Source organism: Pokkaliibacter plantistimulans (assembly GCF_003194385.1).
GTDB classification, from domain to species: Bacteria; Pseudomonadota; Gammaproteobacteria; order Pseudomonadales; family Balneatricaceae; genus Pokkaliibacter; species Pokkaliibacter plantistimulans.
On sequence record NZ_LAPT01000027.1, the window covers coordinates 1 to 56,904 of the forward strand.

General features: G+C 55.0%; 55 protein-coding genes (1 of these 55 only partly in view). 38 read left to right on the forward strand and 17 right to left on the reverse strand.

The window, feature by feature from the left end; translation table 11 throughout:
- Positions 1-304: 304 nt before the first annotated feature.
- Positions 305-1,972 (reverse strand): hypothetical protein, encoded by a 1,668-nt coding sequence (locus WH50_RS06585; RefSeq protein WP_110186620.1) that lies wholly within the window; start codon positions 1,970-1,972, stop codon positions 305-307.
- Positions 1,973-2,237: 265 nt separating this feature from the next.
- Here WH50_RS06585 and serB point away from each other — a divergent pair, with 265 nt between their 5' ends.
- Positions 2,238-3,164 (forward strand): phosphoserine phosphatase SerB, encoded by a 927-nt coding sequence (serB, locus tag WH50_RS06590; protein WP_110186621.1) that lies wholly within the window; start codon positions 2,238-2,240, stop codon positions 3,162-3,164.
- Between the two features lie 114 nt (positions 3,165-3,278).
- On the opposite strand, the gene WH50_RS06595 is transcribed toward serB, so the two are convergent.
- From WH50_RS06595 to rsgA, 5 genes are all read right to left on the reverse strand, one after another.
- On the reverse strand, positions 3,279-5,297 hold the full coding sequence (locus tag WH50_RS06595) for an EAL domain-containing protein (protein WP_110186622.1): 2,019 nt from the start codon (positions 5,295-5,297) through the stop codon (positions 3,279-3,281).
- A gap of 227 nt (positions 5,298-5,524) precedes the next feature.
- Positions 5,525-6,397 (reverse strand): archaetidylserine decarboxylase, encoded by an 873-nt coding sequence (asd, locus tag WH50_RS06600; RefSeq protein ID WP_110186623.1) that lies wholly within the window; start codon positions 6,395-6,397, stop codon positions 5,525-5,527.
- Position 6,398: 1 nt separating this feature from the next.
- Positions 6,399-7,223 carry a sulfurtransferase gene (locus WH50_RS06605; protein ID WP_110186624.1) on the reverse strand — a complete coding sequence of 275 codons (825 nt, stop codon included), beginning with the start codon at positions 7,221-7,223 and terminating at the stop codon, positions 6,399-6,401.
- Positions 7,224-7,225: 2 nt separating this feature from the next.
- Positions 7,226-8,806: an HDOD domain-containing protein gene (locus WH50_RS06610; RefSeq protein WP_110186625.1), complete on the reverse strand. Its 1,581-nt coding sequence runs from the start codon at positions 8,804-8,806 to the stop codon at positions 7,226-7,228.
- Entirely contained in the window at positions 8,806-9,852 is a 1,047-nt protein-coding gene (gene rsgA, locus WH50_RS06615; RefSeq protein ID WP_110186626.1) for a small ribosomal subunit biogenesis GTPase RsgA, read from the reverse strand. Before rsgA ends, WH50_RS06610 begins: the two co-directional genes overlap by 1 nt.
- A 208-nt stretch (positions 9,853-10,060) precedes the next feature.
- Between rsgA and orn the strand changes: the two genes are divergently transcribed.
- From orn to WH50_RS06705, 18 genes are all read left to right on the forward strand, one after another.
- Positions 10,061-10,633, forward strand: coding sequence for an oligoribonuclease (orn, locus tag WH50_RS06620; RefSeq protein ID WP_104156856.1), 573 nt, complete (start codon positions 10,061-10,063; stop codon positions 10,631-10,633).
- Between the two features lie 5 nt (positions 10,634-10,638).
- Positions 10,639-12,189, forward strand: coding sequence for an NAD(P)H-hydrate dehydratase (locus tag WH50_RS06625; protein ID WP_110186627.1), 1,551 nt, complete (start codon positions 10,639-10,641; stop codon positions 12,187-12,189).
- 181 nt (positions 12,190-12,370) lie between these two features.
- Positions 12,371-12,868 (forward strand): tRNA (adenosine(37)-N6)-threonylcarbamoyltransferase complex ATPase subunit type 1 TsaE, encoded by a 498-nt coding sequence (tsaE, locus tag WH50_RS06630; protein WP_110186664.1) that lies wholly within the window; start codon positions 12,371-12,373, stop codon positions 12,866-12,868.
- Between the two features lie 15 nt (positions 12,869-12,883).
- The gene (locus WH50_RS06635) at positions 12,884-14,551 is read left to right on the forward strand and encodes an N-acetylmuramoyl-L-alanine amidase (RefSeq protein ID WP_110186628.1); all 1,668 of its coding nucleotides are present in this window, start codon (positions 12,884-12,886) and stop codon (positions 14,549-14,551) included.
- Positions 14,552-14,615: 64 nt separating this feature from the next.
- Positions 14,616-16,541: a DNA mismatch repair endonuclease MutL gene (gene mutL / locus WH50_RS06640; RefSeq protein ID WP_110186629.1), complete on the forward strand. Its 1,926-nt coding sequence runs from the start codon at positions 14,616-14,618 to the stop codon at positions 16,539-16,541.
- 131 nt (positions 16,542-16,672) lie between these two features.
- The gene (gene miaA, locus WH50_RS06645) at positions 16,673-17,578 is read left to right on the forward strand and encodes a tRNA (adenosine(37)-N6)-dimethylallyltransferase MiaA (RefSeq protein WP_243410019.1); all 906 of its coding nucleotides are present in this window, start codon (positions 16,673-16,675) and stop codon (positions 17,576-17,578) included.
- Between the two features lie 102 nt (positions 17,579-17,680).
- A complete protein-coding gene (gene hfq / locus WH50_RS06650; protein ID WP_104156851.1) occupies positions 17,681-17,920 on the forward strand; it encodes an RNA chaperone Hfq in 240 nt (79 codons plus the stop codon).
- Between the two features lie 13 nt (positions 17,921-17,933).
- Positions 17,934-19,280, forward strand: a complete 1,347-nt coding sequence (gene hflX, locus WH50_RS06655; RefSeq protein ID WP_110186631.1) for a ribosome rescue GTPase HflX — start codon at positions 17,934-17,936, stop codon at positions 19,278-19,280.
- A 99-nt stretch (positions 19,281-19,379) separates the two neighbouring features.
- Positions 19,380-20,582: an FtsH protease activity modulator HflK gene (gene hflK, locus WH50_RS06660; RefSeq protein WP_110186632.1), complete on the forward strand. Its 1,203-nt coding sequence runs from the start codon at positions 19,380-19,382 to the stop codon at positions 20,580-20,582.
- Positions 20,582-21,475: a protease modulator HflC gene (gene hflC / locus WH50_RS06665; protein WP_110186633.1), complete on the forward strand. Its 894-nt coding sequence runs from the start codon at positions 20,582-20,584 to the stop codon at positions 21,473-21,475. The genes hflK and hflC overlap by 1 nt, the downstream gene beginning before the upstream one ends.
- A 187-nt stretch (positions 21,476-21,662) precedes the next feature.
- Positions 21,663-21,860 carry a DUF2065 domain-containing protein gene (locus WH50_RS06670; protein ID WP_110186634.1) on the forward strand — a complete coding sequence of 66 codons (198 nt, stop codon included), beginning with the start codon at positions 21,663-21,665 and terminating at the stop codon, positions 21,858-21,860.
- Between the two features lie 24 nt (positions 21,861-21,884).
- Positions 21,885-23,078, forward strand: coding sequence for an ATP phosphoribosyltransferase regulatory subunit (locus WH50_RS06675; RefSeq protein WP_110186635.1), 1,194 nt, complete (start codon positions 21,885-21,887; stop codon positions 23,076-23,078).
- 33 nt (positions 23,079-23,111) lie between these two features.
- On the forward strand, positions 23,112-24,407 hold the full coding sequence (locus WH50_RS06680; RefSeq protein ID WP_110186636.1) for an adenylosuccinate synthase: 1,296 nt from the start codon (positions 23,112-23,114) through the stop codon (positions 24,405-24,407).
- 222 nt (positions 24,408-24,629) lie between these two features.
- Positions 24,630-27,110, forward strand: a complete 2,481-nt coding sequence (rnr, locus tag WH50_RS06685) for a ribonuclease R (protein ID WP_110186637.1) — start codon at positions 24,630-24,632, stop codon at positions 27,108-27,110.
- 52 nt (positions 27,111-27,162) lie between these two features.
- On the forward strand, positions 27,163-27,906 hold the full coding sequence (gene rlmB / locus WH50_RS06690) for a 23S rRNA (guanosine(2251)-2'-O)-methyltransferase RlmB (RefSeq protein WP_104156843.1): 744 nt from the start codon (positions 27,163-27,165) through the stop codon (positions 27,904-27,906).
- A 272-nt stretch (positions 27,907-28,178) separates the two neighbouring features.
- A complete protein-coding gene (locus WH50_RS06695; protein WP_110186638.1) occupies positions 28,179-29,534 on the forward strand; it encodes a sodium-dependent transporter in 1,356 nt (451 codons plus the stop codon).
- A 63-nt stretch (positions 29,535-29,597) separates the two neighbouring features.
- The gene (locus tag WH50_RS06700; protein ID WP_110186639.1) at positions 29,598-30,035 is read left to right on the forward strand and encodes a type II toxin-antitoxin system RatA family toxin; all 438 of its coding nucleotides are present in this window, start codon (positions 29,598-29,600) and stop codon (positions 30,033-30,035) included.
- Positions 30,022-30,339, forward strand: a complete 318-nt coding sequence (locus WH50_RS06705) for an RnfH family protein (protein ID WP_243410020.1) — start codon at positions 30,022-30,024, stop codon at positions 30,337-30,339. Before WH50_RS06700 ends, WH50_RS06705 begins: the two co-directional genes overlap by 14 nt.
- Positions 30,340-30,451: 112 nt before the next feature.
- Here the strand turns inward: WH50_RS06705 and WH50_RS06710 are convergent, their stop codons facing one another.
- Positions 30,452-30,811: an outer membrane protein assembly factor BamE gene (locus tag WH50_RS06710; protein ID WP_110186640.1), complete on the reverse strand. Its 360-nt coding sequence runs from the start codon at positions 30,809-30,811 to the stop codon at positions 30,452-30,454.
- Positions 30,812-30,895: 84 nt separating this feature from the next.
- Between WH50_RS06710 and fur the strand changes: the two genes are divergently transcribed.
- Entirely contained in the window at positions 30,896-31,327 is a 432-nt protein-coding gene (gene fur / locus WH50_RS06715; protein WP_104156839.1) for a ferric iron uptake transcriptional regulator, read from the forward strand.
- A gap of 113 nt (positions 31,328-31,440) precedes the next feature.
- On the opposite strand, the gene recN is transcribed toward fur, so the two are convergent.
- The gene (gene recN / locus WH50_RS06720) at positions 31,441-33,111 is read right to left on the reverse strand and encodes a DNA repair protein RecN (protein WP_110186641.1); all 1,671 of its coding nucleotides are present in this window, start codon (positions 33,109-33,111) and stop codon (positions 31,441-31,443) included.
- Positions 33,112-33,352: 241 nt separating this feature from the next.
- On the opposite strand from recN, the gene grpE reads away from it, so the two are divergent.
- The 9 genes from grpE to dnaB all read left to right on the forward strand — a co-directional run bounded on the left by grpE (position 33,353) and on the right by dnaB (position 41,928).
- On the forward strand, positions 33,353-33,928 hold the full coding sequence (gene grpE / locus WH50_RS06725; RefSeq protein WP_110186642.1) for a nucleotide exchange factor GrpE: 576 nt from the start codon (positions 33,353-33,355) through the stop codon (positions 33,926-33,928).
- Between the two features lie 119 nt (positions 33,929-34,047).
- Positions 34,048-35,967 carry a molecular chaperone DnaK gene (dnaK, locus tag WH50_RS06730; RefSeq protein ID WP_110186643.1) on the forward strand — a complete coding sequence of 640 codons (1,920 nt, stop codon included), beginning with the start codon at positions 34,048-34,050 and terminating at the stop codon, positions 35,965-35,967.
- A gap of 135 nt (positions 35,968-36,102) precedes the next feature.
- The gene (gene dnaJ / locus WH50_RS06735) at positions 36,103-37,248 is read left to right on the forward strand and encodes a molecular chaperone DnaJ (RefSeq protein WP_104156835.1); all 1,146 of its coding nucleotides are present in this window, start codon (positions 36,103-36,105) and stop codon (positions 37,246-37,248) included.
- Between the two features lie 102 nt (positions 37,249-37,350).
- A complete protein-coding gene (gene dapB, locus WH50_RS06740; protein WP_110186644.1) occupies positions 37,351-38,160 on the forward strand; it encodes a 4-hydroxy-tetrahydrodipicolinate reductase in 810 nt (269 codons plus the stop codon).
- A 205-nt stretch (positions 38,161-38,365) separates the two neighbouring features.
- Entirely contained in the window at positions 38,366-38,779 is a 414-nt protein-coding gene (gene rpsF, locus WH50_RS06745; protein WP_104156833.1) for a 30S ribosomal protein S6, read from the forward strand.
- A 41-nt stretch (positions 38,780-38,820) separates the two neighbouring features.
- Positions 38,821-39,048 carry a 30S ribosomal protein S18 gene (gene rpsR / locus WH50_RS06750; protein WP_104156832.1) on the forward strand — a complete coding sequence of 76 codons (228 nt, stop codon included), beginning with the start codon at positions 38,821-38,823 and terminating at the stop codon, positions 39,046-39,048.
- 14 nt (positions 39,049-39,062) lie between these two features.
- Positions 39,063-39,908 carry a YybS family protein gene (locus WH50_RS06755; RefSeq protein ID WP_110186645.1) on the forward strand — a complete coding sequence of 282 codons (846 nt, stop codon included), beginning with the start codon at positions 39,063-39,065 and terminating at the stop codon, positions 39,906-39,908.
- A gap of 29 nt (positions 39,909-39,937) precedes the next feature.
- Positions 39,938-40,384, forward strand: coding sequence for a 50S ribosomal protein L9 (gene rplI, locus WH50_RS06760; RefSeq protein ID WP_104156830.1), 447 nt, complete (start codon positions 39,938-39,940; stop codon positions 40,382-40,384).
- Between the two features lie 155 nt (positions 40,385-40,539).
- A complete protein-coding gene (gene dnaB / locus WH50_RS06765; protein ID WP_110186646.1) occupies positions 40,540-41,928 on the forward strand; it encodes a replicative DNA helicase in 1,389 nt (462 codons plus the stop codon).
- 36 nt (positions 41,929-41,964) lie between these two features.
- Here the strand turns inward: dnaB and WH50_RS06770 are convergent, their stop codons facing one another.
- On the reverse strand, positions 41,965-42,390 hold the full coding sequence (locus WH50_RS06770; protein ID WP_110186647.1) for a thioesterase family protein: 426 nt from the start codon (positions 42,388-42,390) through the stop codon (positions 41,965-41,967).
- 186 nt (positions 42,391-42,576) lie between these two features.
- Here WH50_RS06770 and WH50_RS06775 point away from each other — a divergent pair, with 186 nt between their 5' ends.
- Positions 42,577-43,173: a 2OG-Fe(II) oxygenase gene (locus WH50_RS06775; RefSeq protein ID WP_110186648.1), complete on the forward strand. Its 597-nt coding sequence runs from the start codon at positions 42,577-42,579 to the stop codon at positions 43,171-43,173.
- Here WH50_RS06775 and WH50_RS06780 read toward each other — a convergent pair.
- The 3 genes from WH50_RS06780 to bioA form a co-directional block, all read right to left on the reverse strand.
- Positions 43,133-44,164, reverse strand: a complete 1,032-nt coding sequence (locus WH50_RS06780) for a glycosyltransferase family 4 protein (protein ID WP_207780212.1) — start codon at positions 44,162-44,164, stop codon at positions 43,133-43,135. The genes WH50_RS06775 and WH50_RS06780 overlap by 41 nt on opposite strands.
- Entirely contained in the window at positions 44,161-44,964 is an 804-nt protein-coding gene (locus WH50_RS06785) for a UDP-2,3-diacylglucosamine diphosphatase (protein WP_110186649.1), read from the reverse strand. Before WH50_RS06785 ends, WH50_RS06780 begins: the two co-directional genes overlap by 4 nt.
- A gap of 294 nt (positions 44,965-45,258) precedes the next feature.
- Positions 45,259-46,548, reverse strand: a complete 1,290-nt coding sequence (gene bioA, locus WH50_RS06790) for an adenosylmethionine--8-amino-7-oxononanoate transaminase (RefSeq protein ID WP_207780213.1) — start codon at positions 46,546-46,548, stop codon at positions 45,259-45,261.
- Positions 46,549-46,683: 135 nt separating this feature from the next.
- Between bioA and WH50_RS06795 the strand changes: the two genes are divergently transcribed.
- Positions 46,684-46,932 carry a BufA1 family periplasmic bufferin-type metallophore gene (locus WH50_RS06795; protein WP_110186650.1) on the forward strand — a complete coding sequence of 83 codons (249 nt, stop codon included), beginning with the start codon at positions 46,684-46,686 and terminating at the stop codon, positions 46,930-46,932.
- 185 nt (positions 46,933-47,117) lie between these two features.
- Here WH50_RS06795 and tsaA read toward each other — a convergent pair whose 3' ends face one another.
- The 4 genes from tsaA to WH50_RS06815 form a co-directional block, all read right to left on the reverse strand.
- Positions 47,118-47,822: a tRNA (N6-threonylcarbamoyladenosine(37)-N6)-methyltransferase TrmO gene (gene tsaA / locus WH50_RS06800; protein ID WP_110186651.1), complete on the reverse strand. Its 705-nt coding sequence runs from the start codon at positions 47,820-47,822 to the stop codon at positions 47,118-47,120.
- 133 nt (positions 47,823-47,955) lie between these two features.
- On the reverse strand, positions 47,956-48,594 hold the full coding sequence (locus WH50_RS06805) for a LysM peptidoglycan-binding domain-containing M23 family metallopeptidase (protein WP_110186652.1): 639 nt from the start codon (positions 48,592-48,594) through the stop codon (positions 47,956-47,958).
- Between the two features lie 113 nt (positions 48,595-48,707).
- The gene (locus tag WH50_RS06810; protein ID WP_110186653.1) at positions 48,708-49,610 is read right to left on the reverse strand and encodes a TraB/GumN family protein; all 903 of its coding nucleotides are present in this window, start codon (positions 49,608-49,610) and stop codon (positions 48,708-48,710) included.
- A 71-nt stretch (positions 49,611-49,681) separates the two neighbouring features.
- Positions 49,682-50,410, reverse strand: coding sequence for a ComF family protein (locus WH50_RS06815; protein WP_341476824.1), 729 nt, complete (start codon positions 50,408-50,410; stop codon positions 49,682-49,684).
- Positions 50,411-50,523: 113 nt separating this feature from the next.
- Between WH50_RS06815 and bioB the strand changes: the two genes are divergently transcribed.
- The 7 genes from bioB to WH50_RS06850 are packed head-to-tail and all read left to right on the forward strand — an operon-like array spanning position 50,524 to position 56,268.
- A complete protein-coding gene (gene bioB, locus WH50_RS06820; protein ID WP_110186668.1) occupies positions 50,524-51,600 on the forward strand; it encodes a biotin synthase BioB in 1,077 nt (358 codons plus the stop codon).
- Positions 51,601-51,602: 2 nt separating this feature from the next.
- Positions 51,603-52,781, forward strand: a complete 1,179-nt coding sequence (bioF, locus tag WH50_RS06825; protein WP_412053288.1) for an 8-amino-7-oxononanoate synthase — start codon at positions 51,603-51,605, stop codon at positions 52,779-52,781.
- Positions 52,774-53,472 (forward strand): alpha/beta hydrolase family protein, encoded by a 699-nt coding sequence (locus tag WH50_RS06830; RefSeq protein ID WP_110186655.1) that lies wholly within the window; start codon positions 52,774-52,776, stop codon positions 53,470-53,472. Before bioF ends, WH50_RS06830 begins: the two co-directional genes overlap by 8 nt.
- Positions 53,465-54,238: a malonyl-ACP O-methyltransferase BioC gene (gene bioC, locus WH50_RS06835; protein WP_165838337.1), complete on the forward strand. Its 774-nt coding sequence runs from the start codon at positions 53,465-53,467 to the stop codon at positions 54,236-54,238. Before WH50_RS06830 ends, bioC begins: the two co-directional genes overlap by 8 nt.
- 42 nt (positions 54,239-54,280) lie before the next feature.
- Entirely contained in the window at positions 54,281-54,976 is a 696-nt protein-coding gene (gene bioD, locus WH50_RS06840; RefSeq protein WP_110186657.1) for a dethiobiotin synthase, read from the forward strand.
- Between the two features lie 29 nt (positions 54,977-55,005).
- A complete protein-coding gene (locus tag WH50_RS06845) occupies positions 55,006-55,278 on the forward strand; it encodes a hypothetical protein (RefSeq protein ID WP_104156817.1) in 273 nt (90 codons plus the stop codon).
- An 18-nt stretch (positions 55,279-55,296) separates the two neighbouring features.
- On the forward strand, positions 55,297-56,268 hold the full coding sequence (locus WH50_RS06850; protein WP_110186658.1) for a putative metalloprotease CJM1_0395 family protein: 972 nt from the start codon (positions 55,297-55,299) through the stop codon (positions 56,266-56,268).
- A gap of 28 nt (positions 56,269-56,296) precedes the next feature.
- On the opposite strand, the gene WH50_RS06855 is transcribed toward WH50_RS06850, so the two are convergent.
- Positions 56,297-56,904, reverse strand: partial view of an alpha/beta fold hydrolase gene (locus WH50_RS06855; protein WP_341476825.1) — the 3' portion only. It continues 163 nt past the right edge of the window; only the last 608 of its 771 coding nucleotides appear in the window; its start codon lies off the right edge, out of view — the gene reads right to left on this strand; the stop codon is at positions 56,297-56,299.

A 56,904-nucleotide genomic window follows, 5' to 3' on the forward strand; every position in this document is an offset into this window, starting at 1 on the left:
AACTACGTTGCCGAATACCGCCGCCAAAACAGGCTCCCAGCCGACGGCTCAACGTGCTTTAGGCCCGCCCCGAAGGGGCGATCAACGCGAGTCAAATGCTCATTTAGTCCACTAAACTCCGCTTTTTCGCCTGTTTCTTGTGCCCTCGGGGTATTTTCTTGTCTCGGCTGCCTCGATAACGTTTTTCAACAGCCTGTTAGGCCTTTGGCACCGTGGCTTTAATGATGAGCGTGAACGTACAAGTCTGAAACAACAACAGCGGCCTTGGCCGCTGTTGTTGTTTCAGGCGTTCACTCTCCTGCCATCAGGCCAGGCTTTTCTGTGAGAAGTGAACGACCTGGCGTTCCAGCAGGCGCTGTGGTTTTTCCTGCAGGCGTTCAACCAGATAGCAGTCACCATTGGTCGGGCGAATGTAGCGGTCATCCAGCAGTTTGTCGCGAATGGCTCCGCAGTCATAAACCTCTCGGGATATTACCAGCTGATTGCTGTTGGTCTGGCCAATTAACTGACCTACCTGATGACACAGCTGTGGCAGTTGACTATAGGCGCCGGTATGCAGTGCCAGCTGCAGATTGATAATGGGCTTCAGTGCCTTGATCCGGCGCTGGTTGTAGCTCTTGTACAAGCCATTGAACATCAGCGCAGCGCAGAGCGCGTTAATGCCGTGGGCGTCATCCTTCTGCGGCTGATCGAAAACGACAATGATGTGGTCATCTTCCATCGCTTCGACCGCGCCACTGTAGAGATTGCAGGCCTGATTGATGAAGTCATGGTAGGTTGCCAGTACTTCTTCACGCTCCGGAGACGAAGCGTAACCTGCGCTCTGGCGCTGGCTCAGAAGCAACACGAACACCGTCTCATCAATCTGACTGGCCAGTGACTGGGCAATTTCCGTGGGTAAGCCGCGGTGTTCGGCCAGTGGTTCAAACGGAGGTGGTGCAGATGCTGGGGTGGCAGTGAGTGCAGATGTCACCTGAGAGGGCGTACGCGCAGCGCTTACAGCCTGGTTTAACGGCTCAAATACATCGCTCGCGCGCTGTGCTGAGGGATTCTGAGTAGTCGCCGCAGTGGCAGGAAACAGGGGTTCGGCAAACAGTGGCTCGCCAAAGCTTGCCTGCTGCAGCGGTGGCGGAGTACTGCGCACACTGGGATTGCTGGCCAGTGTCTGGGCCATGATGCTGTCAAAACTGTCTGCTGTACTGCGCTCAGAGGCGTGCTCGTTGCCTGAAGTCGCCGTCAGTGGAGCGAAGGGCGGCTCTTCAGCGGGCTCTGACGCGTCCATATCCAGGGTGAAGTCTGCCAGAGCATCACGATTGTCATGACGGAACTCGCCGGGCTGCAGATCCAGTTCGTGCTGGGGAATATCCCGCTCTTCTTCCTGTTCACCATAGTCCGGCACTTCATTGAGGTACTCGGCATGAAGACGGTTAAAGCTGTAATTGACATAGCCCCATTCATCCTGCCGGCGCTCATCCAGCGGATCGAACGTTTCGCGCATCTGTACTGCCAGGCACGCCTTGCGTAAGGCGCGTAACGGACTTTGCAGATTGAAGGCCAGAATGAGCATGGGGAGCAGCAGCACTGCCAGAATTAGCGCGTACTCATAACCATAGTGATTGATCAGGTTGGTCAGGCTCAGTGGCCAGTCAGGTGCTTTCCAGCGTATGCGCAGAATACCGACTTCCTGTTGATTGACCTGAATATGCTGCGTCTGGTCGAAGCCCTGGCTGAGGCTGCCAGCACGGGCAACCAGCTCGTCTCCGCGGTAGAGCGCAGCGGCATCAACCAGCGGATGCTGCTGCATGTCACTCACCAGAACACTAAGGCCAATGCGGTCATCGGCAATCAGCAGAGGAACGGCGGACAGCTGCGTTTGTTGCAGCAGTACATTGCGCAGGGTCTGATTCTGTTGGTCAGCAATGGCATCAAGTTGGCGGGATAGCAACAGAGCGGTCAGGACAAGGCCAGCCACTAACGTCAAAACCCATACCCAAACCAACTTAATATGCAAACCCAAGGGGGTACGTGACCGGGGTGGCGTTCTTTCCAGCATAGCGATGCGTGCCCAAGCTCCAAAATGACACAAGACGCTGATTATAGCGGGCCATCATCGGAATGCAGCTGCTTTATACAGGTTCCGCCAGGATTGTCATGAGTATGCAAGGCTACGGGCTGAGAAATGCACCCGATCGGGGTATGATGACCGCCTTTTCTATCCAACCTGTGGCTTACATCCTATGCAACCCAATCAAGCTCATTCGTCTGACAATCCTGTGCTGGCATCTGACTGCTGGATGTTGACGCTGATGGCGCCTTCTCTTGGTGCTGCGGCCATCGAAGATGCAGTCGAGCTGGCCAAGCGTTTTGGTCTGTCATTGCAAAGCAGCGTATCACCTGACAGTGAGCAGCATGCCGTGCTGTCCTTGCAGGGGCAGCTGGCTGACCGTGAGGGCTTCAAGTCCGCCTGTCTTACATTGAGTGATGCCCTGCGCGTCGACATCGTGTTGCAGGATGCCGATACCTTCAATGAGGAGTATGGCCTGGCGTGCTTCGACATGGATTCTACGCTGATCAAGGCGGAAGTGATTGATGAGCTAGCCAAGGAGGCGGGGATCGGTGATCAGGTCGCCGCCATTACCGAAGAGGCCATGCAGGGCCTGATTGATTTTCGTGAGAGTTTTACCCGTCGCATGGCGTTGCTGAATGGCCTCGACGAGTCAGTGCTGGAGATCATCGCTGCCCGGTTGCAGCTGATGGATGGTGCCGAGTTGTTGTTTGCCGGCCTTCAGCAGCGAGGGATCAAGACGGCCATCCTTTCCGGTGGTTTTACCTACTTTGCCCGTATGTTACAGCGGCGCTTAGGTATTGATCATATCTGTGCCAATGAGCTGAATGTGCTGGACGGCAAGGTGACCGGCAAGGTCCTTGAGCCTATCGTGGATGCTCAGGTCAAGGCGGACACGCTGGAGCAACTGGCTGCAGAGCTGCAGTTACCTTTACGTCGGGTTATTGCGGTAGGTGATGGTGCCAATGATCTGAAAATGTTGGCCAAGGCAGGTTTGGGTGTGGCATTCCGTGCCAAGCCACTGGTCCGCAGTAGTGCAAACTATGCCGTCAGCGTTTGCGGGTTGGATGCCATTCTGCAGATGATCGGTCCGCGCTGAGTAAGGTCGCTGAAGCGACCGACAAGGTGTTGCAGTTGCTGTTTCAGAGCGTCTGTAGAACAAGAAAAGGGCATGCCACAGGTATGCCCTTTTGCTTTCGGTGCTGACTGCCAGTCAGTCGTCGGAGGTAAAGACGTAGTCCATATGTTGATGGGGGGGTTGCAGATAATGTCCCTGAATGTATTTGATACCTGCCTGCCATAGCAAGCTCAGGCAGGACGCATTTTCCACCATCGGACCGATGATAGTTTTGCCTTTTGGGACCAGCGGAGCAATCAGGCGGGCAATTCTGGCCTGAGTGTCGGGTTGATTGACCGTGCGGATCAACGGACCGTGCAGTTTGTAGTAGTCGCAGTCAAATTGCTCCGACAGCTGTTCTGCATGGGTGGTCATACCCAGATGTTTCAGACAGAGCTTCAGGCCAAGCTGATGCAGTTGTTCACAGAACAGGGCGGCCTGACGGCCAGCGGCCCATACATCCACTTCGCTGATTTGCATCACCAGCTCGTGCTGTGGAGGGACTTCTTTCATGGTGGCTTCGAGCCAGACGAAGAAGGCAGGGTCATGAATGGCCTGAGCACTGATATTGATAAATACCCGGAGCGGCAGTTGCTGCTTCTTCAGTTGCAGACATAGACGTTCAGTGACCCACTGGTCGATCAGCAGTGCCTGCCCGGTCTGCTCCGCCTGACTCAACAGATCGACAGGGGTGATCCACTGGCCCTGATCGTCGCTCATACGCAGCAAGACTTCATAACTGGCATCGCCCGGGCTGAACAGGTTGAGGATCGGCTGATAGAACAGAGTGAAGTGATTGTGATCCATTGCTTTACGCAGCTGCTGGCGCACCTGACTGGCCGCTCGCTGACCGCCAGGAGCACTGCGCTGGGAGGTATAAACGAACAAGGACTGCCCTTGGCGCTGAGCCTGGGCGCAAGCATGGATGGCCTGATGCAGCAGTGTCTCGGCATCTGGCAGGGTGCCATGAATCTGTACCAGGCCAGCGCAGAAGCTATTGCTCATGGAGGCGCCGGTGAGGGGCAACAGACTGCCGATCTGCTCCAGTAATAGCTGGCCGCTGCCGAGTAACGCGGATTGCTTGTCAAATGGGGCCAGGACACAAAGGTGATGCTGGTCCATACAGCCAAAGTGCAGGGTGCTGGCCTCAGGAATTTCCCGCTCCAGCAGGTGTATCTGCTCTTCTGTTTCGGCGGTAGGCTCTCCCAACTCATCCAGCAGTAACCAGTTTTCCAGACGGATGGCCATTAAAGCCCATTGCACATCATTGCCCTGATGTTCACCGCGATACTGAATGTAATGGATCTGGTCCAGCAGGGAGCGGCGATCATAGGAGGCGCGATTGAGAATATCGTCGGCCTGCTCATCCAGATTGTTTTGATGGACGTCGCTGATCATGCGCACCAGAAAGACGTTTTCTGGTGAGGGAGCGAGGCATTGCAGCTGAAACTGCAGATTACCCAGCTGCTGTTCTTCGCTCAACTGCAGGTTTAACGTCTCGCCGGGACGCCAGGTAGGTAACCGTTGGTGCAGTGCAGTCAGAGCGATGGGTGAGAACACCTCAGCCATGTCCATATCTTCCAGATGCAGTTCGTCCTGAATCTGCCACAGGCGGCGATAGGCCAAATTGGCATAGGTGTGGTGCGGATAGCGCACCAGCGCGACCGGGTCAGTCTGGATATCCAGCAGGGAATGCAGTTGGGATACTTCGCTGTTGAGGTGGCGACGCAGGCGCATCTGTTGTCGCCAGCTGTGCAACAGGTCGTCCAGCAGGGCCAGACAGAATTCATCCCGCGGTGGCAGGCAGTCTTCCAGACGCAGGCAACAATCGGCCAGTACGTCAGGCGCGCGACCGGTGCTGAGCACGACCAGGGGCTGGTCCTGCAGGTGGCGGCGCTGATGGCGCAACCAGTCTGAAGCCTCTTCATCAATATGTTCACTGACCAGCAGGACGATGTCGAACTCGCCGCAGGCGGGTTCCAGCACAAAGCCTTCTTCCCTGATGAACAGTCCCATGTGCTCTGCCCGCTGACGAATATTAGCCAACACGGTCATGAAAGCATCATCCAGCGGACGCCGGATCACGATGTGTAAACAGTCACGATGAAGACTCATGGACGTCCTGCTTGTCTGAACAGTTTATTCGTTGGGGAATACTAGCACGGTTAACGCGTTGTAACAGCGTGGTTGCAGTATGAAATGCCTTCAGCTCATTGTGGCTGAGTCAGGTCGGGAGCGTGCTGTTTTATTGGCACTGTTTTGGCTGTAAAGGCAGTCGATGAGGGGAGAAGGGGCTACCAGCACAGCCTGTTACCAGGCTGTGCTGTATCGAGTACGGTGGCTCAGTCTGCAGACTGAACAGTATGCAGCTGGCCCATGGCTTCGCCCATCCTTGTGGCGCGTCCAGCCTGCCATCCCTGCAGCCAGTCAACTTTGTCTGCACCGAACAGCACGATGGCGGTAGAGCCCAGCCAGAAACGGCCCAATTCCTCACCGCGCTTTAATACGACGGGCTCAGGTAGGCTCTGGTAGCGGGTCAGTTGCGGTTTCTTTGGCTGCGGTGTCACTTGCCCTGACCACACCGTTTCTATCCCGGCGACGATCATGGCGCCGACCAGAACCACCGCCATGGGTCCAACGTCGGTATCAAAAATGCAAACCAGACGCTCGTTGCGGGCGAACAGGTTGTCGACGTTCTCGGCGGTAGTTTGATTAACGGAGAAAAGGTCGCCGGGAACATAGATCATTTCCCGCAGCGTCCCGCCGTAGGGCATGTGTACCCGGTGATAATCACGAGGCGAGAGGTAGACTGTAGCGAAATGGCCATTGTCGAATGCTGCCGCACGCTGTGTATCGCCACCCAGCAGAGCTGTGACGCTGTAAGAACGGCCTTTGGCCTGCAGAATGCGTCCCTGCTCAAGTTTGCCTATCTCGCTGATATTGCCGTCGGCGGGACAGACCACCAGATCCTGCTGTTCCGGCAACGGGCGAGCGTTGTCGAGTAGCGCTCGGGTGAAGAAGGCGTTGAAGTGTGGGTAGTTGTTGAGCACCGGATCGGCCGCTTCGCTCATATCCACCTGGTAGTGCTGAGCAAAACGGCGGATCAGGGCATTTTTCAGCCAGACGGTACGGTTGCTGGCCAGCCAGCCAACGAGGCGGCTCAGTGCGTGCTGGGGAATCAGATGTTGAAAGTAGATAAACAAAGCAGACTTCACACTATTCTCCGTTGCTGGATAGATCGTTGGTCACCGGGGTGTCCGGATGGTTGCCCCACTCGAACCAGGAGCCGTCATAGCAGTGCACGTGGGGGTAGCCCAGTGCCTTGGCGGCCAGATAGGTGAGGCCGGAACGGCGGTGGGTTTGGCAATGGGTAACAATGGTCTTGTCTGGCGTCAGTCCGCGATCGGCTAACAGACTGTGCAGTTCTTCTGCGGGCTTCAGTCGTGGCAGTTGCTGATCCTGCAGCAGATCGGTCCATTCCAGCCAGATGGCGCCGGGGATATGCCCGCCCTTGCTGGCGTTGATGACTTTCTCACCGGTGAATTCTTCGCGGGTGCGGGCATCCCAGACCGTCAGGTGCTGGTGATTCAGCAGGTCTTGCAATGTCGTTCGCACCGGCTCCAGATAGGTGGCGGTGTAAAGCGTTGCTTCGCGGTGATGGCTGTCCTGCTCCAGATCAAAACCTGCGGCCACCCAGGCCGGTAGCTGACCGTTGAGAACGGACACCTGCCGATGACCGAGCAGATGCAGGGTCCACAGCAGGCGACCGGCCCAAGGCCCCATTTGATCGTCATAGGCTACCACCCAGGTATCGGGAGTCATGCCTACTGCAGAAAGCCGCTCGCTGAGCTGAGCCTCACTGGCGACGTAGTTCGGTACAGGGCCTTCTCCACGTAGCAGTAAGGAAGCAGGGAAGTGAATCGCTCCAGGAATGTGGCCGCGCTGGTAATTTTCGGCACTGGAAAGATCAAGGATCAGTAATTGCGGGGCGTGCAACTGACGATGCAGCGCATCCGCCTCAATCAGGACAGGACAGGACATGATCAGGATCTCATCTGTTGGCGGGCGCGATAATAGAGGGTCACCCCTCGATTGGCAGCCTGCACCAGTTGACGAAAGGCGTTGTAATGCATGGGTCTGACATCACCGCGCAGACCTGCATCGGCATAGACAACAGCAATGGGGCGTTTGCCCAGAAAAATCGACATCATAAAGAATTCTTGGGGATGACATAGCGACTGAAAAGCCTCAGGAAGCAGGCTCTGTACTTTGTCGCGATTTTTGTCATTGACCCACAGACTGCCCGGCTGGCTGCACAGACGCTGGAAAATGCTGGCGGTGTGCAGTGGCTGGCGAAAATGCTTGAAGGCTTCAACGCCGCTATCGCCAGCTGCAAGACGACCTGCAATCTCCTTGCTGTCCTGACTGGTCATCAGGATGGCGCAACGCTGCAAACCGATACCATCATGCATGCCTTCGAGCAGGCTCTGCATGATGGCCCCCAAAGAGCTGAGCTGCTTGTCGGCATTGTTGAGCTGGAACAGCCTGTCCTGATAGTGGCGCTCATCAAACAGTTTGCCCGGTAGTATGCGCTGCTGGGCCTGAGGGCGTGCCGTCACTGTTCTGCTGCCCTGCTGGTGGGGCATGCGGTAGGCAATAGGCTGGTCATCCGGCGCCATGATCAGACGGCTGGCGGGCGCAATGATGCCCGGCGTGGCGTAGGCTGCTGCTGCGATCACGGCTGTACGATGGCAGCGGGCGCTGGCTTCCTCTCTGGTCAGACGTAACACATCACCGATGATCGGCATCAAACGGTCCATACCCTGACCGTACCAGCCAAAATGGGCGGTATGGGCAACCCAGTTGGCCATCTTGGCCAGCATCCACGGGGCGTGCACCAGATGGTTGAGCATACGCTCCTGATCGGGATTCAGCTCATCGCCTCTTGCGCGGCGCTGCAGGCTGCTGAGCAGGCGCTTGTCTGCTGCGTTTTCCATATCGAGGGCATTGACCAGTACTTCCGGTAACTGCCAGCGCAATGCCAGCCCGTGGGCGATTGCCTGCGCCGGGCAACCCAGTACATTGCTCTCTGCCAAAATGGGGTCCAGTTGCTGTTCATGAATCAGGCCGTAGACCTGGCTGATGGCATCAGGTGCGAAGCGCCACAGGCTCCAGTAAATAAAGCCGTATAACATGCCTGCCGCGTAGAGCTGGGCAATCTGTGTCGGGCGCAGTTGCTTGGCCCAGTCGCGGGCCTGAAAGGCAGCATGCAGTGAGTTGGCAACGGCATACAGATACTGGCGGTGGGCCACGCTCTGGTTGTTCATCTGCAGTACCGGGGCATTGTCCAGCACTTCACGGATACGCTGCAGGCCAAGGCTGCTGAGTGCGTGGTCCAGAGTGCGGATGTCCGTTTCCTGATTGTTGTTGAGCTGGTTGGCGTGTCGCAGCAAATGCAGGCTTAACACAGGGTCTGCCTGCAGGGCGGGCGCCAGTTCCATCAGTGCCACGTCAGGGCGGCGCAACTGATGTAACAGAAACTGTCGGCTATGGGCCATGATGGGGAGTGGCTTGTCGGCCAGAAATTCTACCCATTGCTCTGCACCATAGGGAGAGTCGCTCATTACTCGGTCTCCAGACGCAGTTGCGCCTCTTCATCCAGTGAATTGAGAATCTGTTGATAGCTCAGCATCCGCGGCTGGCTGATCGCCCCTTCTTCCAGTGCTTTACGCAAAGCACAGCCTGGCTCGCGATCATGACGGCAGTCGCGGAAGCGGCAATGGCCGAGGAAGGGGCGAAACTCGGCAAAGCCTTCCAGCAGCTCGTCAGGGCTAAGATGCCAGAGAGCGAATTCGCGAATTCCCGGAGAGTCGATCAGGTCGCCACCACTGGGGAAGTGGAACAGGCGGGCTGTGGTGGTAGTGTGAGTGCCTTTGCGGGTGCCCTCGGAAAGGGCGCCGACGCGCAGATCAACCCCTGGCAGCAGCTTGTTGATCAGGGATGACTTACCGACGCCTGACTGGCCAACAAAGACGCTGATATGACCTTTGAGGCTGTCAATCAGCAAGTCCAGACCATGGTCCGCTTTGGTGCTGGCACGCATGACCTGATAGCCGATTTGCTCATAGCGCTGCAACAGGGATTCCAGTGCGCTGCGGTTACTATCGCTGATCAGGTCGGTCTTGTTCAGTAGCAGGATGGGGCGAATGTCACTGAGTTCGGCTGCCACCAGGTAACGGTCGATCAGGTTGGCGTAGGGCGTGGGCTCAGGGGCAATGGTAATGATGATCAGATCGATATTGGCCGCCACCGCCTTCAGTTCACCATGTGGGGTAGGGCGTTTGAGCACACTGCTGCGTGGCATATTGGCCACCACCACGCCCTCATCAGGGCCAGGCCGCCAGATGACATCGTCACCAGTCACCAGCGGCTCAAGGTTGGCGCGTAGATAGCAGCGCATCTGTTGCCCCTGCATTTCCCCATCGACCGCCTCCACGTCCACTTGGCGACCATAATGAGCAATCACCCGACCGCGGATTTCCGGGCCTAGTTCTCCGGCATTGAGCTGGGCGCTGAAACGCTCCTCATGCTGATGAGCGCGCTGTACCCGCTCATCCTGGATTTTCTTGATGCGCCAAGACTGGCGTCTGGTTAGGTTCCGTTTGCTCATCTGATCCTGAGGTGACAAAGCTGCTCGCGAGGGAGGATGCCGCTGCCGCGTGTTGAGAAGTAACCCAGCATTTTGCCTGACATCCCGACAAGGTGCCACGTTTGCCGCTGCGGGGAGGGGCTCCTATGTGTTACCACAGGTGCCTCATGCGCTCAGGCTGGTTAGAATAGGGCGCAATTGTGAGTATGTTTAGAGGTGGGAGAGCAGTATGGCGGCGGATAATCGTTGGGTATGGATGGATCTGGAAATGACCGGTCTGAACCCTGAACAGGACCGTATTCTGGAGTTGGCAGTACTGATCACCGATTATGACCTCAACGTTGTTGCTGAAGGCCCGGTGTGGGTCGTGCATCAGAGCGATGACGTGCTCAATGGGATGGATGAGTGGTGTACCCGCACCCATGGCGAGTCAGGTCTGACCGAGCGGGTGCGCAACAGTACGCTGGATGAGGCTGGCCTGCAGGCTGCTCTGCTTGAGTTTTTGCAGTCCCATGTGGCGGCAGGAAGCTCTCCTCTGTGTGGCAACTCCATCTGGCAGGATCGCCGCTTTATTGCCCGCTATCTGCCCGAGGTGGATCAGTATCTGCATTACCGCATGATTGATGTCAGCACGCTGAAAGAGCTGGCTAAGCGCTGGCAGCCCGAGATGCTCAAAGGATTCCGCAAACTGGGTTCGCACCAGGCGCTGACCGATATCCAGGAGTCCATCGCTGAATTACGCTTTTATCGCGAGCATTTTCTGATTCCTGCTGCAGAGCAGGCATCCGGCGATCAGAACTAAGGGCCATGACGATCAGTACCACAACCAGTGAAAGCATTGCCGTGATGGAGCGGTTGCCGGAAGCCATCTACGCTGCGAAAACCCTTCGCCAGCTTGATAAAGAAGCTGCCCTGGCTCTGGGCATTACCGGATTCGAGCTGATGTGCCGCGCTGCCGAGGCGGCTTTTGTGCAGTTGCGCAGCGAGTGGCCGGATGTGCGCAGGCTGACGGTTGTTGCTGGCAAGGGGAATAACGGTGGTGATGGGCTAGTGCTGGCTGGTCTGGCGCTAAAACTGCACTGGCAGGTGCAGCTGCTGCTTCCTCTGGCGCCGACGCAATACCTTGAAACATTACAGGGCGAGGCCGCAGAGGCCTGGCAATGGCTGCAGCAACAGCAGCTGTCCGGGTTGTTGATGATTCACGACGGGGACGAATTGCCAGATTGTCATGGTGAGCTGGTCGTTGATGCCTTGCTGGGGACCGGACTTGCGGGAGAGGTGCAGGGGCGATATGCGGCACTGATCGACTGGATTAATGCCACAGGCAGGCCTGTTCTGGCGCTGGATATTCCCTCAGGGCTGGAGTGTGACAGTGGCAACGTGCTCGGGCGTGCTGTGCGTGCCAGCCACACCGTTACCTTTATCGGTATGAAAGCAGGCCTTCTGACCGGACAGGGCGCGGCCTATGCAGGGCAGGTGCATTGTCATGGTCTGGGGACGCCGGAGCACGTATATGCCCACCACGTACCGCTGTTGCAACGTGTAACACCGTCGCAGTGCAAGCAAGTATTGCCACCCCGACCTCGTGATGGTCACAAGGGCATGCACGGTCATGTGCTGATTGTTGGCGGGAATCTGGGTATGGCCGGGGCCGCGCTGCTGGCCGGTCGCAGCGCCTTGCGCAGTGGCGCAGGTCTGGTGAGTGTTGTTACCCGCCATGAGCATGTGCCTGCTTTTATTGCTTCCCAGCCGGAATTGATGGTGCAGGGCGTGCGCAATGGTTTGGAAGCTCAGGCCTGGATAGCTCGCGCAGATGTGCTGGTAATCGGTCCGGGGCTGGGTCGTGATGCCTGGGCCGAGCAGTTGTTGCAGCAGGCTTTGGCGTCGGCCAAACCGCTGGTCATTGATGCTGATGCTTTGCACCTGCTCAAGCATAAGCACTGGCGCCCCTCTGGCCTCTGGGTGATGACTCCCCATCCCGGTGAGGCGGCTATGCTTCTGGACCGTAACACGGCGGTGATACAACGTGAGCGCTTGCAGGCTTTGGCAGACTTGCAGCAAACCTACGGTGCGACAGTCGTGCTCAAGGGGAAAGGCACCCTGATTGCTTCCCCGGGTGCGATAAGCCAGCTGGTCAGCGAAGGTAATCCGGGCATGAGTGTGGCCGGTATGGGTGACATTCTGGCTGGAGTGATTGGCAGTCTGCTGGCACAGGGGCTGACGCCATCTGCGGCTGCCGCGGTTGGAGCGAGTATTCATGGGCGAGCTGGTGATCTGGCGGCTCTGGAGCGTGGAGAGCGTGGCTTGCTGGCAACTGATCTGCTTCCCTATATCCAGCAGCTGGTCAATCCACTCTGAGAATGTGCTCGTTATCTGTCTGGTATTGGTCGCTCGGTGTCGAAAAGTCCTTCGGAATGCTCGTTTAGGGTTGCTAAACTTCGCTTCTTCAGTGCTTTTCGCTTTGAGCGACCGGCCAGCGGCTGAGGTCGTGAACATGTTCTCGGGCTGAGTCTGTTTTTCTGAAATGTTGGAAGATGTTATGAGTTCAGTGTCTTTTCCTCCTCAGGTACAACCCCTTATTGTGCGGGTTGCTGATGAGGCGGCCATGTTGATGTGGGCCGCGCAGCTGGCTGCGGTGCTTAAACAGGGCGCTGTGGTTTATCTGCACGGTAATCTCGGCATGGGCAAGACCACCCTGAGCCGCGGCGTGTTGCATGCCCTTGGACATCAGGGTGCCGTGAAGAGCCCTACCTACACGCTGGTAGAGCCTTATGAGCTTGCAGAGGTGCAGGCCTATCACTTTGACCTTTACCGTCTGGCTGATCCGGAAGAGCTGGAGTTCATGGGGATAAGGGATTATTTCGACGCTCAGTCGCTGTGCCTGGTGGAGTGGCCGGAGAAAGGCGCGGGTATTCTGCCCCGTCCTGATCTGGAAATCTGCCTGAGCCGATGGCAGGATGGTCGGGAACTGGAAGTATCCGCCACCTCTGAACGGGGTGTGCAGATGTTGAATGCGTTGAGTGCGCTACATCCCTAGAGTGACAACCCTGAGATGAAAAAACCTTGGCTGCATGGGTGGCTTCTGGGACTGTTTGGCTGGCTGCTGATTGGCAGTGCCTGTGCCCAGACCGCGGATATCCTTAATGTGCGTATCTGGCAGGCGCCCGATAATACACGTCTGGTATTCGATCTCAGTGCTCCTGTTCAGTACAAGGCGTTTCAGGTGGAGAATCCCAATCGACTGGTGCTGGATATCAGTAACAGCGTTATTCATGCCGATCTTGCTGCACTGGATATCAAGGGTTCGCTGATCGAAGGACTACGTTCAGGGATTCAGGATGGCACTACTACCCGCATTGTGATCGACCTCAAGCAGAAATTACCGTTCAGGGACTTCAGTCTGGCACCCAATAAGCAGTACGGTAATCGCCTGGTGGTTGACCTGCTGACCCCCGATTCCGCTGCTCCCGTTATTGCTCCTGCCGTTGTAAGCGCTCCTGCCGTTGTCAGTGCTCCTTCGGTACCGGCCGCTGTTCAGACAACGTCAGTGAGTACGAATCCGTCCTCACCTAACAGTGCTGTTCCGGTAGTAAGTGCAACGCCTGTGGTCGGACCATCCAGCGTAAACAGTCAGCCAAAACCCGTGGCGCCTGTGAGTTCGCCTTCCCTAAGCACTAATGGCGGTGCAGTTCCGGTGGTAAGCACTGCCCCGGTGCAGGTCATCAGCACCGGTGTTGTATCGCCCAGTGCACCCGCTGCCCCTGTCATACAGGCGCAGCCGCTGAAGTCTGAGAACTATCGTGACATCATCATCGCAGTCGATGCAGGGCACGGCGGCGAAGATCCGGGAGCTATCGGTGCCGGAGGGTTAAGAGAGAAAGATGTGGTGCTGTCGATTGCACGCCAGCTCGCACAGATGCTCGACAAGGAGCCGGGCTTCAAGGCTTATCTGACTCGCCGTGGTGACTACTATGTGGATTTGCGTAAACGTACTCGCTTGGCACGCGAAGCCAATGCGGACATGTTTGTGTCCATTCATGCGGATGCCTTCAAGAATGACAGTGCACGTGGCGCATCAGTGTGGACGCTGTCTGAGCGGGGGGCGACCAGTGAAATGGGGCGCTGGCTGGCGCAGACGGAGAATAATGCTGACCTGATTGGTGGCGTCGGTGGTGTCAGTCTGGATGATAAGGACGAAGTGCTGGCGGGTGTGCTGCTGGATTTGTCTATGACAGGTACGCTCAAACTGAGTGATCAGGTGGGTAAGGATGTGCTGGGGCAGGTTGGGCGTATTGCCCGGTTGCACAAGAATCATGTCGAGCGGGCAGGCTTTGTGGTGCTGAAATCACCCGATATCCCTTCCATTCTGGTTGAAACGGGCTTTATCTCCAACTCTCATGAGGCGTCGCAACTGCGCACCAAGAGCTATCAGCAGCAGCTGGCGACCTCTATTTTTAACGGTATCAAACATCACTTCTACAGCCAGCCGCAACCTAATACCTGGATAGCGGCCAAAGTGCGCCAGCCTGACCTGCCTGTGATCTCGGCAACGGCACTGAAGCCCGCTGACCGGGTGCTCTATAAGGTGGGTCCTGGCGATACCCTGTCAGCCATCGCCGCCCGCAATAAGGTCAGTCTGTCACGTCTGTTGCGGGAAAATGATCTGGATCATCAGACGGTGATCAAGGTGGGTCAGGTGCTGGTCATTCCTTCTTCCTGATAAAGAGCTGTCTCACCGCTCTTTCCTGCACGATGTCATCCATCCCAGTCCGGTTATCACGTTTATGAGTACAGTCACTACCAGCAAACGCATCCACAGTCTGAGCCCGCGACTGGCTAACCAGATCGCAGCGGGTGAGGTGGTTGAGCGCCCGGCATCTGTCATCAAAGAACTGCTGGAAAATAGCCTGGATGCAGGGGCGTCGCGTATTGATATCGATGTGGAGCAGGGCGGTATCAAGCGGCTGCAAGTACGTGACAATGGTAGCGGCATTCATGCGGATGATCTGCCTCTGGCGCTCAGTCGTCACGCTACCAGTAAGATTCTTACTCTGGAGGACCTGGAGGCTGTCGCCAGTCTGGGTTTTCGTGGTGAAGCGCTGGCCAGTGTCAGTTCTGTGTCGCGGCTGGTGCTGACATCCCGTGCCGAAGGAGCAGAGCATGCATTTCGTGTAATCGCGGAGGGGCGAGACATGGCCACAGAAGTCAGCCCTGCTGCTCATCCTCAGGGGACTACAGTTGAAGTGCGTGATCTGTTCTTCAATACCCCGGCACGACGTAAGTTCCTGCGAACTGACAAAACAGAATATGGCCATCTGGAAGAGGTGGTGCGGCGTCTGGCCCTGAGTCGTTTCGACGTTGGCTTTACCTTGCGTCACAACCAGAAGGTCAGTCTGAGTCTCAGTCCTGCGCGTACCGAGCTTGAGCGAGAGAAACGTATTGGTCAGCTGTGTGGCAGTGCTTTTTTGCAGCAGTCCGTTGTGGTGGATATCAATAACGGCCCTCTGCGTCTGCATGGCTGGGTTGGCTTGCCTACCTTTTCCCGTAGCCAGCAGGATCAGCAGTATTTCTTCGTCAATGGCCGGGTGATTCGTGATCGTCTTGTTGCTCATGCCATTCGTCAGGCTTATCAGGATGTGCTCTACAACGGCCGTCATCCGGTGTTTGTGTTGTATCTCTATGTGGATCCGGCAGTTGTTGATGTGAACGTGCATCCGACCAAGCATGAAGTGCGCTTTCGAGATGGCCGGTTAGTGCATGACTTTATTTTCAGCAGCTTGCATCGGGCGCTGGCTGAGGTGCGTCCACAAACGGCGCAAGATGCGACCGAACCCCTGTCTGTGGCGTCTGTCACGATGGTGCAGGGCAAAGAAGCGGGAGAGTTTCAGGGACAGGGGTGGATGAATCTGCCTCCGGCTGGCAGCACGCCCGGAGTGGGTCAGATCCGGGAGCAGATGGCAGGATATGCGCGGTTGCATCCAGCGCAGGATGCACAGTCGACAGCTTATGGGCAGACGACAACCGTAGCTGAGTCAGGGCTCGGGGCGACATATGCTTCAGGGGCAAAGCAAGTCTTTCCTCAAGAAAGCATGGCAATGCAGGGTTTGCCTGCTGCGAGTGCTGATGTCCCTCCACTGGGCTTTGCTGTAGCCCAGTTGCATGGCATCTATATTCTGGCGCAGAACCAACAGGGCTTGGTGGTGGTGGATATGCATGCGGCTCATGAGCGGATCGTTTATGAACGGATGAAGTCAGCCTGGAGTGGCGAGGGTATCAAGTCTCAGCCATTGCTGGTACCGGTTTCCATGGCCGTCAGCGAGCGCGAGGCAAGTGTTGCAGAAGAGCATGAAGAGTCTTTTCAGCGTCTGGGCTTTCGTGTGCAGCGTATGGGGGCTGAAAACCTGGTTATTCGTGAAGTGCCAGCTCTGTTGCGTCAGGCTGAGGTACCGCAGCTGGTGCGTGATGTGCTTGCAGACCTGCAGGAGTTTGGTCAGAGCTCCAGAGTGGGAGAGCAAATCAACGAGTTGTTGGGCACTATGGCATGCCACGGCGCGGTTCGTGCGAATCGTCAGCTGACGCTGGAGGAAATGAACGGTTTGCTGCGTGATATGGAGCGTACTGAGCGCAGTGGACAGTGCAATCACGGTCGTCCTACATGGTCACAACTGACCCTGAAGGATCTTGATCGTTTATTTATGCGCGGCCAGTAAAAGAGTGATCGTGTGCTCTGAATTTTGAATTGATGAGGGGGATTGCAGTACCATTCTCCACCTTTCGCGTTAACTGATCTCAGGTGTGCATGACCTCCTTGTCTTCTGTTCTTCCGCCAGCCATTTTACTAATGGGGCCAACTGCTGCAGGCAAAACGGCCCTGGCTTTTGAGCTGGCTGAGCGCTTTCCTTGCGACATTATTAGTGTCGATTCGGCACTGATCTATCGTGGTATGGATATTGGTACCGCCAAGCCAAGTGCAGCTGAACTGGCCCGTTACCCCCATCAGCTTATCGATATTCGTGATCCCAGTGAGGCGTATTCAGCCGCCGACTTCCGTCAAGATGCACTGGAGCTAATGGCTGCCAGTACGGCCAGAGGGCGTATTCCTCTGCTAGTAGGCGGCACGATGATGTACTACAACATCCTGCTTCAGGGCATGGCCAGTCTGCCTTCCGCAGATCCGGCTTTTCGGCAGCAAATGGAAAGTGAAGCCCTGGAACACGGGTGGGTGAAGTTACATCAGCGATTGCAAGAGGTTGATCCTGAGTCGGCAGCACGCATACGCCCCAGTGATCCTCAACGTCTGCAACGTGCCTTAGAAGTATACTTTTTGACTGGCAAATCGCTAAGTCAGCATTGGCAGGAGCAAGAGCAGCAGGTTCTACCGTACCGTACGATTGAAATAGCCTGGAGTCCTGCTGATCGTAGTGTGTTGCATCAGCGAATTGCGTTACGTTTTGAGCAGATGCTGAGCGCAGGTTTTCTCTCTGAGGTGGAGTCCTTGAAGCAGCGTTCTGACCTGCACGCAGCGCTGCCATCCATACGTTGTGTGGGCTATCGGCAAGCGTGGTGCTACCTCGATGGCGAGGACGACTATTCAACCTTTGTACAAAAAGGAATTGCTGCAACGCGACAATTGGCAAAGCGTCAGCTAACATGGTTGCGAGGGTTCGAACATGTGCACTGGATTGATTCCACCTCCTCGCAGGCACTGGATAGTGCCTTGAAATTGCTGGAGTCTGGCCTCAGTTAAGTGTATAAGTAGGCAATCCAGCTTCAGGCGCGCAGGAAATCGCGTCTATTTTTTATCATGGTCGGCGTCTCGGCCAACCTCCAATTGCTAAGGAGCATCAGAATGTCAAAAGGGCAATCTTTACAAGACCCTTTCCTCAATGTACTGCGCAAAGAGCGCGTACCTGTGTCTATTTTCTTGGTTAATGGCATCAAACTGCAGGGGCAGATCGAGTCTTTCGATCAGTTCGTTATCCTGCTGAAAAATACTGTCAGTCAGATGGTATATAAGCATGCTATTTCCACTGTTGTGCCGGCCCGCCCGGTGAAACTGCCGGGGGTGGATGAAGTCCCAGCCGGTTGATGTGAGGTGATGATTGTTCTTTGAACGTCCTGATACAGGTGAACGTGCCGTTCTCGTTCACCTGGATATGTATGATGATGCAGAACGGGAAGATCCTGCCGAATTTCAAGAGCTTGTTGTCTCTGCTGGTGCCGTTCCCGTGGCACTGGTGACAGGTTCGAGAAGCACTCCCAATCCCAAATTTTATGCTGGCTCAGGCAAAGTCGACGAGATTCGCGACACGGTTCGTGATCTTGAGGCTGAAGTTGTGCTGTTCAATCATGCGCTTAGCCCGGCTCAGGAGCGCAACCTTGAGCACGCGTTACAGTGTCGTGTACTGGATCGCACGGGGTTGATACTTGATATTTTTGCTCAGCGTGCACGTACTCACGAAGGTAAGCTTCAAGTAGAGTTGGCTCAGCTTGAACATATGTCTACTCGCCTGGTGCGCGGGTGGACTCACTTGGAACGTCAGAAGGGCGGTATAGGTTTGCGAGGTCCTGGGGAAACTCAGTTGGAAACAGACCGACGCCTTTTGCGTGAGCGAATCAAATATATACATAAGCGCTTGGATAAGGTTCGCAAGCAGCGTGATCAGGGGCGACGTGCGCGTTTGCGTGCCGAAATACCTACAGTTTCATTGGTGGGATATACCAACGCTGGCAAGTCTACGCTGTTTAACAGCCTGTCGTTGGCTGGCGTGTATGCTGCCAATCAGTTGTTTGCCACATTGGATCCGACGTTACGGCGTCTGCAGATGCCTGATATTGGTCCCATCATTCTGGCCGATACCGTTGGCTTTATACGTCACTTGCCGCATAAGTTGGTGGATGCCTTCCAGGCTACCTTGCAAGAAACTTCTGAGGCCAGCTTGCTCTTGCATGTGGTTGACGCGGCCAGTGCGGAACGCGACCGTAATCTTGAGGCAGTCAATCTGGTGTTACAGGAAATTGACGCTGCCGATATTCCTGCACTAATGGTCTTTAATAAGATTGATCTGATGGAGCGGGTAGAGCCTCATATAGATCGAAATAGTAAAGGTCGGCCCATCGCTGTCTGGCTGTCAGCACAACGCGGTGAAGGTTTAGAGTTGCTGCAGCAGGCAATTGCTGAATGTCTTGGCGATGACTTGTTTGCGGAGACTTTGACGCTGAAACCAGCTGAAGGTGCCATGCGTGCTGCGCTGTATGCTCAGGGGTGCGTGCTTGAAGAGTCCTGGGATGAGAGCGGGAACAACCTTTTGCAAGTGCGCTTACCCTTAAGCGACTTTCTGCAGATGCTCAGGCGGTGTGATATCGAGCCGGAGCGCTTTGGTTTGCGGAAGCAACACAAGGAAACTTGCGAGGACTTCGAGGCCTCCTTAGACTTCGTTGTTCCTTAGTTCTTGCAAAATTGTCACTTTGATTAGCGATGACTAGAGTGATGATTTAACGCATGGATAGATTTTCGAACAAATCAAAAAGGTAATACGGAGAACCCTATGGCTTGGAACGAGCCCGGAGGTAACGGCAACAACCCCCAGGATCCCTGGGGCTCCGGTAATCGCGGCGGTGGTAACAAAGGAGATCAGGGTCCACCTGATCTCGACGAAGTGCTGCGTAAAGTTCAGGATCAACTGAATCGCATCTTTGGTGGCAAGTCTTCTGGCGGAGGTCAAGGGGGGCGTGCCTCCGGTGGTTTCAATAGCGTCTTGCTGTTGGTGTTGATCATAGTGGTTGCGATTGCCTGGGCTGCCATGGGGTTCTATACCATTGATCAGCAGGAGCGTGGTGTGGTACTGCGCTTTGGTAAGTACAGTGAGACAGTCACTCCTGGTTTGCACTGGAATCCTCCGCTGATTGACGATGTGCGCAAGGTTAATGTAACGCGTGTGCGTTCACTTGATCATGGTGCGCAAATGCTGACCGAAGACGAGAATATCGTTGAGGTGAACATGTCTGTGCAGTATGTGGTCGCTGATCCCAAGGCCTTCGTGCTGAATGTGCGAGATCCGGAAGCCAGCTTGTCGCAGGCAACGGAGAGTGCTTTGCGTCACGTGGTTGGTAGCTCAGAAATGCATTCTATTTTGACCGAGGGGCGTGAAACCCTGGCAGCGTCTGTGCAGGAGCGTTTGCAGGAATACGTCAATCGCTATGGTACAGGCCTGCAGGTAAGTCGGATCAACATTGAAAACGCGATGGCTCCCAAACAGGTTCAGTCCGCCTTTGATGATGTTATCAAGGCGCGAGAAGATGAGCAGCGAGTCAAGAATGAGGCGGAAACCTATGCTAATGGTGTTGTGCCAGAAGCGCGTGGTGCTGCTCAGCGTGTGCTGGAAGAGGCCAATGCCTATCGTGATGAAGTGGTGGCTCGGGCGCAAGGGGATGCAGAGCGCTTCCTGAAGCTGATGAATGAATATCATAAAGCTCCAGAGGTCACTCGTGAGCGTTTGTACCTGGATACGGTCGAAAATGTCTATGCCAACAGTGCAAAGGTGATTGTTGACGGCAAAGGCTCCAACAACATGATGTATTTGCCTCTGGATAAGCTGGCCGAAGCTAGTCAGGACGCCAAGGCTGCCCGTAAGATGGCCGCGCAGTCTTCTTCCTTGAGCAATGGCGACATCCAGCAACTGACTGATGAAGTGCTGAATGAGCTGCGTAAGCGTCAAGCTGTCTCTACCACTACACGGGAGGGGCGCTAATGTCTAACAAGTCTTTTACAACCATCATTTTGCTGTTGGCTGTTGTTATCGCAGCGATGAAGTCGCTCTACGTCATCAATGAAACTGAGCGTGCTGTAGTGCTGCGTTTTGGTGAAGTTGTCAACGCTGACGTGAAGCCTGGTCTGCATGCCAAGATTCCGTTTATCGACAATGTTCGTGTCTTTGACAGCCGTGTGCTTACTATGGATTCGACTCCGCAACGCTATCTGACTCTGGAAAAGAAAGCGCTGATTGTTGACTCTTTTGTGAAGTGGAATATTCAGGACGTTGAGAAGTACTACACTGCTACCTCAGGTGATGAGTTTCAGGCAGCCAAGATACTTGCTGCACGGGTAGATACTGGACTGCGCAACCAGTTTGGCTCCAGAACCCTCAATCAGGTGGTTTCAGGTAAGCGAGATGAGGTGATGAGTGAGCTGACTGAAAAGCTTACCCAGGCGACCGAAGCTGAGCTTGGCATCCGGGTTCGTGATATTCGTATCAAAAAAATCGACCTGCCACCTGAAGTTAGTCAGTCCGTTTATGAACGTATGCGCACAGAGCGCGAGCGTGAAGCACGTGAGTTGCGCTCACGTGGTAAAGAATTGGCTGAGGGTATCAAGGCTGATGCTGATCGTCAGCGCACGATAATTAAGGCAAACGCTTATCGTGACTCTGAGCGTATTCGAGGTGAGGGAGACGCGCAGGCAGCTTCTATTTACTCAAGAGCGTATCAGCAGGATCCACAGTTCTATTCTTTCTACCGCAGCCTGAGTGCGTACAAGAACTCATTGGGTAAAGAGGGTGATCTGATGGTTATTCAACCTGACAGTGATTTCTTCCGCTTCCTCAATGATCCTAGCGGTGCGAAGTCATCTTCAGGTGAAAAATAGAGCAATTAGCAGTTGGAGTTATTCCCGCTGATCTAATTCGTGATAGTATTGGTCACCGGGCTTTTTTAAGCCCGGTTTTTTTTGCGTGCGCGTTATGGAATGGCTCAGAGCTCTTCCTCAACGCCTGCAGGCTCAGTAATACGCTGAGCCCGTATCTCGAACACCACCGAGCACTGCCAGAAAAGCCATGAACAGCGACTTTTGGCAGACACTGGCCTTGGCCTTCTGTCTGTTGTTGGTATTGGAAGGCATTCTTCCGTTTCTTAACCCGCGAGGCTGGAAGCAGATGATGACTCAGTTAACTGACATGAGTGATCTTTCGCTGCGCCTGTGGGGGCTGGGAAGTATGCTGGCAGGTGTATGCCTGCTTTACTTGATTCATTAGAGCCCAAGGCTTGCGGAGACCGTGATGACACTTGCCGATCGTTGGCTGTTGCCAGATGGCGTGAAAGAAGTGCTGCCGCCCGAGGCTGAACGCATTGAAAGTGTTCGCCGTCAATTGCTAGACCTGTATCGTGGCTGGGGCTATGACTTGGTCATGACTCCTCTGATCGAATACCTTGAGTCGCTGCTGACCGGTACAGGGCATGATCTGGAGTTGTTGACCTTCAAGGTGACGGATCAGCTGACTGGTCGCATGATGGGGGTGCGGGCAGATATTACCCCTCAGGTGGCGCGTATTGATGCCCACTGTCTGCACAACACTGGTGTCGTGCGTTTATGTTATGCCAGCCCTGTTCTGCACACCCGTCCGGCGTATCTGCAAGCTTCCCGTAATCCTCTTCAACTAGGGGCGGAGCTTTATGGTCACGATGGCGCTGCTTCGGACGTTGAGGTTATTCAGCTGATGCTGGAAACCTTGCGGACTACCGGTGTACGTCAGGCGGTGACACTGGATTTGAATCAGGTGGATATCTACCGCCAACTGGCTCGCCATGCTGGTCTGGATGCACAGCAGGCCGAGGTCCTGACCGAAATTCTGCAACGTAAATCTTTGACCGAATTGCGTAGCTATGTAGCTGCTCAGGTTGCTGACAAGCAGGCCGCAGAGTGGTTGCTGGCTTTGGCCAGTCTCAATGGAGACGTCACGGTGTTGCAGCAGGCTGAGGCACTATTTGCAGAAGCGCCTGCAGGAGTGCGTACGGCACTGGCAAACCTGCGTGATATCGTTGAGGCCGTTCAGCAGTATTCCGCAGAGGTGGATATCTATATCGATCTCAGCGAGCTTCGTGGATATAACTACCATACAGGGATAATTTTTACCGCCTATGTTCCCGGTTACGGCCAGCCCGTGGCAAAGGGAGGGCGTTATGATGATATCGGCCGCGTTTTTGGCCGAGCCAGACCTGCTACTGGATTTAGTGCTGACCTGATGGTTTTGGTGGCACTCTCTGACCAGGTGGAAGTCGAGTTACCCAAGGGGATCTATGCTCCTGCCAACCCGGATACGCTTTTGTCTGAGCGTATTGCTGCACTGCGCGTGAGCGGGGAGCGGGTCGTGGCAGGTTTGCCAGGCATGAGCGATGATCCGCGAGAACTGCGCTGTGACCGGCAGCTGCAATGGGATGGAGAGCGGTGGCAGGTTGTGTCGCTGGCTAACTGAATACGCGAACTGAATTATTGAGACCTGACTATTATGGGTAAGAATGTTGTAGTACTGGGCACCCAATGGGGTGACGAAGGTAAGGGCAAGATTGTTGACTTGCTGACTGAACAGGCAGCTGCGGTGGTGCGTTTTCAGGGGGGGCACAACGCTGGCCACACTCTGGTGATCGACGGTAAGAAAACCGTTCTCCACCTTATTCCCTCCGGGATCCTGCGTGACAACGTCACCTGTTATATCGCCAATGGTGTAGTGCTTTCTCCAGAAGCTCTGTTGAAGGAAATGGCAGAGCTGGAAACCAGTGGTGTTCCAGTCCGCGAGCGTCTGCGCATTAGCCCGGCCTGCCCGCTGATTCTGCCTTACCATGTTGCACTTGATGTGGCTCGTGAAGCGGCGCGTGGCAATAACAAGATTGGTACTACCGGCCGTGGTATCGGTCCAGCCTACGAAGACAAGGTCGCTCGCCGCGGGCTACGTGTTGGCGACATGCTGGATGCTGAACGTTTTGCCACCAAGCTTAAAGAAGTATTGGAGTATCACAACTTTGTACTGACTCAGTACTACAAAGTGGCTGCGATTGATTTTGACACTATGCTCGCTGACAGCTTGCGGATGGCCGAGGAGCTGCGTCCGATGGTAGCTGACGTGACAACTGAGTTGCATGATCATCGCCGTGGTGACGCCAACATCATGTTTGAAGGTGCTCAAGGCTCGCTGCTTGATATCGATCACGGCACCTATCCCTTTGTTACTTCTTCTAACACTACCGCTGGTGGTACCGCTACTGGATCGGGTTTTGGCCCTCTGTATCTGGATTACGTACTGGGTATTACCAAAGCCTACACGACTCGCGTCGGTTCCGGTCCTTTCCCCACCGAGCTGTTTGATAGTGTTGGCGCGCATCTGGCGCAGAAGGGCCACGAGTTTGGTGCTACCACTGGTCGTGCTCGTCGCTGCGGCTGGTTTGACTCAGTACTGTTGCGTCAGTCTGTGCAAATTAACTCCATCAGTGGCTTGTGTCTGACCAAGCTTGATGTGCTAGATGGTCTGGAAGTGGTGCGTATCTGCACTCATTATCGCGATGCGCGGGGCAATGACGTAGTCAATCCTATCGATAGTGAAGGGTATGCAGCAGTCACTCCGGTGTTCGAGGAGATGCCTGGCTGGAGTGAGTCCACCGTTGGTGTTAAACGCCTGGAGGACTTGCCTGAGGCTGCTCTGGCTTATATCCGCCGCCTGGAAGAGTTGGTGGGTGTGCCTGTGGATATTATTTCTACCGGGCCCGATCGCAACGAAACCATCGTTCTGCGCGAGCCATTCTCACTGTAAAACACAGTGAAGAGCAGGGGGCCTTGAGCCCCCTTGTGTTTTTTGTCTACGCTTTCTGGTGTGTACCGGAAGGAGGACAGTGTTTAATCATGACTGTTGCGCAGCAGATTGCCGTTATCTCGATACGGTGCTGGCATCGCGCAAAAATACAGAGCTGCTTTTTGGGCAGCGTCCGAATCGCGTGGTTCGGTTTCGCCAGGATTCCTACCTAGGAGATCGCCAGTGTCCGATCACAATCCCCCACTAAATGATGACCCCTTCGCACAGCGAGAAGCTGAAAAATACGATAACCCCGTACCCAGTCGCGAGTTTTTGCTGGAATATCTGCAGAACTTCGCGGGTCCAGCGACTCACGAGCAGCTGTGCGAGGCGTTGGAACTGCATGACGAAGAGCGTATCGAAGCCCTGCGTCGTCGTTTGCGGGCGATGGAAAGAGATGGACAGCTGATCTTTACCCGCAAAGGGGGATACGGCCTTGTCAACAAGATGGACCTGATCGCTGGTCGCGTGATGGGACATCGTGATGGCTTCGGATTTGTCGTGCCGGACGATGGCTCTGACGATCTCTATCTGCACGAGCGTCAGATGCGAGCGGTGTTTGATGGTGACCGGGTACTAGTGAGAGTGCGTGGTGAAGACTTCAAGGGGCGACGTGAGGCGGCCATCGTTGAAGTGGTTGAGCGTGCGGTTTCTCGCCTAGTTGGTCGCTACTTCGAAGAGTACGGCAACGCGTTTGTCACGCCGGATAACACCAAGATCGCTCAGGATGTACTGATCCGAGCTGATGGCAGTGTCCGTGCTCGTCAGGGGCAGGTTGTCCTGGTCGAAATTGATGAATATCCCAGTAAGCGCGGCCACGCTGTCGGTCGAATTGTTCAGATTCTGGGCGATCATCTGGCGCCAGGTATGGAAACCCAGGTTGCTATCTACAACTACGGCATACCCAATGAATGGTCCGATGAGGCGCTGGCGGAACTGGATGCCATCGCGGAAGAAGTGGCTGAATCTGACAAGCAAGGGCGAGTCGATCTCCGTCATCTGCCGCTGGTGACCATTGATGGTGAAGACGCCCGCGATTTTGATGATGCCGTCTACGCTGAACGTAAGAAAGGCGGAGGCTGGCGCTTATATGTTGCTATCGCCGATGTGTCTCACTATATCCGCCCCGGAACGGCGCTGGATCAGGAAGCACTGAAACGCGGCAACTCCACATACTTCCCGGGGCAGGTGGTACCCATGCTGCCGGAGAAGATCTCTAATGGTCTGTGCTCGCTTAACCCTCAGGTAGATCGCCTGGCTATGGTGTGTGAGACCACGATCAGTGCCGCTGGGAATATCAGTGGATATACATTCTATGAGGCGGTGTTCCAGTCGCGGGCACGATTGACCTATACCAAGGTCAGCCAGATGCTGGAGCGCCCTGACAGCAGTGATGGTCAAGAGCTGAGGCAGCGCTATTCGGCGCTGGTACCCCATCTGGAAGCGTTGTTTGAGTTGTATCATGCGTTGCGGGTAGCACGAGATGTGCGCGGTGCGATCGATTTTGAAACAACGGAAACGCGTATTGTGTTCGGTGAGGGGCGCAAGATTGATCAAGTGGTACCAGTGCAGCGCAATGAGGCTCACCGCCTGATTGAAGAATGTATGCTGTGTGCCAACGTCTGTGCTGCCCGATTCCTGCAAAAGAACAAGTTGCCTGCATTGTATCGTATCCATGAAGGGCCAAAAGCCGAGCGTCTGGATAAGCTGCGAGCCTATCTGGCACCGCTGGGTCTGAACCTCAGTGGCGGCGACAAACCGCAGCCTTCTGATTATCAGGCACTGCTGAGCAGTATTCAGCAGCGACCAGATTATCACCCGATCCAGACCATGCTGCTGCGCTCTATGAGTCAGGCGGTATACAGCCCCGATAATGAGGGGCATTTTGGCCTGGGCTACAAGGCGTATACGCATTTCACTTCACCTATCCGCCGCTATCCTGATCTGCTGGTGCACCGTGCTATCCGTGCTTTGCTGCGTCGTGAGCAGAATGAAGGGGCGCTGTATGGCTACCACTATGATCTACAGGCCATGGTGGCTTTGGGTGAACAATGTTCCTCGACCGAACGCCGCTCCGACGAAGCATCGCGTGATGTCGTGTCATGGCTGAAGTGCGAGTACATGAGTCACCGGGTAGGTGAGGAATATCACGGCGTCATTTCTGCAGTGACCAACTTCGGCTGCTTTATCGAGTTGAGTGAAGTCTATGTTGAAGGATTGGTGCATGTCAGTGGACTGCCCGGTGACTACTATCATTACGATGCCGCCTTCCAGCGTCTGAAAGGGGAGCGTACCGGCAAGAGCTTCCGTCTTGGTGATCAGGTACGGGTAAGAGTCAGTCGCGTCGATCTGGATGAGCGGAAAATCGACTTTGAACTGATAGAAGGACCGGCACGCCGGGTGAGTAAGTCCGTTCGGGATCGCTTGCGTGACGGCGATATTCCTCCTGCACCTGCACGAACGGCGTCGCAAGAAAAAGTCGGTACGACCGGGGCAAAGTCAGGTGGTAAAGGAGTGGGCAGCCGTAAACCCAAGGACAGCAGTACTGCCAGTGCTGGTAAGGAAAAGAAAGCACGTAAGGCGAAGGTAAAGGCCAGTATCAAGGCCAAGCGTAAGGCCAAAGAAACCAGCCGCGCCAATAAAAAGCACGCGCAGCCACATTGAGTAACGTTGCATAAGATTGACCTCGGCCTAGTTGCCGGACTGAGTAATAGACATGTCACAGAATTTGGATTGGGCTTTTGGTCTGCATAGTGTGCAGACCTTGCTGAAGCGGGATGCCAAGCGTATTCGCGAACTATGGGTACAGCAGGGACGCCGGGACCAGCGCATTGAAACAATACTGGAACTGGCACAAAGCAAGTTTGTGAAGGTCAAGCTTGTCAGTCGCCAGGAGCTGGATGCCGAGGTTGAGGGGGTGCATCAGGGGGTTGCGGCGAAGGTTGAACCGCAACGTGCGCAGACTGAGAACTGGCTGGAAACTTATCTGGACCAGTTGGAGGATACCCCCTTTATTCTGGTGCTGGACGGCGTGACAGATCCTCATAATCTGGGTGCCTGTTTACGTACTGCGGATGCCGCAGGTGTTCACGCGGTGATCGCCCCCAAAGATAAATCTGCGCCACTGAACAGCACCGCTGTCAAAGTAGCTTGTGGAGCCGCTGAGGCCGTGCCTTACGTACAGGTAACCAACCTTGCTCGTACCCTGCGCAGCATGCAGGAACGGGGTATCTGGATGATTGGTACGGCGGGCGAGGCAGAACAAACCGTCTATGAGGCCAACCTCAAAGGGCCGATGGCACTGATCATGGGCGCTGAAGGCAGTGGTATGCGGCGTTTGACACGGGAGTGCTGTGACACCTTGGTCAGCATTCCGATGGCTGGAGAGGTCAGTAGCCTGAACGTTTCAGTTGCTACGGGAGTGTGTCTGTTTGAGGCGGTACGTCAACGCCAGCTCTGATTGAGCGTTCACGCTAGCCTGCTGGTGGATATGCCGTGATGTCAGATTTGCAAGTTGGTTGTTACCTTTGGGGACCGGCCGAACGCTGCCTAACGTCATAACGAGTTACTGTTTCCCGAGGGCTTTATACCTGCTGCCAGCGTTCGAGGTTATACGAGCGCTGGCGGTGTTAGCTTGTCGCAATTGGAAAAGTATGTCGCGCACTGGCTTGCAACTGATGAAAAGTTGGGAAAGAATCTCCCGCTTTTTCGATTCCTGAGAAGACAAAAGAGATGCTAAAAAAAGAGTCCATTCATGGCATGTGGGCCAGTCGCTGGGTATTTATCATGGCGGCGACCGGTTCTGCAGTGGGATTGGGTAACATTTGGAAGTTTCCTTACATCACTGGCGTTAACGGCGGTGGTGCCTTTGTTCTGGTTTATCTGTTGTGCGTGGCGCTGATCGGTTTGCCGCTGATGATGGCGGAAGTGTTTATCGGTCGTCGTGGTCGGCAAAGCCCTGCAAACTCGCTGCGTGACGTTGCAGAGGAGTCTGGCCGCAGTACCAACTGGCAATTTGTTGGCTGGATGGGCGCACTCGCTGGCTTTCTGATCTTTGGTTTCTACTCGGTAGTGGGCGGTTGGGTGTTAGCCTACGTCAGCGATATGGCGCAGGGAACCTTTAATGGTGCTGGCGCTGAGCAGGTAGGCGCGGCGTTCAAGGGGCTATTGGCTGACCCCGTGACCATGCTGATCTGGCACAGTGTTTTTGCTTTTCTAAGCATGATCGTGCTGGTCAAAGGGGTTAATGAAGGGCTGGAGCGCAGTATCCGCATACTGATGCCTGCGCTGTTTATTCTTCTGTTTGTGGTGCTGGGGTATGGTATCAGCACTGGGCGTTTTGCTGATGCGTTCCATTTTATGTTTGATTTTGAGCCTGAAAAGCTGACCTGGAATGCGGTGCTGGTTGCGCTGGGGCATGCTTTCTTTACCCTCAGTCTGGGAATGGGGACCATGATTGCCTATGGTTCCTATATGACAAAGCAAGCGTCTATTGGTAGCACTGCGATGGCGGTTGTGTTCCTGGATACCTTCGTTGCTCTGGTTGCCGGTTTGGCTATTTTTCCTATCGTCTTTGCCAACAATATGGATCCCGGTGCAGGTCCCGGGCTGATGTTTGTCACTCTGCCGGTTGCCTTTGGCAATATGCCGATGGGGCAGATATTTGGTTTCCTGTTTTTTGTGCTGGTCGCTATTGCAGCCTGGACATCCGCCATTTCACTGATGGAGCCCTCGATCGCTTTCCTGGTTGAGCGCTTTGGTTTCCGTCGCCCGATGGCATGTCTGGTGCTGGGCGTAGTCGGATGGTTACTGGGTATTGCAGCACTGTTGTCATTTAACGAGTGGAGCAACGTGCACCTGTTCGGTAAAGGGATCTTTGATTTCCTCGACTATGTGACCGCCAATATTATGTTGCCGCTGGGTGGTCTGTTCGTCGCCATTTTCTCCAGCTGGATCGTCAAGAGCCGCTTCAGCCACGAAGAGCTGGGCGTTTCTGCTCTCTCATACAAACTGTGGTTCTATGTGACCCGTTTTGTAGCCCCCATACTTGTGTTGACAGTGTTTATCTTTAACCTGTTCTTCCAGTAAGTTCGGTAGAGAGTACGATCTGCGAGACAGCGGGTGCAGTGGCACCCGCTTTTAGGAGGATTCATGACAACGGTAGATCGCAGTGCGTTGGTCATGCACTCAGCTGCATCCATGTTCGATATCGTGAACGACGTGGCCGCCTACCCACAGTTTTTGCCCTGGTGCTCCGCGACCCGAATCATTTCGGTCACTGATGAGGAGATGGTGGCTTCTGTTGACGTAAGTAAAGGGGGTCTCAAGTACACCTTTACGACCAGGAACCGACTGCAGCGTCCAGCCTTCATTCAGCTGGAGCTGGTTGAAGGGCCGTTTCGGAAGCTGACCGGTAAGTGGGATTTCAAGGAACTGAATGAGCAGGCATGTAAAGTGTCGCTCAGTCTCAGCTTTGACTTTGCTAACAAGCTGGCCGGAATGGCGATGGGCAAGGTGTTCAACCAGATTGCTACCACGATGGTAGAGGCGTTCTGCAAACGGGCAGAGGTACTTTATGGCAAAGCCTGAAGCAAAGATGATCAGTGTCGAAGTGGCATATGCTTTGCCTACTGATCAAATGATCATCCCTCTGCAAATTGAGGAAGGTTGCAGCCTTTACCAGGCCGTAGTGCAGTCGGGCATTGTAGATTACTACCCGGAAATTGATCCTGAAACTCAACCCATGGGAATCTTTGGGAAAGCGGTACGTAATCCAAAGCAGCAGGCACTGCGCGAAGGAGAGCGGGTTGAATTATATCGACCACTTAAAGTAGATCCGAAGCAGGCACGTGCTAATCGGGCAGCTAAGGCCAAGGCTGGCCGAGCAGATTAAACATCGTGGCAGTGTAAGGTAGCGGTGGGCTATAAAAGGGATGTTTGAAGGTAGCGTAAATAGAGGCTGATCAGCAGGCAAAAGCTGCCGACTGATCAGACTGATATGGTCATTACTGGGCTTTATCTGCCGCAGTCGGGCCGCTCTCAGCAGGTGCGCCCGGGCGCATATCGCCTTGTACGTTGGCTAGCTTGTCGTTCTGGAAGTACAGGCTGATAGTCTTGCTCTCCAGTTCGCCATCGGCTTTTTCAAGGCGATAGATATAGTCCCAGCGCTGCTGATTGAAAGTGTCCACCAGTAATGGCGTGCCAAGCACGTAGCGCACTTGCGCTTTGGTCATACCAGGCTTGAGCTGGTTGAGCATGTCCTGAGTAACCAGATTGCCCTGCTGGACTTCAATGCGGTGAATGCCCGGGAAATATGAACAGGCACCTAGAAGCAAGGAGCAGCTTAAAATGAGTGCTTTTTGCATTGCCTAATGACTTCCAATATCTTCGTTGGCACGGAATAATACATGATGTTGCCACCTACTGCGAAGAGCACAGAGAATTTGCTTATGGCATTAGAAAATCAAGAGCTGCGCAAAGCCGGCCTGAAGATCACCCTCCCGCGTGTCAAGATCTATCAGATCCTGGAGCAGGCTGGTGAACAGGATCACTGGAGTGCAGAAGATATCTATCGGATTCTGATGGAGCAGGGTGAGGATGTTGGCCTGGCCACCGTTTATCGCGTGCTGACTCAGTTCGAAGCTGCAGGTTTGGTGGTACGTCATCATTTTGAAGGTGGCCACTCGGTATTCGAACTGTCATCGGATGACAAGCATGACCATATCGTATGCGTGAAATCAGGTGTTGTACGTGAGTTTTCTGACCCTGTTATCAACAAACGTCTTCAGGAAATTGCCGAAGAGAATGGTTTTATCCTGACTGATCGGACTATCTACCTGTATGGCATCTATAAAGATGCTGATAAAGAAAGGAAGATCTGATCCTTATCTTCAGGCGTACTCATCTATGATGACTGCGTTTAACTAAAAAGCCTGCATGCGCAGGCTTTTTCATTTCTTCAGAGACGTCGTGTGCACCTACATTACTTTAAAACTCAGTGTGGAAGCTGGTTGAGCATTGCTTCGGCATGAGCTCGGGCATGATGGGAAAGCTCAGAGCCACCTAGCATACGGGCAATTTCGTCTACTCGCTGATTATCACTTAGGCGATGAATGCGAGAGTGGGTCAGACCTTGGCGAACCTCTTTGCTGACAAATAAATGATGATGCGCCTGAGCGGCAACTTGCGGCTGATGGGTAACACACATGACCTGTACCCGATCTCCCAGTTGGCGCAGCAGTTTGCCAACCACCTCCGCAACAGCACCGCCAATCCCGACATCCACCTCATCAAAAATCAAGGTAGGCATGGTACTGGCGTGAGCGGCCACGACCTGAATGGCCAGGCTGATGCGTGATAACTCCCCTCCAGAGGCCACTTTATGCAGGGCGCGTGGTGGCTGGCCAGGATTGGCGCTTAATAAAAACTCGACCTGGTCAATACCCTTGGCATTGTATTGTGCTGCTTCCAGGCGGCTGACCTGAGCAATAAAGCGGCTATGAGGCATGCTCAATGCACGTAACTGTTCCACTACTTGATTGCTCAGACGTTCTGCTGCTTGTTGGCGTTGTTCACTGAGTTTCTCGGCCAGCATCAGATAGCGTTCAAGATGAACTGCTACGTCTGCCTCTAGAGCGGCCAACTGGTTATCATCAATATTAAGCTCTGCCAGCTCTGATTCTAACTGCTGTTGAAATGCCGGAATCCCATAAGGGTCAATACGATGTTTCCGGGCGAGGGAATAAATCAGATGCAATCGCTCATCAACATCCTGTAATCGTTCGGGGCTGATCTCACACTGATCCAGACCGTGCTGAAGTGAGTTCATTGCCTCATCCAATTGAATGGCAGCACTATCAAGTAACGTGTCGACTTCATCCAAGATGGAGCGTGGCAATTGCATCTGATTAAGCAATGAACGGCATCGACGTAACTGATCCTGCAGGTTCTCGTCGCCATCGCGGGTGAGCTCGACAAGTTGTTGGCCTAAACGCAGGTTATGTTCGGCATTGGCAAGGATTTTCTGCTCCTGCTCCAGTTCCTCAAGCTCGCCCTGGCGCACATTCAGCTGTTGAAGCTCCTCTACCTGATAACTCAATAGCTGTACCTTCGCTTGATCTTCTTCACTACGTTCTTGCACTGTTTGCCAGTGCTGCAAGCGCTTCTGCCAGCTTTTAAATGACAGGTTAACTGCTGTTGTTGCTTCTGTCAGTTGTGCATAGTCGTCAAGAAAGTACTGATGGGTGTGGGGATTGAGTAGTTTCTGGTGAGCATGCTGGCCATGGATTTCCAGCAGATGTTCACCCAGTTGTCGTAACTCTTGTAAATTGCATGGCTGGCCATTGATCCAAGCACGTGATCTGCCCTCGGCACTGATAGTGCGGCGCAAGATGCATTGATGATCCTGAAGCAGCTCGCGCTCTGCCAGCCATTCCTGTGCCTGGGGAATGGCTTGAATATCAAAGCAGGCGCTTATATCTGCCTTGTCACTTCCGTGTCGGACACAGCCAGCATCGCCCCGGTCACCGAGTGCCAGAGCCAATGCGTCCAGCATGATGGACTTGCCTGCACCTGTCTCGCCGCTGATGGCAAGCATCCCGCCGGGAAGCTCGAGATCCAGATGTTCAACAATAGCAACGTTGCGAATGGTAAGTTGGCAGAGCATGACGTTTCCCCGTCATAGACTGGTTTTATATCCAGTAGTTTATCCAGCTTTTCGTCTAGCGCAATGGCTTTTTGCTGACATTTTAAACAGTGTGATGACTTGAAAGTGCTGTGATCGTTCCCATATTGCTGCCCAACTTGTTCCCCCTGACTATCTGGTGGGGGCACCAAGGCAATGCCTTGCCGGTGATGAATGAACAGAGATTGTTAAGACTTAACCAACAGCTTAAGAGGATTGGCCCATGGCGAACCACGAGAACACTGTCCCTGAGCAGGACGAAGTGAAGGACGCGATTGCAGAAGAGCAGTGTGAAGCTGGGCAGACTGCAGATGTTGAACCTAGTGTTGAAGCGTTGCAGAGCGAAGTAGACCAGCTGAAACAGCAGCTCAATGACGCTCGTGAGCAGGCGCTGCGTGCACAGGCAGAGATGCAGAATAGCCGCCGTCGCGCCGAGCAGGAAGTGGAAAAGGCACATCGTTATGCGCTGGAAAAGTTTGCCGGTGAGCTACTACCCATCGTCGACAATCTGGAGCGAGCCATTCAGTCGTCTCAGGGGGACAACGAGCATCTGCTGGCTGTGCGTGAAGGGGTGGAGATGACCCTCGATCTGTTTGTCAAAACATTGGAAAAGTTCAATGTTGGTACTGTGCATCCTGTCGGCGAAGACTTTAATCCAGACCTGCATCAGGCGGTGACCATGATTCCGCACCCGGAAATGGATGCGAACAAGGTCGTTGATGTCATGATGAAAGGCTATACCCTCAATGGTCGCCTGCTGCGTCCTGCGATGGTGGTGGTTTCTAAAGGTAAGGCCTGAAGTTGTTAAAAAAAGTAAGGTCTGGACTTGAAATAACTGAAAGCGGACCAACCTTACAAGCCAAGCTGATTTAGGGAGCAAGGTGCTCCCCTGAGAATGAATTCTGAGGTTTGAATACTATGGGCAAAATTATTGGTATCGACTTGGGAACCACCAACTCCTGCGTGGCCGTACTGGAGGGGGATAAGGTTCGCGTCATTGAAAATGCTGAAGGCGCACGTACTACGCCTTCTATCGTCGCTTATGCTGACGACAGCGAAGTGTTGGTTGGTCAGCCTGCCAAACGCCAGGCCGTTACCAATCCTCATAACACCCTGTATGCAGTCAAGCGTCTGATCGGTCGTAAGTTTGCTGATGATGTCGTGCAGAAAGACATCAAGATGGTGCCGTACAAAATTGTTGGCGCTGACAATGGCGATGCCTGGGTAGAAGCCAAAGGCAAGAAAATGGCTCCTCCGCAGGTGTCTGCTGAAGTGCTGAAAAAAATGAAAAAGACCGCTGAGGACTATCTTGGTGAAGAAGTCACCGCGGCGGTTATTACTGTTCCTGCTTACTTCAATGACTCTCAGCGTCAGGCAACCAAAGATGCTGGCCGCATCGCGGGCTTGGATGTCAAACGTATTATCAACGAGCCAACTGCCGCGGCACTAGCATACGGTATGGACAAGAAGGGAGGCGACTCCAAGATCGCTGTCTATGACTTGGGTGGTGGTACTTTCGATATCTCTATCATCGAGATTGCTGATGTTGATGGTGAAAAACAATTTGAAGTACTGTCTACCAATGGTGACACCTTCCTGGGTGGTGAAGACTTTGACCTGGCGCTGATTGACTATCTGGCCAGCGAGTTTAAAAAGGAAAGCAGCATTGATTTGAAGGGTGACCCTCTGGCCATGCAGCGTCTGAAAGAAGCTGCGGAAAAGGCCAAGATTGAACTGTCTTCTGCTCAGCAGACTGACGTTAACCTGCCATACATCACTGCTGATGCAACAGGTCCCAAGCACCTTAACATCAAGGTGACCCGCGCCAAATTGGAGTCTCTGGTTGAGGACTTGGTGCAGCGCTCACTGGAGCCTTGCCGTATCGCGTTGAATGATGCCGGTCTGAAGCCTGCTGAAATCGACGAAGTTATTCTGGTTGGTGGTCAGACTCGTATGCCGATGGTGCTGGAGAAAGTGAAGGCTTTCTTTGGTAAAGAGCCACGTCGTGACGTAAACCCCGACGAAGCGGTAGCAATTGGAGCCGCTATTCAGGGCGCCGTATTGTCTGGTGATGTAAAAGACGTGCTGCTGCTGGACGTCACCCCGCTGACGCTGGGTATCGAAACCATGGGTGGCGTGATGACTCCGCTGATCGACAAGAACACCACTATTCCGACTCGCAAGTCGCAGGTGTTCTCGACTGCTGACGATAACCAGACTGCTGTCACTATCCATGTCTTGCAGGGTGAGCGTAAGCAGGCTACTCAGAATAAATCGCTGGGTCGTTTCGATCTGTCTGATATTCCTCCCGCGCCTCGCGGTGTACCACAGATCGAAGTCAGCTTTGATATCGATGCCAACGGTATTTTGAACGTCTCTGCTAAGGACAAGGCCACAGGTAAAGAGCAGTCTATCGTTATCAAGGCTTCATCCGGTCTGAGTGATGAAGAGATTGAAAAGATGGTGCGTGACGCTGAAGCCAATGCTGCCGAAGACAAGAAGTTTGAGGAGCTGGTGCAGGCACGTAACGGTGCCGACGGCATGGTTCACACTGCCCACAAGACGCTGAAGGATGCTGGTGATAAGGCCACTGCTGAAGAGAAAGCAAAGATTGAAGCAGCAATCAAGGCGGTGGAAGAAGCGCTTAAAGGGGATGATAAAGACGTCATCACCAGCAAAACAGAGGAACTGACTGAGGCACTGTCTGGTCTGGCGCAAAAAATGTATGCAGAAGCTGCAAGCCAGGAGCAGGCTTCAGGTGGCGCTCAGGATGCTGGTGCCAAGCAGGATGATGCGGTTGACGCCGAGTTTGAAGAAGTGAAGGATGACAAGAAGTAAGAGTCTTTCACTTGTTAGCGGATTATCCACGTAATTCGCTGACAACTTGGCTTTGAAGTTGACGAAGGCGCAGGTAGACTGCGCCTTTTCCATTGGAGTCACCGGCAGTGCCGGTACAGCTAGCCAGCGAAGATCATGTCAAAACGCGATTTCTATGAAGTGCTGGGGCTGCAGCGCGATGCCTCTGAGCAGGACATCAAGAAAGCCTACCGGCGCATGGCCATGAAGTTCCATCCGGACCGTAATCCGGATGACAGTGAGGCGGAAGCCAAGTTCAAAGAAGTGAACGAAGCCTACGAAGTGCTGTCCGATGCCCAGAAAAAGGCCGCATACGATCAGTTCGGCCATGCCGGTGTTGATCCCAATGCCGCAGGCGGCTTTGGTGGGGGTGGTTTTGGCGGGGGCAGTTTCCAGGATATTTTTGGGGATGTCTTCGGCGATATTTTTGGTGGTGGTGGCGGCTTTGCCCGTGGTGGACGTGGCGGCCCTCAACGTGGCTCGGACTTGCGTTACACCCTGGAGCTGGAGCTTGAAGAAGCTGTCAAGGGCTGTCAGAAATCCCTGACAATTCCATCTTTGTCAGAGTGCGACACTTGCCATGGCAGTGGAGCGAAAAAAGGGACTCAGCCACAGACCTGTTCTACCTGCGGTGGCGCGGGGCAGATTCGTATGCAGCAAGGCTTCTTCTCTGTGCAGCAGACGTGCCCTGCCTGTCACGGCAGTGGCAAGGTAATCACTGATCCTTGTGGCGATTGCCATGGTCGTGGTCGGGTTGAGAAAACCAAGACTCTTAGCGTCAAAATTCCGGCAGGTGTTGATACTGGTGACCGTATTCGTCTTTCAGGTGAAGGTGAGGCGGGAGTGCAGGGTGGTCCGGCAGGCGATCTGTATGTACAGGTATCGGTACGTGAACATCCGATTTTTGAGCGTGATGGCAAGAATCTGTTCTGTGACGTGCCGGTCAGCATCGTTGATGCTGCTCTCGGTGGAGAGCTTGAAGTGCCAACACTGGATGGTCGTGTCCGTCTCAAGATTCCGACGGAAACTCAGACTGGCAAGCAGTTCCGTCTGCGTGGCAAAGGCGTGGTGCCGGTCCGTGGCGGTGCAGCAGGTGACCTGATCTGTCGTATCGTGGTCGAGACTCCGGTCAATTTGACGGCACGTCAGAAAGAGTTGCTGCAGGAGTTTCAAGCAACAATGAAGGACCAGGATGAGCGCCATGCGCCTCGTACCAAATCCTTCTTTGATGGCGTGAAGAAGTTTTTTGAGGACATGAAGTAAGCGGATGCAGTGGTATTCGTGACAGGAAAGGGCGACCATGGTCGCCCTTTTTCTTTATAATCTCGCCACCTCTGAATTTGACTGTGAAGACAGGATAACAACATGACGCGTATTGCCATCATGGGTGCTGCCGGCCGAATGGGGCGCAACCTGATTGAAGCGATCCAGCAGCACGATTCTGCGACTCTAGGTGCCGGGATCGTGTCCATGGGCAGCAGCCTGGTAGGTGCAGATCTGGGCGAAGTGGCCGGGATTGGCAAGCTGGGTATTTATGCCAGTGACAGCCTCGACAAGGTGGTCAGCGATTTCGACGTGCTGATCGACTTTACCAAACCGGATGTCACTGAACAGACCGTCGCCTTCTGTGCTGCCCATGGCAAAAAACTGGTGGTGGGCACCACCGGTCTGAATGATGCCCAGAAGCAACAGATTACGGATGCGGGTGCGCGCACGGCCATCGTATTCGCACCGAATATGAGTGTGGGTATCAACGTTTGTCTCAAGCTATTGCAGCTGGCCGCACAGACGCTGGGTGAGGGGTACGATATCGAAATTATCGAAGCGCATCATCGTCATAAGATTGACTCTCCGTCCGGGACTGCCCTGCTGTTGGGGGAAGTGGTTGCTGATGCATTACAGCGTGATCTTAAAAGCTGTGCCGTTTACGGGCGCGAAGGTCAGATTGGAGCTCGTCCCGCAGAGCAGATCGGTTTCGCTACGGTGCGTGGTGGCGATGTGGTAGGTGACCATACTGTGCTGTTTGCGACTGAGGGTGAGCGTATTGAAATTACCCACAAGGCATCCAGTCGTATGACCTTTGCCAAGGGCGCGGTACGTGCAGCGGTATGGCTGGATGATAAAACCACAGGCAACTTTGACATGCAGGACGTACTGGGGTTGCGTCAGGCATAAGGTCTGCGTCTGTACTGTCTTGAGCGAGTGTCTCAGTGTGGCGGTGAGTGGCGTCAAAATTGCCTAAATGCTGTACAGCTGGCTTGCATAGTGCCAGCTGCATCACTAAAATACTGTGCTCTTTGAAATACCCTATCTATCCTCCTTGCTTCTTAACTGTGCAGCAGTGTGCTGTTAAGGGGCTGTTAACCCGTAAGGAGCTTACATGCGTCATTACGAAATCGTGTTCCTGGTACATCCGGACCAGAGCGAACAAGTTCCAGCCATGATCGAACGTTACACCACTATGATCGAAGGTGTTAACGGTAAGATCCATCGTCTGGAAGATTGGGGCCGTCGTCAGCTGGCATACCCAATCAACAAAATCCACAAGGCACACTACGTGCTGATGAACGTTGAAGCGACCCAGGAAGTCATGGACGAACTGGAAGATCTGTTCCGCTACAACGACGCTGTTATCCGTAACATGGTTCTGCGCCGTAAAGATGCAGTAACCGAAGTATCCCCAATCAAAGCTGCTGAAAGCCGTGAAGAGCGTCGTCCCCGTCGTGAAGACAACGCTGCTAATGCAGAGCAGAACGACGTAGCTGAAAAAGCAGAAGAAACCAGCGAAGAATAAGCTGAGTTTTCTTTTACTTAACTGATTGAGGAGTTTTACAGATGGCGCGTTTTTTCCGTCGTAGAAAGTTTTGCCGCTTCACAGCCGAGAATGTGAAGGAAATCGATTACAAAGACATCGAAACCCTGAAGGGCTACATCACCGAGACCGGCAAGATTGTTCCTAGCCGTATCACCGGTACCCGTGCCCGTTATCAGCGTCAGCTGGCGACCGCTATCAAGCGTGCTCGTTTCCTGGCTCTGCTGCCTTACACCGACAGCCACAAATAAGGAACCGCTAAGGCATGCGTGCACTTGCTGAGTACCTCATGCAAGGCCGCAGACAGGCCTTACTGGTTGCTGTTGTTTGTGCCGCACTACCAATGATGTTTTGGCTGAGTGCGGCAACCGTGAGCCTGGTGACCTTGCGTAGAGGCTACCGGGAAGGCGTAAAGATTGTAGTCTGGGCCTTGCTGCCCACACTGGCTTGGTGGGCCATGGGTGATCCCACGCCACTGATGAGCTTGCTTGGCACCTTTATACTGGCCTGGGTGTTGCGGGCGACAGTGTCGTGGCCCCAGGTCCTGTTGGTATCAACGCTAGTTGGCTTGTTGTTGAGTGGTGTGCTGCCCATGGCCCTGCAGGCTCTGGTCAGCCAACTGCAGACCCTCAGCGACAGCTGGCTGGCGTCAGTGGTAGACGGTCCTGTACCGAGTGATGCCCGATACTGGCTGATGCAATTACTGATGGGCGCTCTAGCGGCTTTTCAGTGTGCTATCAACCTCGGCAGTGTGATGATGGCGAGAGCTTGGCAAGCAGATCTTTACAATCCCGGTGGTTTCAGAGCGGAATTTCATCAGCTCAGGCTGCCGGCCTGGCTGGCACTGGCGTTAGGCTTTGTTCTGATGCTGGGAGCGGGAGCTGGCCCCGAGTGGCTGCGTTGGCTACCGGTGTTGTCTCTGCCGCTGGTCGTTGCAGGGTTAGCCTTGGTTCACGGGGTAATAGGTATCAAGGCACTGGGTAAAGCATGGCTGGGTGCACTTTATGTGGCACTGCTGCTGCTTGGACCGTATGTGTATCCTTTATTGATGCTGCTGGGTGTGATCGACTCGTTGATCAATATCCGCAGAAGACTTAACCCGATGGTCTGACCCGGGTTGTGCAAACAGAGGTTTACGAGATGGAAGTTATTCTGCTCGAGAAAGTCGGCAAGCTGGGTGGCTTGGGCGACAGAGTTAAAGTTAAAGCTGGTTATGGTCGTAACTTCCTGATGCCTTACGGCAAGGCAGTTATGGCTACTTCTGCTAACGTTGAAGCTTTTGAAGCCCGCCGTGCCGAGCTGGAAAAAGCAGCTGCCGATAAGCTGGCTACTGCCCAGTCTCGCGCTACTCAACTGGCTGAAATCGAACTGTCTATCGTTGCCAAAGCCGGTGACGAAGGCAAACTGTTCGGCTCTATCGGTACTCGTGATCTGGCTGATGCCATCACTGCTGCCGGTATCGCTGTAGACAAGTCAGAAGTTCGTCTGCCCAATGGCGCTCTGCGTCACACTGGCGAATTCGAAGTAGCTATCCAGCTGCACCCTGAAGTGTCTGCCAAAGTTACCATCATCGTGGTAGCTGAATAAGCTGACGCTTTATCGGTCGTCGTCAAGATGACTACAAACACCCGCTTCGGCGGGTGTTTGTGTTTATGCCCTATCAGAGTCCACTGAGTTATGGTGAGATTCCCAGGCGAGCTGCTCTGGTATAGGGTAATAGCCCGGTTTGTCTATTGAGACTGATGTTGATGGATACGCTTCCCGACCAGGAAACAGAAGCCTTAAAGCTCCCTCCTCATTCAATTGAAGCTGAACAGTCGGTACTGGGTGGTGTCCTGCTGGATAACCAGGCCTGGGATACCGTCGCTGAGCAGCTGACCGAAGACGATTTCTATCGTCGCAATCATCGCCTGATCTTCCGGGCCATGGCGCAGCTGATCAGTCAGCAGATGCCTCTGGATATCATTACGCTGTCGGAGGAACTGGAGTCCCGCGCAGAGCTTGAGCATGCCGGTGGTCTGGTTTACCTCGGAGAGCTGGTACAGAACACGCCGAGTACTGCCAATATTCGCGCGTATGCCGAAATCGTGCGTGATCGCTCACTGCTGCGCCAGCTTATTAGTATCAGTGGTGAGATCATGGACCTGGCGTATCATCCGGAAGGGCGGACCGGTCCGGAGGTGCTCAATGAGGCGGAAGCCAAGGTATTCAAGATTGCAGAAAGCCGGACCCAGGCTTCGGGCCCAGTGGGCGTAAACCCCATTCTGGCGCAGACGATCGAGCGTATCGATTTGCTCAATCAGCAAGGTGGCGAAATGACCGGTGCCAGTACAGGCTTCTCTGATCTGGACCGGATGACCTCGGGTATGCAGCCATCGGACATGATTATCGTCGCTGCGCGTCCTTCCATGGGAAAGACTACCTTTGCCATGAACGTTGTGCAGAACGTGGTCGTGCAGGGTGACAAGCCGGTGCTTGTATTCAGTCTGGAGATGCCTGCCGAACAGCTGATGATGCGTATGCTGGCGTCCCTTGGCAAGATCCCGCTGGGGAATGTGCGTACCGGACAGATGGATCCCGAGGAGTGGACCCGTCTGACGGGAGCAGTGCATATGCTGCGTAACAAGCCGCTGTATATTGATGACCAGCCAGGTCTGACGCCCAGTGAGATGCGTGCCCGTGCCCGGCGAATTCATCGTGAGCATGGCTCCATGGGGCTGATCATGGTCGACTACCTGCAGCTGATGCGGCTGGGTGGCAACGTTGAAAGCCGTACTCAGGAAGTGGCAGAGATCTCGCGCTCGCTGAAGGCGCTGGCGAAAGAGCTGCATTGCCCGGTAATTGCGCTGTCACAGCTCAACCGTAGTCTGGAAAATCGTCCCAACAAACGTCCTATCAACTCCGATCTCAGGGAGTCAGGCTCCATCGAGCAGGATGCCGACGTCATCATGTTTATCTACCGTGATGAGGTCTATAACGAAGATTCTCCCGACAAAGGGGTGGCTGAGATCATTATCGGTAAGCAGCGTAACGGCCCCATCGGCACCTGTCGGCTGGCCTTTATCGGTAAATACACCCGCTTTGAGGATCTGGCACGAGAGATCTATGACTCCTACAAGGATGAGTACTAGCACGCTTGCCAGAGAGTGCCGTGCGGCAGCGGTTCGTCAGTCGGGAATCAGGCTGGCGAATGCCGCTGGCATAGCCACCTTGCTACGGCTGCCGTAGTCAAAAAATACCAGCGCGGTTTTGACCAGCGCGATTTCCTTGGCATCACTCTCGCGGATCATGCGATAGAACATGTCGCAACCATATTCAAAGGCATCCATCAGCCCTACGCTGATATTCAGCACCTCGCCATGAAAGGCTTCGGCGCGAAACTGAATGGCGGCGTCGGCCATGATGATGCCACAGCCCTCAATGTTCAGCTCCTGCCAGCCATACTGGGCGAGAAAGGCTATACGTGCCTCATGTGCCAGACCGAGAATGGCACTGTTGCTCAGGTGACCGCCGTAGTTGATATCCTGAATGCGGATCGGCAGCGTCAGTTGAAACAGACTCTGTGCCGGTAACGCCAGTCTTATCCTTGCCATACTGTCCTGCCTCTTACGTCCAGATAGATCTGTTGTTGGCCTTTGCTGATCAATCGATTTTCTTGCTTATATCGAGCATTTGATTTTGTTTCTGGTGGATTCGCTTCCTGAGCAAAATAGTCGCCCTGTTTATGACTGGGGCGCTGCACTGGAGTGAATACTGCTACTACTGGACTCCCGGAGTCCATGCTCGATCAATTGGCCAGCTGTGGTTACGTGGTGCTGCCCGATGAGCACAATCCCCTGCTGGAGCAGACTCTATTGCAGGCTTTATACCAGGATATCAGCTGCCATTATCAGGCCAATGCACTGGAAGAGGCCAAAGTGGGTCAGGCACGGCAACGAGTTGAGTCAATTCGTGCTGACGAGATTGCCTGGCTGGAAGGCAAGGCTATCTGTCAGCAGCAGTTTCTGCAGGTTGCAGAGGGCTGGATGGCAGAGTTCAATCGCTCGCTGTTTCTGGGGCTGAATGCCATGGAGTTTCATTACGCCCGCTATCCGGAGGGCGGTGGTTATGCTTTGCACTGGGATAACTTCCAGGGAAATAACCAGCGTATTCTGACGTTTATCACCTACCTCAATCCGGACTGGCAGCCAGGTGATGGGGGGGAACTGCTGCTCTATGCTGATGATGAGCAGCAGTTGCTGGCATCGGTAGCACCACGTTGGGGGACCACGGTGTTTTTTCTGAGTTCAGATTTCCCGCATCAGGTGCTGCCGGCGGTGAAGCCTCGCCGCAGTCTTACTGGCTGGTTTCGGCGCAATCATCCTCTTGATTGGTAAACACCGGCACCAGGGACTGCACGAAACGCTCTGCACATTGCTGCCAGCTATTGGCTTCGGCGAACTGGCGGCAGTCGGCTCTGGATAGTGACAGGCACTGCATGGCAGCCTTGGCCAGATCCTGCTCCAGATAGCCAGTGACGCCTGGCTGCACCACGTCAATGGGGCCGGTCACCGGAAAGGCGGCAATCGGTGTACCGCAGGCCAGCGCTTCCAGCATGACCAAACCAAAGGTGTCGGTCAGCGAAGGAAAAACAAATACATCCGCGCGAGCATACTCGTCCACCAGCGCCTGTCCCGTCTTGAAGCCGACCCATTCGGCATCCGGGTAGCGGGCCTGCAAATCCGCCCGCGCAGGCCCGTCACCGACTACCCGCTTGCGCCCCGGTAGGCGCAAGCGCAGGAAAGCTTCGATATTCTTCTCCACCGCTACCCGGCCGACATAGAGAAATACCGGATCAGTATTGGCTGGGCGCTGCTGGGGCCTGAACTGCTCGGTATCCACTCCTCTGCCCCACACCTGCAGGTGTTCAAGGCCAGCGTTACGCAGTTCCCGGGCATTGCTTTCTGTGGTGACCAGCACCTGCTGGGATGGACGATGAAACCAGCGCAGGAATTGATAACCCCAGCGCAGGGGAACCCAGCTGAAGCGACTGGAGACGTACTCAGGGAATTTGGTGTGCAGTGAGGTGGTATAGGGAATGTGGTGCTTGTGCAGGTAGCTGCGGGCGGCGATGCCGAGCGGCCCCTCGGTGGCAATATGCACGGCATCAGGCTGGCAGTCATGTATCAGTTTGCCGACCTGCCATGGGGTAAGCACCAGACGGATATCTGGGTAGGTGGGGCAGGGCAGGGTGCGAAAGCGCGCAGGATGAATGATCTCCACCGCCAGCTGTTGCTGCTGCAGGTAGGTGACCATGTGCGTCAGGGTGGTAACCACGCCATTGATTTGTGGGTACCAGGCGTCAGTAATCAGCAGCAGTTTCTTCACGTGCTGCTCTCCAGCTGGGGCAGCGACGTGGCAACCACGGTTTCACGCTGGCGTACCCAGGCGATCAATGAAATCTCGCCCTGCATGTCCTCCACCAGCGCGGTACAGGATTCCACCCAGTCGCCGCAGTTCAGGTAGCGAACCTTACCGATATCACGAATTTCGGCGTGATGAATATGGCCACAAACAACGCCGTCGAAGTTGCGCTTGTGACATTCATGAGCGAGTGCTTCCTCAAATTCACCGATGAAATTGACGGCTTTCTTGACCTTGTGCTTGAGGTAAGCCGAGAGCGACCAGTAGCCAAAGCCAAAGCGTCGACGCAGATCGTTCAGCCAGCGATTGAGTACCAGTAGCATTTCATAGGCGGAGTCACCGAGGAACGCCAGCCAGCGGTGATAGCGAGTGATAACGTCAAACATGTCACCATGCAGGATCAGCAAGCGTTCGCCTTTGGCAGTGATGTGTTCAGCCTCATCCGTCAGTGTGATGTTACCCAGCTGCAATGTGGAATAGCGGCGGAGGAACTCGTCATGATTACCTGTCACGTAGGTAACGCGGGTGCCACGCTTGGCCATGGTGAGGATGCGGCGCAACACGTTACTGTGGCTTTGTGGCCAGTACACGCCCTTGCGCATACGCCAGCCGTCGATGATGTCCCCGACCAGATACAGCTGTTCGCAGTCGTGGTGTTTGAGAAACTCCGTCAGCAGCTCGGCCTGACAGCCTTTGCTGCCCAGATGGGTATCCGAAATCCAGATACTGCGGACGCTGCGTTTTGCTGAGGCATTGCTGGCCATGTACGGCTCCTGACGCTGGACGCCTACCCGATATGCGCAAGTGACTGATTTCCCAGAGGACTTGCTATGGAGCGCGATCGAGAGGGCAGACGGTTGTGCAAGTCAAAGCCATGCTAAGCAGCAAAAATGACGTATTTATTGCGAAGCGTTTCTCCCGTGCTTATTCCTTGGTCAGTGAGGGGGAAATCAACATAGGAGGACTGGAAAATACCGGGGCAGCAAAAGGAGTTCATGGCGTGGCAGGAGGTATAAGCGCAGCTGCCGGCAGGCACCGGCAGCCAGAGTCGATAGCGATCAGTTCAGATAGTCGGCCAGTACCTGACAGGTGGTAGCGGTCAGCTGTGCCACTTCATTCTGGCTCATGATGAACGGCGGCATCATGTACACCAGTCGTCCGAACGGACGCAGCCAGATACCCGCCTCTACCAGCTGCGGCTGCAGGATACGCATATCGACCGGATGCTCCAGCTCGATGACGCCGATGGCGCCCAGGCAGCGTACCTCCCTGACGCCGTGCAGACTGCGGGCAGGCGCCAGTCCGCTTTCCAGCCAGCCTTGCAGCGCGTTGACCTTTTGCTGCCAGTCGCTCTCCAGCAACAGCTCAATGCTGGCATTGGCTACTGCACAGGCCAGCGGGTTGGCCATGAAGGTCGGACCGTGCATGAAGCAACCCGCGCCGCCAGCGGAGATCGTTTCGGCGATGGCCTTAGTGGTCAGCGTCGCCGCCAGGGTCATATAACCGCCGGTCAGCGATTTGCCAAGACAGAGAATGTCGGGGCTGATTTCGGCATGTTCGCAGGCGAACAGCTTGCCGGTCCGGCCAAAGCCGGTGGCGATTTCGTCAGCAATCAGCAGTACCTCATAGCGATCACACAGGGCTCTGACCCCCTGCAGATAGGCAGGATGATAGAAGCGCATTCCACCAGCACCCTGTACGATGGGCTCCAGAATGACGGCGGCAATCTGCTGGTGGTGCTGTTGCAGGGTGCTCTCCATTTCCGCCAGCTCCTCAGGATGCCATTCGCCATGGAAGGAACTCTGAGGGGCAGCGACAAAAAACTGCTCAAGAATGGCGCCTCTGAACAGCTCGTGCATGCCCGTTTCCGGGTCGCACAGTGACATCGCCCCTGTGGTGTCTCCGTGATACCCATTGCGCAGGGCCAGCAGTCGTTGTCTACTGCCCTGACCGCGTGCCTGCCAGTATTGAATGGCCATTTTCATGGCGACTTCGACGGCTACCGAGCCTGAGTCGCAGATAAATACCTTGTCCAGACCCGCTGGCGTCAGCTCCACCAGATGACGGGCGAGACGGATGGCCGGGGCATGGGTCAGGCCGCCAAACATGATATGACTCATGGCATGGGTCTGATCGATCAGGGCCTGATTCAGCCGCGGGTGATTGTAACCATGCACGGCAGCCCACCATGAGGCCATGCCATCCAGCAGAACCTGGCCATTGTCGAGGTAGATCCTGACTCCTTCAGCCGCACGCACGGGAAAGACTGGTGCAGGGTTGAGCATGGAGGTGTAGGGGTGCCATATATGATCGCGATCAAAGGCGAGATCGGTGGCTGACAATTGCATGAGCGTGTTCCTGTACTAATCTAAGTCGGTAGTCGGGTACGTAGACATCGTTAAGCATGCGATGCGGGGTGTAGGGTGAGAACCCGGGAATAGCGCCGAGTGTCTCATATATTCATAAACAGGAGGTTAAAGCGAATGAACAAATCCAAAGTCGTTGCTATTGGTGCGGTCTCTGGTCTGCTGGCGTTGGGCGTGATGAGCCATTCCGCCATGGCGGCCAGTGACAAGGAAAAATGCTATGGTGTGGCCATGGCGGGCCAGAATGACTGTGCCTCCAATGGCCATGCCTGCGCCGGGCAAGCCACCAAGGACAAAGATCCCGGTGACTGGAAATATGTAGCCAAAGGCACATGCGAGAGTATGGGCGGCATGCTGAAAAAGTAAGCTTTTTACTTCTACACGTTCCGACTGGTGCCTCAGCAGGGTACCAGTCGTTCTTCTCTCACCACCTCGTCTCCTTTCACCACCTCGTCTCCTTTCACCACCTCGTCTCTATGCCGCGATGTCTGCTGTGGGATAACAGCTGTTTCAGCTTGCCATAGTACTGTGACTTGGGCTGCAGAGCCCTGCTACAGCGACTCTATTGCGACTACGGCAAAGCCGTCGTCACTCGCCTCGAACAGAATATTGAAGTCATATAGTCGCAGGCCGTAACGACGGCCATCCTGCCCTTTCTGATAGGCCGGACGGGGATCCTGTGCCAGCACCTGTCGCAGCAGCAGGCGCAAGTCGGGGAAACCGCCTCGTTCAAGTTGTTGCAAGTGCTGCTCCAGTGGCTCATCCCAGCTGACAATGTGCTGTGGTGGCGGAGCATCAACGAAACCGCCGCGGGCTTCAGGATGACTGTCGACAAAGGGGACGTAAGGCTTGATATCCAGAATCGGTGTGCCGTCCAGCAGGTCCGCTCCTCCCAGCTCCAGGATACTGTGATTGGCTGCATGACGGATGCCAAGCAAGGGCACAACTGACAGACCAATAGGGTTGGGGCGGAACGGACTGCGGCTGGCAAAGACACCGACCCGGCGATTCCCACCCAGACGTGGCGGACGAATGCGGGGCTGCCAGCCACGCTCGATATGTTCATGAAAGACAAAGGTTAGCCACAGGTGGGAAAAGCCTTCGATGTCATCCAGACTGCTGGCCGGAATGTGCTGGTCAAGATGCAGTTCAATACGGGCGGCGGTCACCAACCCGGGCTGGCGGGGGATGCCGAACTTTTCCTTATAGGGCGAGTGAATAAAGCCAATGGCCTGAAAGTGAAAGTCGGTCGACACGGGGTGCTATTCCTGTTGCTGTGGTCAGGGTTGTCGCAAGGGGCGTTACTATAGGGGCTGTCAGCATCTGACTCCAGTCGGGTCATCCTGCTCCGCCAGGTGGGAGTGAATTGCGTCCTGATAGGCTACGAGATCAGTGCAGATAGCTCATCGGGTTGACGGCCTGACCATGAATGCGCACCTCAAAATGCACGTGCGTGCCATTGGCATGACCGCTGTTACCCATACGTGCTACCGGCTGCCCTTGCTGGACTGTCTCCCCCTTGTCCACCAGATTCACGCTGTTGTGGGCATACACCGTCTGAAAGCCGCCACCGTGATCGATGATGATGATGCGGCCGTAACCACGCATATTACCGCTGAACACCACCTTGCCCTGACCTGCTGCTAGTACTGATGTACCACTGGGGCCACGGAAATCGACGCCGTTATGCATGCGGCCATCGCGCATGCCGAAGCCGGAGGAGTAGTCAGGATGACTGACCGGATAGGCCAAGTGCCTGACTACTGCATCCGTCGGTACTTTCAGCTTATCGCCGATTTCAATGCGGCTGGGGTTGGCATCTGGGTTCAGGCGGCTCAGGGTTTTGACGCTGATGCCATAGCGACGGGCGATGCTGTAAAACGTGTCCCCTGCCTTGACGTAGTAGGTCTGGGTATCGCTGGGAAGAGGCGGGTTGCTGCCGCAGCCGCCAAGCAGCAGGGCCAATATCAGTAAGGGTAGAGCGAGACGCAGTGAGCGCGGGGCGTTCAGAGTGCTCAGCAATGACATTCATCCTCCTTGAAGGTGATGGTCTGATTCCTGGGCGGTCCGCAGTGTGACAGCAGTGCCTGCTGCCACAAGGGGCTGCCCGTGCTCTGAATCACAAGGGGGCGCAGGTATGCCTAACGTGGAGACTGCAGCTGCTGGCTGGGAAAGTTCGCCGCATTAAGGCGAGCCAGCAAGCCATCAGGCCCGGGCATGTGCAGTGCCCCTACGACAACGAAAAAGGTACCACTGCTGCGCAGTAAGCGGATCAGTTTGTCTGCCATTTCCGCATTACGCTGACTGTTGAGCCGGTCCAGATAGGCTTTCAGGCGCGGGTCATCACCGGCTTCCTGTTCTGACTGGCGATAGACTGCAGGGCCATCCCCGCGGCGCCAGGCCTGATACAAGCAGGGCAGAAAGTCTTTGTCCTGTTCCATCTGATCCAGCGTACTAACCAGATTGGCCACCTGAATATTCATATCGGGGACAGCGATGGCCTGCAGCTGACTCTCAAGTGTTTCCAGCGCCAGGATCTGCCGGTTGCCGGCGCGACGCATAAAGTAGTGATCAATACCGGCCGTAGTGTCAAATCCCTGCCGCTCAGCATCTGCCAGTACCAGCTGTGTACCTGCACGCCAGGGCTGCCAGGGTTGCATGGCGTTGTAATCCAGCCCCAGTTGTTGAGCATGCTGACGTAACCGTTGCTGATCCCTGGCTGAGAGCAGGTCTGACAGTCGCTGGCCGTTTTGCAGGTTACCGTAGTGATCGAACAGCTTCTGCTGGGCGGGCAGGGGGAGGTCGGTGGGATTGATTTCTACCACCAGATAGTCAGACAGCGAAAATGCCGCTTCCACCGCTTGTGGCAGGGGATAGCCCTGCGGCGGGAAGGCATGCAGGGAACCGAGCAGATACAGCGTGGCAGTCTGGGAACGAATCTGCCAGGCAAAGACTGGCTGAGCGCTGGCCAGCTGGGGTACCAGCCAGAGACACAGGGCCAACAGCCAGCCTGATAGTGCGAGTGGTATTCGGTATGGGCGCATAGTGCCGCGTTCTCCTTGAGGTGAGCTGCAGCTCAAGCAAATTGCCGGGGCCTGAAAATCGTTGCTATCGGTCAGTGGTGGGGCGTCCGGGCCAGACACCACAGTTGCAGTCGGGTGATCTGCTGGCTGCGCAACAGTGCAGCAATGGCGTTGGCGGTCGCCCCGGTCGTCATGACGTCATCAATTACGGCCACATGACGGTAACCGGGATTGCCGCGCAGCGCAAAGGCTGAGCGAAGATTGCGTCGCCGGGCCCGGGCACTCAGGCCTTGTTGTGTAGCAGTGGCTTGCGTGCGCTGCAGATAGTGGGTGTCGACCTTGATCTGCAAATGCCGGGATAGATACTGCGCGAGCCACAGGCTGTGATTGAAGCCGCGCTGCTGCAGACGCTGACGGTGCATGGGGACTGGCAGCAAGACCTCTGGAGGCTGTAGCCCTGCTTCCTGCCAGGCGCCTAGCATCAGGCTGGCCAGCAGCCGACCTGCACTGAAGTCAGCCTGATATTTCCAGCGGCTAATCAGGTACGGCAGTGGCGTTTCATAACGCCATGGACTCCAGACCCGGTTATACAGTGGCGCCTGTTTCAGACACTGACCGCACAGCCCCGTCGCACTCTGTGCCTCCAGAGGCAAGGAACAGCCCAGACAGGCCGGCTGGTTGAAGGGCATGTCCTGCTGGCAGCCAGTGCAGAGCAAACCTGTCGGGGGGCGAGGATGACTCCTGCAAAGGACGCATGGGTAAAATAACTGGTTAAAAAAAGATCTGAAGTAAACCTTGTTATTTTTCATTGGTTGACTCATTCCCTGAGCTGATTAAGATGGCGGTATTCCTGATACCCCTGCGGAATCGCTGCTGTGCTGACCAGACCTGCAGTGCAGGGGTAAGTATGTTTACTTTTGCGGAGCACTGCACGATGTCAACCACTGTCATTCGCCATGATTGGACCGAGGGCGAAGTCCGCGCTCTGTTTGAGCAGCCTTTCAATGATTTGTTGTTTCAGGCTCAAACAGCCCATCGTCAGTACTTTGACCCCAATCAGGTGCAGGTCAGCACCCTGTTGTCGATCAAAACCGGTTCCTGCCCTGAAGACTGCAAGTACTGCCCGCAAAGTGCGCATTACGACACCGGTCTGGAAAAGCAGAAACTGATGGAAGTGAAGAAGGTACTGGAGGAGGCCGCCAGAGCCAAGGACAGCGGCGCCAGCCGTTTCTGCATGGGGGCTGCCTGGAAACATCCGACCCAGCGTGACATGCCTTACGTGCTGGAGATGGTGCGCGGTGTCAAAGCCATGGGGCTGGAGGCCTGTATGACACTCGGCACGCTCAATCGCGATCAGGCCGGTGAGCTGGCGGAGGCCGGGCTGGATTACTACAACCACAACCTCGATACCTCGCCAGAGTTCTATGACAGCATCATCACTACCCGCTCTTATCAGGAGCGGCTGGATACCCTCAGTCATGTGCGCGACGCCGGTATGAAGGTCTGTTGTGGCGGCATCATGGGGATGGGGGAAAGCCTGCAGGATCGCATCGGCTTGCTGCGGGTACTGGCCAACATGCCTGATCATCCTGAAAGTGTGCCGATCAATATGCTGGTCAAGGTGGCGGGTACGCCTCTGGCAGAAGTTGAAGACCTGGACCCCTTCGACTTTATCCGCACCATCGCGGTAGCTCGGATCCTGATGCCACGCTCACATGTGCGACTGTCGGCCGGGCGCGAAAAGATGAATGAGCAGGTGCAGGCGCTGTGTTTCATGGCGGGTGCCAATTCCATTTTCTATGGCGAAAAGCTGCTGACTACGCCTAACCCAGAGGCGCATGCAGACAAAGTGCTGTTCAGGAAACTGGGGATCACCCCTGAAAGCCGTGAAGGGTTATCTGATGAGGCGCACGAACAGGCATTGTTGCAGCAGGTACGTCAGCAACAACAGGCCAGCCTCTACCATGACGCCGGTGCTCCTCAGGCGCAGGCCGCAGCTGCCCTGCAGTAATCATGATGGATGCATTCAATCTGCAGGCTCGCCTGAAGGAGCGTCAGCAGCAACATCTCTATCGTCAGCGCAGGACTCTGGAAGGTGCGCAGCAACCAGAAGTAGTGCTGGATGGTCAGCGCTATCTGGCGTTCTGCAGCAATGACTATCTGGGTCTGGCTAATGATCCAAGGTTGAAGCAAAGCGCCATCGAGGCGGTGCGGCGTTACGGTGTTGGTAGCGGCGCTTCCCATCTGGTCAGCGGTCATAGTGCCGAGCATCATGCGCTGGAAGAAGAGCTGGCGGCATTCACCGGACGACAGCGAGCCCTGCTGTTTTCTACCGGCTACATGGCCAATCTGGGGGCTATCAGTGCGCTGCTGGATGATCAGTCGGCCGTGTTTGAAGATCGCCTGAATCATGCCTCCCTGCTGGACGCTGGCCTGAACAGTGGCGCGCGCTTTCAGCGCTACCTGCACAATGACGTCGACAATCTGGCCAGTCGTCTGGGCAAGGCGACGCAGTCGCACAAGCTGGTGGTGACAGATGGTGTCTTCAGTATGGATGGTGATGTCGCGCCATTGAATGAGCTGGCGCAGCTATGCCACGACCAGCAAGCCTGGTTGATGGTGGATGATGCCCATGGTTTTGGGGTGCTGGGAGAGCGCGGTGCTGGGCTGGTTGAGGCCTGTGAGCTTGATCAGCAGCAGGTGCCTGTACTGATGGCAACCCTGGGTAAGGCATTGGGCTGTGCCGGTGCTTTTATCGCGGGTAGCGAGACCTTGATTGAGGCGCTGATTCAGTTTGCCCGCTCCTATATCTACACCACAGCAATGCCACCCGCAGTAGCGGCAGCAGGACGTCAGGCACTGAGTATTGTGCAGCAGGAGCCTGAGCGAAGACTGCATTTGCAGCACCTGATCAGACGCTTTCGTCATGAGGCTGAAGTCATGGGGCTGACACTGATGTCCTCACAGACCGCCATTCAGCCTGTGCTGGTAGGCTCTGCGGCACGGGCGATGGCGCTCTCTGCAAGCCTGCTGCAACAGGGCATCTGGGTCACGGCAATCCGCCCACCTACGGTGCCTGCTGGCATGTCTCGGCTGCGTATCACACTGACGGCAGCACATACCGATCAGCAACTGGATCGTCTGCTGCATGCCTTGGAGCGCAGCTGGCGAGAGGTGAGCGATCATGACTGAGTGGGTGCTGATCAATGGCTGGGCGATGCCTGACCACCTCTGGCACAGTGTAGTAGAGCGGCTATCACCGCAGGGTACCGTGCACATTCTCTCTCCTGACCGTCATGCAGGTACGTTGGCAGAGGCGGCCAGCAGCATACTGGCTCAGGCACCTGAAAGGGCAAACTGGCTGGGCTGGTCACTGGGTGGTCGGCTGCTGATGGAGGCAGCTGTGCAGGCGCCTGAACGTATTGCTCTGGCTGTCACGCTGGCAGCCAGCCCCAGCTTTGTGGCCACAGCGAATGCACCGGGCATGTCGCCTGATGTGTTTGATCAGTTCATTGATGCCATGGAGCAGCAGCCTCTACCGACGCTTCGGCGCTTTGCCGGTATGGTGGCTCAGTCTCATCCACTAGGAAGAACCTTGCTGGCCATGTTACGTGACTATCATCTTGGGCTGAGCAGCGAGGAGCTCATCAGTCTGTCTCGGCAGCTACAGTGGCTGGCAGATGACTGCTGCCAACACTGGGCGGAGGTTAGGGTGCCGCAGCGCCACTATCTGGGGGCGTGCGATGGTCTGGTACCTTCGCAGATTGCCGAAGTGCTTAACGGTGCGATGGCGGTAGTGGATGTGTTGCCTGATCAGGGGCACCTGCTGCACTGGCCTGATACCGCATGGCTGGACTTATCTGGAAAGAGTGCGCATGCATAAGCAGAACATTGCCCGTGAATTCAGCCGTGCCGCTGCCGGCTATGATCAGGCAGCTGTTCTGCAGCGGGAGATCGCAGGACGTTTGCTGGCGGGCTCGCCTCATTTGTCGGGCCGGGTGGTTGATATGGGCTGCGGTACCGGGTACGTCAGCCGCCATTTACCGGATGGGCTGCAGGTGCTGGCACTGGATATTGCCCAGGGAATGTTACAGCAGGCGCGTCATCTGGCATCTGCTGACGCCTATGTGAATGCGGATGCAGAAGCGCTGCCGCTGCAGGAGGGCTGTGCTGATGCGGTGGTTTCCAGCCTGGCAGTGCAGTGGTGTCATCATCCCGCAAGGATGTTTGCCGAGGTGTGGCGCGTACTGAGGCCGGGAGGCTGGCTGTGCCTGACCACGTTGGGGCCCCGTACCTTGTGGGAATTGCGAGCTGCCTGGGCAGCTGTCGATCAGGAGGAACACGTCAATCGCTTCGCCAGTTTAGCTTGCTGGCAGCAGGCTGCTGGTCATGGCTGGGTAAATCAACACTGGCAGGCCCGTGACAGCGTGGCCTTGTACGACAGTGCCAGACAGGTCATGCGTGATCTGAAACAGCTGGGCGCCAGCCACACTGATGCGGCAGAGGTACATCGTGGCCGAGCGCTAGCGGGGCGCCAGCGGCTGCAGGCGCTGGAGCATGCCTATGAACAGGTGTGTTCCGGTGAGGCTCTGACTGTGACCTATGATGTGTTCTATGCGTATCTGCAGAAGCCCTGTAATCCTCTGTAGTGCATTTCTGACTGGTTTTTATTACGACAACCGGGTGAGTTCATGTCGATTTTTTTTGTTACCGGTACCGACACCGATTCGGGCAAGACGCTGGTGTCCTCTGCGTTGCTCTGGCGAGCGCGTCAGATGGGGCTGACAACCCTGGGTATCAAACCCATTGCCTCTGGCTGCGAACAACAGGATGGTGGCTGGCGCAATCGTGATGCGCTGAGCCTTCAGCAGCAAAGCTGGCCGCAACTGGACTACGCGCTGCATAACCCACTGCGTTTCCCCGAGGCCATTGCGCCTCATATCGCGGCTGAACTGCATGGGCAGCATCTGAGTGTGACGTCGGTGGAGCAGGCGTTGCAGCCCGTGCTGGCACAAAAGGCACAGTTCACTCTGATTGAAGGTGCGGGTGGCTGGTATCTGCCATTGAACAATCAGGGGCAGATGCTGTCGGACTGGGTGGCGCAGCATGCCTGGCCTGTTGTGCTGGTCATCGGGTTGCGTCTCGGCTGTCTGAATCATGCCAGTCTGACCGTCAGCGCGATCCGCCAGGCAGGTCTGTCGCTGGCTGGGTGGGTGGTAAACCATGTAGATCCTGATATGCCTTATCAGCGGGAAAATATTGCAACTCTTCAGGCAACAATGCCTGCGCCGTGCCTGGGCAGAATCCCATGGCTGGAGCAGGCCAGTGCAGAAAACGCGGCACCCTTCCTTAATCTGCAATCTTTACATTTAGTTGATGTTGGCTAAAATTTGCTCAGAATATGAGGTGATATTCAATGCAGATTCAGGGCAGTACTTTCACCTATGGGCAACTGGGTATCCAGCGAGGTCTGGCACAGCTGGATCAGGCGGGGGCACAGATTGCACAAGGTTCGGTCAGTGATAGTTCCGCTAGCTCGGACAACGGCCTCAGCAACGATCAGGGTTCTGCTTCGGTTGAGGATGGTTTGCTGAGCTTGCCTGAAGCAAAAGTTTTGGTTCAGGCTGGTGCCAAGGTATTGGAAGCGCAAAATTCAACCTTAGGAACATTGCTGGATATTAAGGTTTAACTCGCTACGAGGTCATCCGTGCTGATTTCAAGCCTGGGGCTGACCTATCAACCCACTACCGCTTCAACGCCGCCTGCTCCTCAGGCAGCAGCTAATCTTACTGAGCTGACAGTCGCTCAGCAGGTAACTGCGCCCCCGTTAAATAATGGCTCGCAGAATCAGCAACAATCTTCCGGACAGGGTTCCGGCTTATTGCAGGACAGGGAAGGGGAGCTACGCGCAAAAGAGCGTATCGCCACCAATGCCGCTAAAACATCTGGCAATACATCAACCGTTGGTGAGCAATTATCAACGGCAGATCAGCAGCAGGTGGATGAGCTGCAGTCGCGTGATCAGCAGGTTAAAGAGCATGAGCGGGCTCACTCCGATGCGGCAGGTCAGTACGGAGGCTCGCCTCAGTATGATTACACCCGGGGACCAGACGGGCGCTTGTATGCCACAGACGGTGAGGTATCGGTAGACACCTCACCTGTGCCGAACAACCCCCAGGAAACCATCGAAAAGGCACAGGCCATTATCAAGGCGGCCCGTGCTCCCGTTGATCCTTCTGCGCAGGATGACAAGATTGCACTTGAGGCTCAGCGTATGCTGGCTGAAGCTCAGGCTGAGCTGGCCAGAGACAGGGCCAAGGAGAATCAGCAGGCCCAGCAACAAGCGCAGCAGCAACTGCAGGATGATACGTCCACTCAGGCACGTGCATTGGAGCAGATACAGGAGCGCATTGAGCCACTGGCGAGTCAGGTTGTGCAAGGAGGCGATGATACTTCATCTTTAGCTGGGCGGGGAGCTGGTGAAGCACAGGCTACCCAGAGCGACACTGCTCAATCCTCTGTTGCTAATAGTGAAACGGTACCCATTCCCCCAACGCCTGTGGATGATCAGCTAGCCAAAGTCCAGCAGCAGCTTCGGGAGATCAATCGGCGTCTCGTCGAACTCGGTGTTTATTCCCGGCTCTACCCCTCAGGCGGTTTTGTGAACACTCAGGCCTGAGTCCGCTTGCCTCTCCCTTTTCTGGTTATTAGTTATCTGCATGCAGAAATCGATTCACTATTCGTAAAAAGAGTTCCGGCTTCTCTGCATGAGGCCAGTGGCCTGCATCCTGTATTACTTTGTAACCCGCCTGTGGGAATAACTGCACAACGGCATCTCTATACTCGGCTGTAATATAGGCTGAGCGTTCTCCTTTGATAAATAATGTGGGGCCCTGATAGGGACTGCCTGACGGCGCTTGGCTAATCTGGTCGTAGTCCTCACGGAGAGTGGTCAGGTTGAAACGCCAGGCAAATTGCCCTGACTCATTACGGTAGAGATTTTTCAGCAGAAACAAGCGCACACTGCCGTCTTCTATATACGGCTGTAGCTGCTGGTCAGCTTGAGAGCGGCTTGTCAGCTGTGTCAGATCAAGTTGTTCAAGGCCCCGAAAAACATCGTCATGATGTCGGGGATAGTGCACAGGGGCTATGTCGACCACGATCAGGCGTTCAATCAATGAAGGTGCTTGCAGGGCAAGCTGCATCGCTACCTTGCCACCCATTGAATGCCCCATCAGCAGAACTCGGGATAGCTTAAGCTGGCTGAGAAGGTCGATAACATCCTGACACATGGCAGGATAACTATGCGGTTTTG

Excerpts from the sequence above, each read along its gene's own strand:
- serB (WP_110186621.1), top strand. The coding sequence starts at position 2,238 with ATGCAACCCAATCAAGCTCATTCGTCTGACAATCCTGTGCTGGCATCT.
- WH50_RS06595 (WP_110186622.1), bottom strand. The coding sequence starts at position 5,297 with ATGAGTCTTCATCGTGACTGTTTACACATCGTGATCCGGCGTCCGCTG.
- WH50_RS06605 (WP_110186624.1), bottom strand. The coding sequence starts at position 7,223 with ATGTCCTGTCCTGTCCTGATTGAGGCGGATGCGCTGCATCGTCAGTTG.
- WH50_RS06610 (WP_110186625.1), bottom strand. The coding sequence starts at position 8,806 with ATGAGCGACTCTCCCTATGGTGCAGAGCAATGGGTAGAATTTCTGGCC.
- rsgA (WP_110186626.1), bottom strand. The coding sequence starts at position 9,852 with ATGAGCAAACGGAACCTAACCAGACGCCAGTCTTGGCGCATCAAGAAA.
- orn (WP_104156856.1), top strand. The coding sequence starts at position 10,061 with ATGGCGGCGGATAATCGTTGGGTATGGATGGATCTGGAAATGACCGGT.
- WH50_RS06625 (WP_110186627.1), top strand. The coding sequence starts at position 10,639 with ATGACGATCAGTACCACAACCAGTGAAAGCATTGCCGTGATGGAGCGG.
- tsaE (WP_110186664.1), top strand. The coding sequence starts at position 12,371 with ATGAGTTCAGTGTCTTTTCCTCCTCAGGTACAACCCCTTATTGTGCGG.
- WH50_RS06635 (WP_110186628.1), top strand. The coding sequence starts at position 12,884 with ATGAAAAAACCTTGGCTGCATGGGTGGCTTCTGGGACTGTTTGGCTGG.
- mutL (WP_110186629.1), top strand. The coding sequence starts at position 14,616 with ATGAGTACAGTCACTACCAGCAAACGCATCCACAGTCTGAGCCCGCGA.
- miaA (WP_243410019.1), top strand. The coding sequence starts at position 16,673 with ATGGGGCCAACTGCTGCAGGCAAAACGGCCCTGGCTTTTGAGCTGGCT.
- hfq (WP_104156851.1), top strand. The coding sequence starts at position 17,681 with ATGTCAAAAGGGCAATCTTTACAAGACCCTTTCCTCAATGTACTGCGC.
- hflK (WP_110186632.1), top strand. The coding sequence starts at position 19,380 with ATGGCTTGGAACGAGCCCGGAGGTAACGGCAACAACCCCCAGGATCCC.
- hflC (WP_110186633.1), top strand. The coding sequence starts at position 20,582 with ATGTCTAACAAGTCTTTTACAACCATCATTTTGCTGTTGGCTGTTGTT.
- WH50_RS06670 (WP_110186634.1), top strand. The coding sequence starts at position 21,663 with ATGAACAGCGACTTTTGGCAGACACTGGCCTTGGCCTTCTGTCTGTTG.
- WH50_RS06675 (WP_110186635.1), top strand. The coding sequence starts at position 21,885 with ATGACACTTGCCGATCGTTGGCTGTTGCCAGATGGCGTGAAAGAAGTG.
- WH50_RS06680 (WP_110186636.1), top strand. The coding sequence starts at position 23,112 with ATGGGTAAGAATGTTGTAGTACTGGGCACCCAATGGGGTGACGAAGGT.
- rlmB (WP_104156843.1), top strand. The coding sequence starts at position 27,163 with ATGTCACAGAATTTGGATTGGGCTTTTGGTCTGCATAGTGTGCAGACC.
- WH50_RS06695 (WP_110186638.1), top strand. The coding sequence starts at position 28,179 with ATGCTAAAAAAAGAGTCCATTCATGGCATGTGGGCCAGTCGCTGGGTA.
- WH50_RS06700 (WP_110186639.1), top strand. The coding sequence starts at position 29,598 with ATGACAACGGTAGATCGCAGTGCGTTGGTCATGCACTCAGCTGCATCC.
- WH50_RS06705 (WP_243410020.1), top strand. The coding sequence starts at position 30,022 with ATGGCAAAGCCTGAAGCAAAGATGATCAGTGTCGAAGTGGCATATGCT.
- WH50_RS06710 (WP_110186640.1), bottom strand. The coding sequence starts at position 30,811 with ATGCAAAAAGCACTCATTTTAAGCTGCTCCTTGCTTCTAGGTGCCTGT.
- fur (WP_104156839.1), top strand. The coding sequence starts at position 30,896 with ATGGCATTAGAAAATCAAGAGCTGCGCAAAGCCGGCCTGAAGATCACC.
- recN (WP_110186641.1), bottom strand. The coding sequence starts at position 33,111 with ATGCTCTGCCAACTTACCATTCGCAACGTTGCTATTGTTGAACATCTG.
- grpE (WP_110186642.1), top strand. The coding sequence starts at position 33,353 with ATGGCGAACCACGAGAACACTGTCCCTGAGCAGGACGAAGTGAAGGAC.
- dnaK (WP_110186643.1), top strand. The coding sequence starts at position 34,048 with ATGGGCAAAATTATTGGTATCGACTTGGGAACCACCAACTCCTGCGTG.
- dnaJ (WP_104156835.1), top strand. The coding sequence starts at position 36,103 with ATGTCAAAACGCGATTTCTATGAAGTGCTGGGGCTGCAGCGCGATGCC.
- dapB (WP_110186644.1), top strand. The coding sequence starts at position 37,351 with ATGACGCGTATTGCCATCATGGGTGCTGCCGGCCGAATGGGGCGCAAC.
- rpsF (WP_104156833.1), top strand. The coding sequence starts at position 38,366 with ATGCGTCATTACGAAATCGTGTTCCTGGTACATCCGGACCAGAGCGAA.
- rpsR (WP_104156832.1), top strand. The coding sequence starts at position 38,821 with ATGGCGCGTTTTTTCCGTCGTAGAAAGTTTTGCCGCTTCACAGCCGAG.
- WH50_RS06755 (WP_110186645.1), top strand. The coding sequence starts at position 39,063 with ATGCGTGCACTTGCTGAGTACCTCATGCAAGGCCGCAGACAGGCCTTA.
- rplI (WP_104156830.1), top strand. The coding sequence starts at position 39,938 with ATGGAAGTTATTCTGCTCGAGAAAGTCGGCAAGCTGGGTGGCTTGGGC.
- dnaB (WP_110186646.1), top strand. The coding sequence starts at position 40,540 with ATGTTGATGGATACGCTTCCCGACCAGGAAACAGAAGCCTTAAAGCTC.
- WH50_RS06770 (WP_110186647.1), bottom strand. The coding sequence starts at position 42,390 with ATGGCAAGGATAAGACTGGCGTTACCGGCACAGAGTCTGTTTCAACTG.
- WH50_RS06775 (WP_110186648.1), top strand. The coding sequence starts at position 42,577 with ATGCTCGATCAATTGGCCAGCTGTGGTTACGTGGTGCTGCCCGATGAG.
- WH50_RS06785 (WP_110186649.1), bottom strand. The coding sequence starts at position 44,964 with ATGGCCAGCAATGCCTCAGCAAAACGCAGCGTCCGCAGTATCTGGATT.
- bioA (WP_207780213.1), bottom strand. The coding sequence starts at position 46,548 with ATGCAATTGTCAGCCACCGATCTCGCCTTTGATCGCGATCATATATGG.
- WH50_RS06795 (WP_110186650.1), top strand. The coding sequence starts at position 46,684 with ATGAACAAATCCAAAGTCGTTGCTATTGGTGCGGTCTCTGGTCTGCTG.
- WH50_RS06805 (WP_110186652.1), bottom strand. The coding sequence starts at position 48,594 with ATGTCATTGCTGAGCACTCTGAACGCCCCGCGCTCACTGCGTCTCGCT.
- WH50_RS06810 (WP_110186653.1), bottom strand. The coding sequence starts at position 49,610 with ATGCGCCCATACCGAATACCACTCGCACTATCAGGCTGGCTGTTGGCC.
- WH50_RS06815 (WP_341476824.1), bottom strand. The coding sequence starts at position 50,410 with ATGAGTCAACCAATGAAAAATAACAAGGTTTACTTCAGATCTTTTTTT.
- bioB (WP_110186668.1), top strand. The coding sequence starts at position 50,524 with ATGTCAACCACTGTCATTCGCCATGATTGGACCGAGGGCGAAGTCCGC.
- bioF (WP_412053288.1), top strand. The coding sequence starts at position 51,603 with ATGATGGATGCATTCAATCTGCAGGCTCGCCTGAAGGAGCGTCAGCAG.
- WH50_RS06830 (WP_110186655.1), top strand. The coding sequence starts at position 52,774 with ATGACTGAGTGGGTGCTGATCAATGGCTGGGCGATGCCTGACCACCTC.
- bioC (WP_165838337.1), top strand. The coding sequence starts at position 53,465 with ATGCATAAGCAGAACATTGCCCGTGAATTCAGCCGTGCCGCTGCCGGC.
- bioD (WP_110186657.1), top strand. The coding sequence starts at position 54,281 with ATGTCGATTTTTTTTGTTACCGGTACCGACACCGATTCGGGCAAGACG.
- WH50_RS06845 (WP_104156817.1), top strand. The coding sequence starts at position 55,006 with ATGCAGATTCAGGGCAGTACTTTCACCTATGGGCAACTGGGTATCCAG.